The sequence below is a fragment of the Dactylosporangium sp. NPDC006015 genome, from assembly GCF_040614215.1.
Taxonomy (GTDB): Bacteria; Actinomycetota; Actinomycetes; order Mycobacteriales; family Micromonosporaceae; genus Dactylosporangium; species Dactylosporangium maewongense.
The window spans coordinates 167,584-223,525 of record NZ_JBEXUD010000013.1; the positions used below are offsets into that span (position 1 = coordinate 167,584).

54 protein-coding genes and 1 pseudogene (2 of these 55 running past the window's edge) are annotated in these 55,942 nt (G+C 73.8%); 27 read left to right on the forward strand and 28 right to left on the reverse strand.

Features of this window, described 5'->3' with window-relative positions:
• The 5 genes from ABZ321_RS24560 to ABZ321_RS24580 form a co-directional block, all read right to left on the reverse strand.
• A protein-coding gene (locus ABZ321_RS24560; RefSeq protein ID WP_354894970.1) for an Hsp70 family protein crosses the window boundary here: on the reverse strand, positions 1 to 2,232 show its 5' portion. It extends 957 nt beyond the left edge of the window; the window shows 2,232 of its 3,189 coding nt (coding positions 1-2,232); the start codon lies at positions 2,230 to 2,232; its stop codon lies off the left edge, out of view.
• A 72-nt stretch (positions 2,233 to 2,304) separates the two neighbouring features.
• On the reverse strand, positions 2,305 to 3,645 hold the full coding sequence (locus tag ABZ321_RS24565; protein WP_354894973.1) for an ABC transporter substrate-binding protein: 1,341 nt from the start codon (positions 3,643 to 3,645) through the stop codon (positions 2,305 to 2,307).
• A 236-nt stretch (positions 3,646 to 3,881) separates the two neighbouring features.
• Positions 3,882 to 4,517 (reverse strand): SRPBCC family protein, encoded by a 636-nt coding sequence (locus ABZ321_RS24570; RefSeq protein ID WP_354894976.1) that lies wholly within the window; start codon positions 4,515 to 4,517, stop codon positions 3,882 to 3,884.
• Positions 4,514 to 4,861: a metalloregulator ArsR/SmtB family transcription factor gene (locus tag ABZ321_RS24575; protein WP_344505722.1), complete on the reverse strand. Its 348-nt coding sequence runs from the start codon at positions 4,859 to 4,861 to the stop codon at positions 4,514 to 4,516. The genes ABZ321_RS24570 and ABZ321_RS24575 overlap by 4 nt, the downstream gene beginning before the upstream one ends.
• Positions 4,862 to 4,894: 33 nt before the next feature.
• On the reverse strand, positions 4,895 to 6,835 hold the full coding sequence (locus ABZ321_RS24580; RefSeq protein WP_354894979.1) for a glycogen debranching N-terminal domain-containing protein: 1,941 nt from the start codon (positions 6,833 to 6,835) through the stop codon (positions 4,895 to 4,897).
• A 122-nt stretch (positions 6,836 to 6,957) separates the two neighbouring features.
• Here ABZ321_RS24580 and ABZ321_RS24585 point away from each other — a divergent pair, with 122 nt between their 5' ends.
• Genes ABZ321_RS24585 through ABZ321_RS24600 form a run of 4 tightly spaced genes read left to right on the forward strand, consistent with a single transcriptional unit; the run spans position 6,958 to position 11,097 of the window.
• Entirely contained in the window at positions 6,958 to 7,950 is a 993-nt protein-coding gene (locus ABZ321_RS24585; protein WP_344505724.1) for a LacI family DNA-binding transcriptional regulator, read from the forward strand.
• 29 nt (positions 7,951 to 7,979) lie between these two features.
• Positions 7,980 to 9,203 (forward strand): extracellular solute-binding protein, encoded by a 1,224-nt coding sequence (locus ABZ321_RS24590; RefSeq protein ID WP_344505725.1) that lies wholly within the window; start codon positions 7,980 to 7,982, stop codon positions 9,201 to 9,203.
• A 48-nt stretch (positions 9,204 to 9,251) separates the two neighbouring features.
• Positions 9,252 to 10,259 carry a sugar ABC transporter permease gene (locus ABZ321_RS24595; RefSeq protein ID WP_344505726.1) on the forward strand — a complete coding sequence of 336 codons (1,008 nt, stop codon included), beginning with the start codon at positions 9,252 to 9,254 and terminating at the stop codon, positions 10,257 to 10,259.
• Position 10,260: 1 nt separating this feature from the next.
• Complete coding sequence (locus ABZ321_RS24600; RefSeq protein WP_344505727.1) at positions 10,261 to 11,097, forward strand: carbohydrate ABC transporter permease; 837 nt, start codon at positions 10,261 to 10,263, stop codon at positions 11,095 to 11,097.
• A 37-nt stretch (positions 11,098 to 11,134) separates the two neighbouring features.
• Here the strand turns inward: ABZ321_RS24600 and pth2 are convergent, their stop codons facing one another.
• The 3 genes from pth2 to ABZ321_RS24615 are packed head-to-tail and all read right to left on the reverse strand — an operon-like array spanning position 11,135 to position 13,580.
• The gene (pth2, locus tag ABZ321_RS24605) at positions 11,135 to 11,488 is read right to left on the reverse strand and encodes a peptidyl-tRNA hydrolase Pth2 (protein ID WP_344505728.1); all 354 of its coding nucleotides are present in this window, start codon (positions 11,486 to 11,488) and stop codon (positions 11,135 to 11,137) included.
• An 11-nt stretch (positions 11,489 to 11,499) separates the two neighbouring features.
• A complete protein-coding gene (locus ABZ321_RS24610) occupies positions 11,500 to 12,627 on the reverse strand; it encodes a glutamate--cysteine ligase (protein WP_354894985.1) in 1,128 nt (375 codons plus the stop codon).
• The gene (locus ABZ321_RS24615) at positions 12,627 to 13,580 is read right to left on the reverse strand and encodes a class I SAM-dependent methyltransferase (RefSeq protein ID WP_354894988.1); all 954 of its coding nucleotides are present in this window, start codon (positions 13,578 to 13,580) and stop codon (positions 12,627 to 12,629) included. Before ABZ321_RS24615 ends, ABZ321_RS24610 begins: the two co-directional genes overlap by 1 nt.
• Before the next feature lie 62 nt (positions 13,581 to 13,642).
• Between ABZ321_RS24615 and ABZ321_RS24620 the strand changes: the two genes are divergently transcribed.
• On the forward strand, positions 13,643 to 14,668 hold the full coding sequence (locus ABZ321_RS24620; protein ID WP_354894991.1) for an iron-containing redox enzyme family protein: 1,026 nt from the start codon (positions 13,643 to 13,645) through the stop codon (positions 14,666 to 14,668).
• Between the two features lie 91 nt (positions 14,669 to 14,759).
• On the opposite strand, the gene ABZ321_RS24625 is transcribed toward ABZ321_RS24620, so the two are convergent.
• The 3 genes from ABZ321_RS24625 to ABZ321_RS24635 are packed head-to-tail and all read right to left on the reverse strand — an operon-like array spanning position 14,760 to position 19,090.
• Positions 14,760 to 14,993, reverse strand: coding sequence for a CDGSH iron-sulfur domain-containing protein (locus ABZ321_RS24625; RefSeq protein ID WP_344505732.1), 234 nt, complete (start codon positions 14,991 to 14,993; stop codon positions 14,760 to 14,762).
• A 37-nt stretch (positions 14,994 to 15,030) separates the two neighbouring features.
• Complete coding sequence (locus ABZ321_RS24630; protein WP_354894994.1) at positions 15,031 to 17,751, reverse strand: hypothetical protein; 2,721 nt, start codon at positions 17,749 to 17,751, stop codon at positions 15,031 to 15,033.
• Complete coding sequence (locus ABZ321_RS24635) at positions 17,744 to 19,090, reverse strand: SWIM zinc finger family protein (protein ID WP_354894997.1); 1,347 nt, start codon at positions 19,088 to 19,090, stop codon at positions 17,744 to 17,746. The genes ABZ321_RS24630 and ABZ321_RS24635 overlap by 8 nt, the downstream gene beginning before the upstream one ends.
• Before the next feature lie 164 nt (positions 19,091 to 19,254).
• On the opposite strand from ABZ321_RS24635, the gene ABZ321_RS24640 reads away from it, so the two are divergent.
• Entirely contained in the window at positions 19,255 to 19,455 is a 201-nt protein-coding gene (locus tag ABZ321_RS24640; RefSeq protein WP_354895000.1) for a hypothetical protein, read from the forward strand.
• 102 nt (positions 19,456 to 19,557) lie between these two features.
• Positions 19,558 to 20,766 (forward strand): globin domain-containing protein, encoded by a 1,209-nt coding sequence (locus ABZ321_RS24645; protein ID WP_354895003.1) that lies wholly within the window; start codon positions 19,558 to 19,560, stop codon positions 20,764 to 20,766.
• A gap of 43 nt (positions 20,767 to 20,809) precedes the next feature.
• Here ABZ321_RS24645 and ABZ321_RS24650 read toward each other — a convergent pair whose 3' ends face one another.
• Complete coding sequence (locus ABZ321_RS24650; protein ID WP_354895006.1) at positions 20,810 to 21,556, reverse strand: SDR family oxidoreductase; 747 nt, start codon at positions 21,554 to 21,556, stop codon at positions 20,810 to 20,812.
• A gap of 9 nt (positions 21,557 to 21,565) precedes the next feature.
• Complete coding sequence (locus ABZ321_RS24655) at positions 21,566 to 22,831, reverse strand: HDOD domain-containing protein (RefSeq protein ID WP_354895009.1); 1,266 nt, start codon at positions 22,829 to 22,831, stop codon at positions 21,566 to 21,568.
• A gap of 128 nt (positions 22,832 to 22,959) precedes the next feature.
• On the opposite strand from ABZ321_RS24655, the gene ABZ321_RS24660 reads away from it, so the two are divergent.
• From ABZ321_RS24660 to ABZ321_RS24685, 6 genes are all read left to right on the forward strand, one after another.
• Positions 22,960 to 23,862, forward strand: coding sequence for an anti-sigma factor RsbA family regulatory protein (locus tag ABZ321_RS24660; protein ID WP_354895012.1), 903 nt, complete (start codon positions 22,960 to 22,962; stop codon positions 23,860 to 23,862).
• 137 nt (positions 23,863 to 23,999) lie between these two features.
• Positions 24,000 to 25,208, forward strand: coding sequence for an inorganic phosphate transporter (locus ABZ321_RS24665; protein WP_344505740.1), 1,209 nt, complete (start codon positions 24,000 to 24,002; stop codon positions 25,206 to 25,208).
• Between the two features lie 12 nt (positions 25,209 to 25,220).
• Entirely contained in the window at positions 25,221 to 25,505 is a 285-nt protein-coding gene (locus ABZ321_RS24670; RefSeq protein ID WP_344505741.1) for a hypothetical protein, read from the forward strand.
• Between the two features lie 9 nt (positions 25,506 to 25,514).
• A complete protein-coding gene (locus tag ABZ321_RS24675; RefSeq protein WP_344505742.1) occupies positions 25,515 to 25,832 on the forward strand; it encodes a DUF3349 domain-containing protein in 318 nt (105 codons plus the stop codon).
• Between the two features lie 43 nt (positions 25,833 to 25,875).
• A complete protein-coding gene (locus ABZ321_RS24680; protein WP_354895016.1) occupies positions 25,876 to 27,129 on the forward strand; it encodes a phytase in 1,254 nt (417 codons plus the stop codon).
• A 7-nt stretch (positions 27,130 to 27,136) separates the two neighbouring features.
• A complete protein-coding gene (locus tag ABZ321_RS24685) occupies positions 27,137 to 27,934 on the forward strand; it encodes a hypothetical protein (protein ID WP_354895019.1) in 798 nt (265 codons plus the stop codon).
• 116 nt (positions 27,935 to 28,050) lie between these two features.
• Here the strand turns inward: ABZ321_RS24685 and ABZ321_RS24690 are convergent, their stop codons facing one another.
• From ABZ321_RS24690 to ABZ321_RS24700, 3 genes are all read right to left on the reverse strand, one after another.
• Positions 28,051 to 28,548, reverse strand: coding sequence for a GNAT family N-acetyltransferase (locus ABZ321_RS24690; RefSeq protein WP_354895022.1), 498 nt, complete (start codon positions 28,546 to 28,548; stop codon positions 28,051 to 28,053).
• Positions 28,549 to 28,657: 109 nt separating this feature from the next.
• The gene (locus tag ABZ321_RS24695) at positions 28,658 to 29,353 is read right to left on the reverse strand and encodes a hypothetical protein (RefSeq protein ID WP_354895025.1); all 696 of its coding nucleotides are present in this window, start codon (positions 29,351 to 29,353) and stop codon (positions 28,658 to 28,660) included.
• Between the two features lie 72 nt (positions 29,354 to 29,425).
• The gene (locus tag ABZ321_RS24700; protein WP_354895028.1) at positions 29,426 to 30,574 is read right to left on the reverse strand and encodes a helix-turn-helix domain-containing protein; all 1,149 of its coding nucleotides are present in this window, start codon (positions 30,572 to 30,574) and stop codon (positions 29,426 to 29,428) included.
• 114 nt (positions 30,575 to 30,688) lie between these two features.
• Here ABZ321_RS24700 and ABZ321_RS24705 point away from each other — a divergent pair, with 114 nt between their 5' ends.
• Both ABZ321_RS24705 and ABZ321_RS24710 read left to right on the forward strand, forming a co-directional pair.
• On the forward strand, positions 30,689 to 31,492 hold the full coding sequence (locus ABZ321_RS24705; protein WP_344505747.1) for a hypothetical protein: 804 nt from the start codon (positions 30,689 to 30,691) through the stop codon (positions 31,490 to 31,492).
• Between the two features lie 29 nt (positions 31,493 to 31,521).
• Positions 31,522 to 32,388, forward strand: coding sequence for an alpha/beta hydrolase (locus ABZ321_RS24710; protein ID WP_354895031.1), 867 nt, complete (start codon positions 31,522 to 31,524; stop codon positions 32,386 to 32,388).
• 82 nt (positions 32,389 to 32,470) lie between these two features.
• Here the strand turns inward: ABZ321_RS24710 and ABZ321_RS24715 are convergent, their stop codons facing one another.
• The gene (locus tag ABZ321_RS24715; protein WP_354895033.1) at positions 32,471 to 32,746 is read right to left on the reverse strand and encodes a GlsB/YeaQ/YmgE family stress response membrane protein; all 276 of its coding nucleotides are present in this window, start codon (positions 32,744 to 32,746) and stop codon (positions 32,471 to 32,473) included.
• A gap of 220 nt (positions 32,747 to 32,966) precedes the next feature.
• On the opposite strand from ABZ321_RS24715, the gene ABZ321_RS24720 reads away from it, so the two are divergent.
• Together ABZ321_RS24720 and ABZ321_RS24725 are read left to right on the forward strand one after the other, a co-directional pair.
• Positions 32,967 to 33,959: a proline racemase family protein gene (locus ABZ321_RS24720; protein ID WP_354895035.1), complete on the forward strand. Its 993-nt coding sequence runs from the start codon at positions 32,967 to 32,969 to the stop codon at positions 33,957 to 33,959.
• Positions 33,956 to 34,867 (forward strand): ornithine cyclodeaminase family protein, encoded by a 912-nt coding sequence (locus ABZ321_RS24725; protein ID WP_354895038.1) that lies wholly within the window; start codon positions 33,956 to 33,958, stop codon positions 34,865 to 34,867. The genes ABZ321_RS24720 and ABZ321_RS24725 overlap by 4 nt, the downstream gene beginning before the upstream one ends.
• Here ABZ321_RS24725 and ABZ321_RS24730 read toward each other — a convergent pair.
• Both ABZ321_RS24730 and ABZ321_RS24735 read right to left on the reverse strand, forming a co-directional pair.
• Complete coding sequence (locus ABZ321_RS24730) at positions 34,836 to 35,870, reverse strand: pyridoxal-phosphate dependent enzyme (protein ID WP_354895040.1); 1,035 nt, start codon at positions 35,868 to 35,870, stop codon at positions 34,836 to 34,838. The genes ABZ321_RS24725 and ABZ321_RS24730 overlap by 32 nt on opposite strands.
• Positions 35,867 to 37,033, reverse strand: a complete 1,167-nt coding sequence (locus ABZ321_RS24735) for a M20 aminoacylase family protein (protein ID WP_354895043.1) — start codon at positions 37,031 to 37,033, stop codon at positions 35,867 to 35,869. Before ABZ321_RS24735 ends, ABZ321_RS24730 begins: the two co-directional genes overlap by 4 nt.
• 113 nt (positions 37,034 to 37,146) lie before the next feature.
• Here ABZ321_RS24735 and ABZ321_RS24740 point away from each other — a divergent pair, with 113 nt between their 5' ends.
• On the forward strand, positions 37,147 to 38,043 hold the full coding sequence (locus ABZ321_RS24740; RefSeq protein ID WP_354895046.1) for a LysR family transcriptional regulator: 897 nt from the start codon (positions 37,147 to 37,149) through the stop codon (positions 38,041 to 38,043).
• A gap of 79 nt (positions 38,044 to 38,122) precedes the next feature.
• On the opposite strand, the gene ABZ321_RS24745 is transcribed toward ABZ321_RS24740, so the two are convergent.
• Complete coding sequence (locus ABZ321_RS24745; protein ID WP_344505755.1) at positions 38,123 to 39,079, reverse strand: SMP-30/gluconolactonase/LRE family protein; 957 nt, start codon at positions 39,077 to 39,079, stop codon at positions 38,123 to 38,125.
• Between the two features lie 101 nt (positions 39,080 to 39,180).
• On the opposite strand from ABZ321_RS24745, the gene ABZ321_RS24750 reads away from it, so the two are divergent.
• Entirely contained in the window at positions 39,181 to 39,624 is a 444-nt protein-coding gene (locus ABZ321_RS24750) for an Lrp/AsnC family transcriptional regulator (protein ID WP_354895173.1), read from the forward strand.
• A gap of 9 nt (positions 39,625 to 39,633) precedes the next feature.
• Here the strand turns inward: ABZ321_RS24750 and ABZ321_RS24755 are convergent, their stop codons facing one another.
• A complete protein-coding gene (locus ABZ321_RS24755) occupies positions 39,634 to 40,707 on the reverse strand; it encodes an LUD domain-containing protein (protein WP_354895049.1) in 1,074 nt (357 codons plus the stop codon).
• 152 nt (positions 40,708 to 40,859) lie between these two features.
• Here ABZ321_RS24755 and sigJ point away from each other — a divergent pair, with 152 nt between their 5' ends.
• The 4 genes from sigJ (at position 40,860) to ABZ321_RS24775 (ending at position 45,432) form a co-directional block, all read left to right on the forward strand.
• The gene (gene sigJ / locus ABZ321_RS24760) at positions 40,860 to 41,747 is read left to right on the forward strand and encodes an RNA polymerase sigma factor SigJ (protein ID WP_354895052.1); all 888 of its coding nucleotides are present in this window, start codon (positions 40,860 to 40,862) and stop codon (positions 41,745 to 41,747) included.
• Between the two features lie 114 nt (positions 41,748 to 41,861).
• Positions 41,862 to 42,221 (forward strand): hypothetical protein, encoded by a 360-nt coding sequence (locus ABZ321_RS24765; protein WP_354895054.1) that lies wholly within the window; start codon positions 41,862 to 41,864, stop codon positions 42,219 to 42,221.
• Between the two features lie 185 nt (positions 42,222 to 42,406).
• A complete protein-coding gene (locus ABZ321_RS24770; protein WP_354895057.1) occupies positions 42,407 to 44,569 on the forward strand; it encodes a ricin-type beta-trefoil lectin domain protein in 2,163 nt (720 codons plus the stop codon).
• Between the two features lie 68 nt (positions 44,570 to 44,637).
• Entirely contained in the window at positions 44,638 to 45,432 is a 795-nt protein-coding gene (locus tag ABZ321_RS24775) for an NmrA family transcriptional regulator (RefSeq protein ID WP_354895060.1), read from the forward strand.
• A gap of 4 nt (positions 45,433 to 45,436) precedes the next feature.
• Here the strand turns inward: ABZ321_RS24775 and ABZ321_RS24780 are convergent, their stop codons facing one another.
• Together ABZ321_RS24780 and ABZ321_RS24785 are read right to left on the reverse strand one after the other, a co-directional pair.
• Positions 45,437 to 46,438: an arabinan endo-1,5-alpha-L-arabinosidase gene (locus ABZ321_RS24780; RefSeq protein ID WP_354895063.1), complete on the reverse strand. Its 1,002-nt coding sequence runs from the start codon at positions 46,436 to 46,438 to the stop codon at positions 45,437 to 45,439.
• Positions 46,438 to 47,994, reverse strand: coding sequence for an alpha-L-arabinofuranosidase B (locus ABZ321_RS24785; RefSeq protein ID WP_354895066.1), 1,557 nt, complete (start codon positions 47,992 to 47,994; stop codon positions 46,438 to 46,440). Before ABZ321_RS24785 ends, ABZ321_RS24780 begins: the two co-directional genes overlap by 1 nt.
• A 207-nt stretch (positions 47,995 to 48,201) precedes the next feature.
• Here ABZ321_RS24785 and ABZ321_RS24790 point away from each other — a divergent pair, with 207 nt between their 5' ends.
• Positions 48,202 to 49,017 carry an NAD(P)H-binding protein gene (locus ABZ321_RS24790; RefSeq protein WP_354895069.1) on the forward strand — a complete coding sequence of 272 codons (816 nt, stop codon included), beginning with the start codon at positions 48,202 to 48,204 and terminating at the stop codon, positions 49,015 to 49,017.
• 18 nt (positions 49,018 to 49,035) lie between these two features.
• Here the strand turns inward: ABZ321_RS24790 and ABZ321_RS24795 are convergent, their stop codons facing one another.
• The 3 genes and pseudogenes from ABZ321_RS24795 to ABZ321_RS24805 all read right to left on the reverse strand — a co-directional run.
• A complete protein-coding gene (locus ABZ321_RS24795) occupies positions 49,036 to 50,271 on the reverse strand; it encodes an MFS transporter (RefSeq protein ID WP_354895072.1) in 1,236 nt (411 codons plus the stop codon).
• A complete protein-coding gene (locus ABZ321_RS24800) occupies positions 50,268 to 50,909 on the reverse strand; it encodes a GntR family transcriptional regulator (RefSeq protein WP_354895074.1) in 642 nt (213 codons plus the stop codon). The genes ABZ321_RS24795 and ABZ321_RS24800 overlap by 4 nt, the downstream gene beginning before the upstream one ends.
• 86 nt (positions 50,910 to 50,995) lie before the next feature.
• Positions 50,996 to 51,349: pseudogene (locus ABZ321_RS24805) on the reverse strand (GNAT family N-acetyltransferase); the annotation flags it as partial.
• A gap of 98 nt (positions 51,350 to 51,447) precedes the next feature.
• Between ABZ321_RS24805 and ABZ321_RS24810 the strand changes: the two are divergent.
• The 3 genes from ABZ321_RS24810 to ABZ321_RS24820 all read left to right on the forward strand — a co-directional run bounded on the left by ABZ321_RS24810 (position 51,448) and on the right by ABZ321_RS24820 (position 54,963).
• Entirely contained in the window at positions 51,448 to 51,588 is a 141-nt protein-coding gene (locus tag ABZ321_RS24810; RefSeq protein WP_354895077.1) for a hypothetical protein, read from the forward strand.
• 319 nt (positions 51,589 to 51,907) lie between these two features.
• Positions 51,908 to 52,837, forward strand: a complete 930-nt coding sequence (locus tag ABZ321_RS24815; RefSeq protein WP_344505769.1) for a TIGR01777 family oxidoreductase — start codon at positions 51,908 to 51,910, stop codon at positions 52,835 to 52,837.
• A 161-nt stretch (positions 52,838 to 52,998) separates the two neighbouring features.
• Positions 52,999 to 54,963, forward strand: a complete 1,965-nt coding sequence (locus tag ABZ321_RS24820; RefSeq protein WP_354895080.1) for an acyltransferase family protein — start codon at positions 52,999 to 53,001, stop codon at positions 54,961 to 54,963.
• Between the two features lie 33 nt (positions 54,964 to 54,996).
• Here the strand turns inward: ABZ321_RS24820 and pflA are convergent, their stop codons facing one another.
• On the reverse strand, positions 54,997 to 55,791 hold the full coding sequence (pflA, locus tag ABZ321_RS24825; RefSeq protein WP_344505771.1) for a pyruvate formate-lyase-activating protein: 795 nt from the start codon (positions 55,789 to 55,791) through the stop codon (positions 54,997 to 54,999).
• A protein-coding gene (gene pflB, locus ABZ321_RS24830) for a formate C-acetyltransferase (protein WP_354895084.1) crosses the window boundary here: on the reverse strand, positions 55,788 to 55,942 show its final stretch. The gene runs 2,110 nt beyond the window's last position; only the last 155 of its 2,265 coding nucleotides appear in the window; the start codon falls outside the window, past its right edge; its stop codon occupies positions 55,788 to 55,790. Before pflB ends, pflA begins: the two co-directional genes overlap by 4 nt.

The window sequence follows — 55,942 nt, forward strand, 5'->3', positions numbered from 1 at the left end:
CGACGCGATGACCTCGTAGCGGCCGGTGCTCAGCCACAGCAGCGCGGCGGGAGGCGTCCAGAAGGAGACGGCGGCGAGCCCGAGCGGCAGCAGCCGCGGCGCGGTGCGGGCGCGCAGCGCCGCCTGGCCGACCAGCCACACCACGGCGAGCAGGGCGACGAGCTGCGCCGACAGCGTCGGGAGCATCAGCGTGAATTCGTCGGTCCAGTCGAAGTACCGGGAGACCAGGGCGATGTCCCCGATGATCGGGAGCAGGGCCCACGGCGCGAACCCGGCGGCGACGCCGAGCACCGGTCGCGCGTGCGCCGGGCGGGCGGCCAGCCACCCGCCGAGGACGACCAGCACGCCGAGCGCGGCGTAGTCGAAGACCGGCTCGGACCCATTTCCGGAGACGACCGCGGACGGCCCGCTGTCCAGCAGCATGACGAGGTGCCGTAGCAGCGCCGTGCCCGCCACCGCGATCCCCAGCCCACGGACGGCGGCGACGCGACCCGGTGCCCCTGACGCGGGTGCCGGCGCGTCGGCGACGGGTGCCGCGGGCGGCGCGGTGAACAGCGGCGCCAGCGCCGGCCACCCGCTGCTCTCCGGCTCCGGCTCCGGCTCCGGCGCGGCACCGCCGGGCGCCGCGGCCACGGGGGGCGCGCTCACGGGGGCCGCGCTGCCGGGCACGGCGCTGACCGGGGCCACGCTCACCGGGGTGGTGCTGGCCGGCGCCGCGCTCACGGGAACGGCGCCGCCGGGCACGGCACTCACGGGAGCGGCGGCGAACTGGCCGGCGACGGACGGCACCGAAGCCGCACCCACCGCAGGCGACACCGAAGCCGCACCCACAGCCGGCAGGACCGAAGCGCCACCTACGGCCGGCGAGACCGAAGCCGCGCCCACAGCCGGCGACACCGATGCGCCACCGCCGGCCGGCGACACCGGAGCGGCCGGCGTCGCCTCCCACGGTGCGGGTGGCGGCTGCTCGAAGGTCGACGGCACCTCCATCGACGGCAGCGTGAACACCGGCGCCGGTCCAGGCGCCGCGACCGGTGAGACGGGCGCCGCGACCGGTGAGACGGGTGCGGCCGGCATCGAGGGGGGCGACACCGGTACCGACGCCGACACCACCGCGGGTGACACCGGAGCCGCCGGAAGGGCCTGGGACGTCGCGGTGGCGACGAGGCTGCCGCCGGCGACGACGAGCTCGGGCTGCTCGATGATCGTCGGGGCGATCCCGAGAGTGCGGTGCAGCAGGGTCGCGGCGAGCGGGATGCGGCTCGATCCGCCGACGAGGAACACGCCGGCGATGCGGGATGCGTCGACCTGGGCGGCGCGGATCGCGGCGGCGGTGGCGGCGACGGTGCGGTCCAGGAGCGGGCGGGCGAGGTGCTCGAGCTGCTCCCGGCCGAGCAGTGCGTCGGTCTCGACGAGCGGCAGGTAGATCGAGGTGGAGGCGGCGCGGGAGAGCATCTCCTTGCCGGTGCGGACGTCGTCCCAGAAGTGCCTGGACACCCGCCGGTCCGCCGGGGTCTCGGGGTGCGTGAGGCGCCGCCACGAGCCGCCGTCGGAGACGCCGTAGGTGGCGCCGAAGTACGCCACGACCGCGTTGTCGATGTCCAGGCCGCCGGCGTCGCGCAGGCCCTCCTCGGCGAGGACGGTGAACCCGTCATCGGTGCGGACGACGACCGACGCGTCGAAGGTGCCGGCGCCGAAGTCGTACACCACCACGCAGCGCCCGACGGGCACGGTCTGCGCGAGGGTGTCGACGAAGTACGCGGCGGCGGCGACCGGCTCGGCGACCAGGGCCGGCTCCGCCAGCCCGGCGATGCGGGCGGCCTCCTGCAGCACGGACCTGCGCCGCGGTCCCCACGACGCCGGGTAGGTCAGCGTGACCTCGCCGACCGGCGCGCCGGCGACCCGCTCCGCCTCGGTGCCGACCCGGCGCAGCACGGCCCCGATCAGCTCGGTGACGGACAGCTCGGCGGTGCCGAGCAGGACCGACCCGTCGTCGATGCGCAGCTTCGGGTTGGGCTCGAAGCTGTCCGGGTGCGCCCGGCCGGCGTGGATCGCGTCGCGGCCGATGAGGAACGCGGGCTCGGGCGCGCGCCAGTCGACGCAGACCGCCGAGGGCAGGATCGGCGTCTCGCCGAACAGCAGGGGCCGGACCTGACCGTCGGGCTGCCCGAGGACGGCGACGGTGCTCGACGTGCCGAAGTCGATGCCGAGCCGGGCCCGATCTGCGCGCATGCGGACAACGTAGCCGCCGGGCCACTGGCGGTCACCGTACGTTCGGCCGCACCTGTCCGGGCCGGGCCGCGGTCACCTGTTCAGGGCGCCGGCCGTGCCGATCTTCTGCGCGTAGAGGGCCGTCACGATGAGGGCCGTCTCGTCGTAGCCGAGGATGAGCACGGCGTCGGGGGCGGCGGACCGGACGCGGGCGGCCAGGCCGGCGAAGTCCTGGCTGGTGCCGGGGTAGGTCACGAGCTGGACGGCATCCTCGGGCACGCCGGCGGTGACCAGGTTCGCCTTCACGTTCTTCTGCAGGCCGAGGCCGTAGGCGTCCTCGCGGGCCAGGATCATCACCTTGTGGGGGCCGTCGCGCATGATGACGTCGGTGAGGGCGCGGGCCTGCAGGGTGTCGGCGGGGGCGGTGCGGAAGAACAGGCCGTTGTCCGCGACGGTGCTCAGCTCGTCCGATGTGGACGATGGGGAGATGAGGATCCGGCCGGCCGCGGCGATCTTCGGGATGACGGCCTTCGTCACGCTGGAGGACGACGCGCCGATGATGACCTGCACGCCCAGGCCGACGAACCGGTCCACGGTGGCGGCGGCGACGGTGGCGTCCGTGCCGTCGTCGCCGTCGACCCACTCGACCGGCTGTCCCAGCACGCCGCCGGCGGCGTTGATGTCCATGACGGCGAGCTTGGCGGCGGCGAAGCGCGGCGGGCTGCGGAACGCGAGCCGGCCGGTGTGCGGCATGAGCCCGCCGACCTTCAGCGGGGCCGGCTTCTTCGCGCCCGCCCCGAAGTTCGGATAGGCGGTGAACGGCGGGGCGGGGGTGGTGGAGGCGAGCGACTCGTCGCCGGCGCCGATGTACTCGGTCATGTTGGCGTTGATGGTGTTGTCCCGGCCGAAGTGCAGGGTGCCGTACGAGGCCGAGGAGGGCTCGCCGCTGTCGCTGAGGCCACTGCGGCGCATCGACACGCCGCGGTAGGCGAAGTCCTTGCCGGCCTTGGCCAGCGCCAGGCAGGCGGCGGCGGAGTCGCAGGTCGTGCCGGAGGTCGAGGCGCCCACGACGTACTTCGCGACGGTCAGGGGCTGGGTGGTGCGGGCCGACTCGGCGGCGAGGGCGGCGAGCATGACCGCGTCGTAGGCCTCGGCGGCGTACCCGTAGTCGACCAGCGTCGGGTCGACCCCGCGCAGCCGCTCCTGGAACGACTCGGGCAGCGCGAGCAGCGGGGTGGTGCCGACCATTCCGGAAAGTATCCCGGGATTTCCGGCGAGCTTGTCCTTGAGCGAGTTGGTCATGTTCGCGTCGGATCCGTAGAGCCGCACGACCAGTGGCCGGCCCGCGTCGGCGGCGGGGGTCGTGCCGCAGCCCGCCGCGAGGGCGACCACCCCGGCCAATGCCACGACCGTGCGGGTCGTCCTGGATCCCACGACATCTGCCTCTCGTCCGCCTACGGGCCCCGCAGACCATAAGCAGTTCGCGGCGCCCGCCCGAGCGCGAGAAACGGACCTTGAGGAAAACTTGCGCTAGGCGGGCGTCGCATTACCAGAGGGTGGCCAGTGACATCACTAAACGTCAATATGAATTCGCTGTGACGATTCCGCTACGCGACTACCCGCCGCCGGCGTAGTTACCGTTGTCGATGACCGCCCGGCGGTCGCCGCGCTCAGGGAGCGAACTGCTGCACGCCGAACGCGACCGCCGCGGCGATGTCGTCGTCGCTGGTGCCCCAGGCGGCCTGGATCGCCGCGCCCCAGGCATGGCAGGCGCGGGTCCCGAACTCCTTCGCCTCGGGCGAGCCCTCCCAGGTGGCGGGGTCCAGCTCGATGCCGCGCAGGTGCAGGTCGAGGCCGAGCAGCGCGAGGTCCCAGCCGCCGCCGACGCCGATCGTGCCGCCGGGGCCGTACTGGCGGACGAGCTCGTCCACGACCTCCGCGGGCGAGGAGTGCTCCAGCTCCAGCACGGTGTCACCGTCGGGACCGGGCGCGAGCCGCAGCTCGACCTCGGTGTCCATGCCGCCGCCGAAGGACCAGGTCACCGCGAGCAGCCGCGGCTCCTCGCAGCGCACGATCCGGCCACCGGCGTTGTCCTTGATCTGGAACGTGCCGCCCAGGCGCAGGTCGCCCTCGACCTGCCCGAGCCACCGGCCGAGCCGCCCGGGATCGGTGCAGGCGTCCCACACGTCCGCGACGTCGGCGTCGTACGTGCGGCGCAGCAGCAGCGAACGCCCCTCGCCGGTGCTGACCGGGTGGCTGCCGACCTCGCGGTGGACGGCGTTGATCTGGTTGACGATGTCGATCACGACGAAGGCCCTTCTGTTGAGGATCGCGAGCGCTTGCCCCGGGCGAGCTCGGTGCCGAGCGCGTCCAGGCGCTGCTCCCAGAAGCCACGGAACCGGTCCAGCCAGGCGTCGACCTCGCGCAACGGCGCGGCGTCGACGGCGTACAGGCGCCGGGTGCCGTCGGCCCGGACGGTCGCGAACCCCGACTCGCGCAGCACCTTCAGGTGCTGCGACACCGCCGGCTGCGAGATCCCGAACTCGGCCCGCACGGTCTCGCTGACCGCGCCGGCGGGCTGCTCCCCGTCGGCGAGCAGCTCCAGGATCCGGCGCCGCACGGGGTCGCCGAGCACATCGAACGCATGCACGGCACGTACAATGTCATCTGCTGCTTATATAAGTCAAGCCTTAAACGGATCGTTGTGGACCGTCGCCGCACCGGCCGCGGTGACGGTCACATCGAGCGAACCGCCGGCGATCCGCAGGCCGCGCACCTGATAGGCGCCGACCGGGGACGGGGACAGGGGGTCGAGCGTCAACCGCCCCGAAGGGGCGTCGACGTCGAGGCCGAGCAGGGCGGTCACCAGCGCGGGACCGGCGGCGGCGGCCCAGGCCTGGGGGCGGCAGGAGGCCGGGTACGGCGTCGGCGCGTCGTCGCCGCCGAAGAGCTCCGGCAGCCGGGCGTCGAAGCGTTCACCGGCGGCGAGCAGGGCGCGGATCACCTCGGCCGCCTCGGCGCGGTGGCCGTCGCGGACCAGGCCGAGCAGGGCGATCGCGGTGTCGTGCGGCCACACCGAGCCGAGGTGGTAGGACAGGAAGTTGTACCCGCCCGACGAGGGCGCGATGGTCCGGATGCCGAACGGTGAGCGCAGCTCGGCGAGGTGGCCGGCGACCCGGGCGCTCTCCTCCGACGAGAGCAGGCCGGTGCCGAGCAGGTGGCCGATGTTGGACGTGAGGCTGTCGACCTGCGCGCCGTCGCCGTCGAGGGCGACCGCGGGGTAGCCACCCGGGCACCAGAACGCCGCCCGGAACCGCGCCGCGAGCGCCGAGGCCCGGTCGCGCCAGTGCGCGGCGCCGTCGCGGCCGAACGACTCCAGGAGCCAGGCACCGTCCAGGAAGGCCCGGTAGGCGTACGCCTGCACCTCGGCGAGCGCGAGCGGCCCGCGCGCGATGCGCCCGTCGGCGTGCTGGATGCCGTCGCCGGAGTCCTTCCAGCCGTGGTTGGCCAGGCCCTTCGTGCTGGACCGGTAGGCGATGAAGCCGTCGTGCCCGGCCAGCCACATCAACGCCCGCTCGACATGCGGCAGCAGCGGCTCGACCTCGGCGGCCGGCAGCCCCCACCGGTAGGCGTCGGCGGCAGTGCTGACGAACAGCGCGGTGGCGTCGACGGTGCCGTAGTAGACCGGCGGCAGCCAGTGAGCGGCGTCGACGGGACGGACCTCGTGCAGGATCTTGCCGGGCTCCTCGTCGGTGTCCGGGTCGTGCTTCGTGCCCTGGCGGCGGGCGAGGGCGCGCAGCGTGCCGGCGGCGACGCCCGTGCCGAGCGGGAGGGCCAGCCGGGCCGCCCACAGCGAGTCGCGGCCGAAGAGGGTGAGGTACCAGGGGCTGCCGGCGGTGTAGTAGTCGTCGTCGCCCTCGGCGTGCCGCAGCGCCGCGAGGTCATCGACGCTCGCGCGCACCAGCGCGTCGAGGCGCCGGTCGTCGGCGGTGACCCGCAGCCCGGCCGGTGCGGCGGAGCGGGTGATCGGCGCGGCGTCCGCGCGGGTGAAGCGCACCGTGGCGGTCCAGCTCGCCCGCGGCTCGACCGTGACCAGCCAACGCATCGGCCCGGCACCCGGCGGCTGGTCCGGCGGCGGGTCCGCCGTCACGGCGACGCGCATCCCGTTGGCGTCGGCCGCGTCGGTACCGACGCCGACGACCTCCACTGTGGACACTGACGGATGCCCGTCCTTCACGGCACCCATGGTGGCGAAGTCGGTGCCGGCGGCGATCTCGATCTCCACGGCCAGGGTGGCGTGGGACAGGTTGGTCAGCGTGAGCGTCTCGGTGCCACCGCGGGGCGACGTGCGGCGGTCGCGCACGAGCGTGACGGTCGGGTCGGGGCCGTCGTCGCCGAGGCCCGGCAGCACCGCGGCGAACCGGGCCGACGCCGCACCCGTCCGGGTGACCTGGACCGGGACGGGCTCGGCGCCGTCGACGGTGACGACCAGCCTCGACAGGACCCGACGGTCGTCGACGTACAGGCCGTCGGCGCCGCCCCGGAGCTGGCCCGATGGGCCGGAGAGCCACGTGGCCGGGGCGGCGACACACGTCACGTGCTCGTGGAGGTAGGGCTGCCCCATATCGCTCCTCTTGACAAGCCGTTGGCGGGGTGAGAATGTCCGAACACCCATGTTGAACGTTCAAACGGGCATCCCGCAAGACCCGATTTGAACGTTCAACACCATCTCCTGTGGGAGGTCCCGTGCATCCGCCGACCGTCGAGGACGTCGCACGAGCCGCCGGCGTCTCCCGGCAGACCGTGTCCAACGTGCTCAACGCGCCGCAGCGGGTGCGGCCCGAGACCCGGCAGCGGGTCGAGGCGGCGATCGAGCAGCTCGGCTACCGGCCCAACCGGGTCGCGCAGTCGCTGCGGGCCGCCACCTCACGCATGATCGGCTACCGGATCGAGCCGATGCACCCGCACGCGCTGGGCAGCATGCACGACCGGCTGCTGCACGCGCTCGCCGAGGCTGGCCGGGCCGCCGACCACCATCTGCTGCTGTTCACCGCCGACGACCCGCTCGACGAGGTCGCCAACGCCGACGCGCTGCACCGCGCCGGCGCCATCGACGGCGTCGTGCTCTACGGCATCCAGTCCGCCGACCCGCGCCCGGCGGGCCTGCGGCAGCTGCGGATCCCGTTCGCCGCGTTCGGCCGTACCGGCGCCGACGACGCCCACCCGTGGGTCGACATCGACAACACCGCCGGCACGGCCGCCGCCGTCGATCACCTGGTCACCCGCGAGCACCGGCGCATCGCGTTCCTCGGCTACCCCGAAGGCGTCGCGGTCGGCGACCGGCGCGCCGACGGGTGGCGCACCGCCCTCGACAAGCACGGCCTGCTCGACGGCTCCCGCCACCTCGACCTGCGCGGCGAGGACTCCCTCGCCACCGGCGCGCGCCTCGCGGAGGCACTGCTGGACCACCACACCCCACCGACCGCCGTCGTCGCCGCCACCGACACGCTCGCCGCGGGCGTGCTGCGCACCGTGCGGCAACGGCACGCCCGGCTCGCCGTCGTCGGCTTCGACGACACCCCGACCGCCGGCGCGCTCGACCTGTCCAGCGTCCGGCAGCCGATCGAGGCCGTCGGACACGCGATGATCCGTGCCCTGCTGGGCCCCGGCGGCAACGAACCCGCCGGGCAACTGCTGGCACCCGAGCTGATCGTCCGGGCCTCCAGCGCTCTGCCCTGAGTTTCCCCGACCCCCCTGGGAGCGACATCATGTTACGAACACCCCGCCTCCTGACCGCTCTGATCGCCACCGTCCTGCTGGTCGCCGCGTGCGGTGACGACGGCAGCGGCACCGGCACCGAAGGCAGCGCCACCGGCGCGAAGCTGACGATGTACGCGTTCTCCTCCTCCCCCGCCGAGGACGCCGTGCTGCGCAAGGCCGTCGAGGACTACAACAAGCAGGGCCGCAACACCGTCGAGCTGAAGGTGCTGCCCGAATACGACACGGCCCTCACCACCGCGCTCGCCGGCGGCGAACCGCCGGACGTCTTCTACGTCAACGACAACAAGCTGCCCGACTTCGGCAAGAACGGCGTCCTGGAGCCGATCGGCGACAAGGTCGACAACCCCGGCGACTTCTACGAGACGCTCAAGCAGTCCTTCACCTACAAGGGCACCTACTACTGCGCGCCGAAGGACTTCTCCACGCTGCAGCTGGTCTACAACACCGCCGACTTCACCGCCGCCGGCCTGAAGCCGCCCACGACCTGGGACGAGCTGACCGCGACGGCGAAGGCGCTCACCAAGCCGGGCCACCCGGGTCTGGTGCTCGCGCCGGAGTTCTACCGCTGGGGTGCGTTCATGGCCCAGGCGGGCGCCTGGCCGACGAACGACGACGTCACCAAGATGACGATGGACACGCCGGAGATGCGCACGGCGCTGCAGTACGTCACCGACAACCACAAGGCGGGCTGGTTCGGCACCCCGGCGTCGGTCGGCGCGGGCTGGGGCGGCGAGGCGTTCGGCAAGGCCGCGACGTCGATGACGATCGAAGGCAACTGGATCGTCGGGGCGATGAAGAACGACTTCCCCAACGTCAAGTACGCGGTCGCCGAGCTGCCCGCCGGCCCGAAGGGCAAGGGCACGATGTCGTTCTCCGTCTGCTACGGCGTGGCGAAGGCGGCGAAGAACAAGGCCGCCGCGCTCGACTTCGTCAAGTTCCTCACCTCGCCGGACGAGCAGTTCGCGGTGACCAAGGAGTTCCCGGTCATGCCGTCGCGCAAGTCCCTGGCGGACAAGTGGCTGGCGGACAAGCCGGAGCTGAAGGCGTTCGTCGCCGGCGGCGACTACGCGAAGAAGTCGGTGTTCGTGCCGGGCTTCAGCACCGCGATCGACACGTTCAACGACGGCATCCAGGGCCTCGCCAAGGGCAACAAGCAGGTCGCCGACGTCGTCACCAGCACGCAGAAGGCCGGGACCGACATCCTCGGCTGACGTCACGGAGAGGGGCCGCCCCGGCGGCCCCTCCACTGAGGAGTCCGCATGTCACGCATTCACGGCCGGCAGGGGCTGGCCGGCTGGCTCTTCGTGTCGCCCGCGCTGATCGGGCTCGGCGCGTTCATGGTCGCGCCGATCCTCCTCGCGCTGTGGGTCAGCTTCCGCGACTGGAGCGGGCTCACCCCGCTCAGCGCCTCCGACCCAGCCGGCGCCGCCAACTACCAGGACCTGCTGACCGATCCCGGGATCGTCCGCGGCGACTTCGCCAAGAGCCTGCGCAACAACCTGTACTACGTGCTCGGCGTCGTCCCCGCGCAGACGGCGCTCGCGTTCCTCCTCGCGCTCGTCGTCAACGCCCGGCTGCTCAAGGGCCGCACGTTCTTCCGCACCGCGTTCTACTTCCCGTCGGTGACCAGCTCGATCGCGGTCGCGTTCATCTTCATCTTCCTGTTCAGCCCGACCGGCGTGGTCAACACGGTGCTGTCGGCGGTGCTGCCGGGCAAGGTCGACCTGGTGTGGCTCGACGACTCCGACGGGCTGCTGCACCTGCTGCTGGGCGCGGCCGGCGTCGACAGCCCGCCGGGCGCGCTGCGCGGCGAGTTCATGGACCTGTCCTGGTGGGACTGGCTCGCCGGGCCCAGCGTCGCGCTCAGCTCCGTGATGATCCTCGCGACCTGGACCACGACCGGCACGTTCATGCTGATGTTCCTCGCCGGGCTGCAGAACGTCCCGGAGGAGCTCGAGGAGGCCGCCTCCATCGACGGCGCCTCCGCCCGGCAGCGCTTCTTCCGGATCACGCTGCCGCTGCTGAAGCCGACGCTGTTCCTCGTGCTGACCCTCGGCGTGATCGGCACCTGGCAGGTGTTCGACCAGGTCTACGCGATGACGTCCGGCGGGCCGCAGAAGACCACGCTCACCCCCGCGTACCTCATCTACCGCGAAGGCTTCCAGAACAGCGCGATGGGCCGGGCCGCGGCGATCGCGTTCATCGTGCTCGTCATCATCCTGGTGTTCACCGGCGTGCAGCGGCTCGTGCTGCGGAAGGAGCGCTGACATGCCGTTCTCGTTGCGCCGCGTGCTGCGGTACGCGCTGCTGCTCGGCTTCGCCGTCATGTTCATCTACCCGTTCGTGCTGTCGCTGGGCACGTCGTTCAAGTCGCGGCCCGAGGTCGCCACCCATCCGGTGTCGCCGTGGCCGCGCTCCTTCGACCTGCGGGCGTGGTCGGACGTGCTCGTGCACAGCGACTTTCCGCTGTGGACCTTCAACTCGATCCTCGTCACGGTCGCCGCGACCCTCGGGCGGGTCTTCATCGACTCCCTCGCCGGCTACGCCCTGGCCCGGCTGCACTTCCGCGGCCGCGGCGTCCTCTTCGCCGGGATCATCGCGGTGCTCGCGGTGCCGCCGATCGTGCTGACCGTGCCGCGGTTCCTGGTGCTGAAGGAGCTGAGCCTGCTCAACTCGTACACCGGCCTCATCCTGCCGCTCGCGGTCGACGCCATGGGGATCTTCCTGATGCGCCAGTTCTTCGCCGAGCTGCCCAAGGAGCTGGAGGAGGCGGCCCGCATCGACGGCGCCTCGATCTTCCAGGCCTACTGGCACGTGGTGCTGCCGCTGGCGCGGCCCGCGCTGCTGACGCTGACGATCCTGTCGTTCCAAGGGGTGTGGAACGAGTTCCTGATGCCGCTCATCGTGGTGCGGGCCAGCCCCTCGCACTGGACGCTGCCCTTCGGCCTGTCGACGCTGGGCCGCGGCGGCGCGGGCGGGCAGAGCTTCGACTACCCGGTGATGATGGCCGGCTCGATCCTCACCATCATCCCGGTGGCGATCGTGTTCATCGTCTTCCAGCGGTACTTCGTCCGCAGCGTCGCCAGCAGCGGCGTCAAGGGCTGACGTCCCGCCGGGGGCCGTCCGGGTCCACAGTGGACCGTCACAGCAGGCTCAGCACCGCCGTCACCGGGTCGACGTCGGCCGGGAGGGCGGGGCCGATGGCGCAGCAGGTGGCCGTGCCCGCGGCCACCTGCGTGCGTCCCGCGTCGTGGATGACCTGCACCGGCAGGCCCGCCGCGACGGCGTGCCCGCACAGCTCGGCGAGCTCCGCCGCCCCGGCGACCTTCAGCACCACCTTCGGCTGCCCCGCCTGCAGCCACGCCTCGAACACCGCCCCGTGCGGCCCCTGCAGCACCGCGGACACGGCCGCGTGCGCGACCTGCGCCGCGATCTTGCCCCGGCCCATGCCGAGGTCGGTGCGCACGACAAGGACCATCTTCGGTTCGGTCTTCACGACCAGCGATGTTAGTGCGTGGTCAGGTCCGCCAGCAGGCGCATGGCGCCGGGCACGTCGCCGGCGACGCGCTGCCGGTCGGCGCCGGTCCCCTCCTCGCGGAGCCGGGCCAGCTCCTTGGCGACGACGCCGTCGTCGCCGTGCCGGCGCAGCGCCGGGCCGGTGATGTCGGCGAGCAGGTCGACCAGGTCCCAGGCCGGCACCGCGCGGCGGCCGCACAGGTCCATGAGGGTGCCACCGAGGCCCTGGTGCGCGGCGTTCCAGTGCGCGGCCCGCAGCAGGTGCTCGGGCGGGCTGACCGCCGGGCGGCCGGCGGCGATGTCGTCCAGGACGGTGGCGACGAGCCCGCGGACGAGCCCGGCGATGAGGACCGTGTCGCCGGCGGTCGGGCACACGTCGCCGACGCGGACCTCGACGGTCGGGTAGCGCCGCGACGGTCGTACCCACCACAACACCATCGACTCGTCCAGCATGACACCGCTGCCGACCAGCTCCGCGACCGTGCGCTCGTAGTGGGCCACCGACGTCAGGTAGGGCGCCGGGCCCAGGCTCGGCCAGCGGTCCAGCTGGATGCTGCGCCAGCTCGCGTGGCCCGTGTCCGCCCCCGCGTGGAACGGCGAGTTCGCGGTCAGCGCCTGCACCACCGGCAGCCACGGCCGAAGGTGGTTGCAGACCTGCACGGCGACCTCCCGGTCGGGGACGCCGACGTGCACGTGGCAGCCGCACAGCGCCGGGTCGTGCGCGATCGGCCCGTAGTGCCGGGAGATCGCCCGGAAGCGGGGCGTGTCCTCGACGGTGAGGTCGGGCTCGGCGACCGGGGTGGCGGCGACGGCGACCAGCCGCGCGCCCACCGACTGCGCGGCGAGGGCGGCCGCGGCCCGGTTGGCGGTCAGCCGCCCGCGCAGCTCGGACAGGGACGTGCAGACCGGCGTGACCATCTCCATCATGCTGCGCCGGAACTCGACCCTGGTCTGCTGCCGGGCCGGGTCGGGCAGGCGCGCGCGGGCGTCGTCGGCGACCGGGACGTTGCGCCACGTGCCCGGGTCCAGCAGGAGGAACTCCTCCTCCGCACCGACGGTCAGGGTCTGCCGGGCGAGCGCGCCGGCGAGGTCCGCGGGGCTGGACGCGGTCAACGACATCAGCGGCGCCTTTCAGCGATGAGGACACACACGGCGATGCGTTCGGCGTGCGCGTAGGACGGGTCGTCGAGGTTCTCGCTGTACACGTCAGGGTCGATCTCCCGGTAGGTCCAGTCGAGGCCGGTGCCGGCGAGTCTGGTCGCGGCCCCGTCGAGCAGCGGGTCCCGGCCGTCGACGACGCCGGTGCCGCTGAACAGCACCAGCGATCCGCCGGGCGAGAGGCGGTGCACGGCGGTGTCGAGCACGGCCAGGGGTAGGTCGTGTCCGTGTCGGCCGCCGCCGTCCCGGTACCGCCGGCGCTGCGGGTCGATCATGAACGGCGGGTTGGAGACGATGAGGTCGAACTGGCCGTCGACCTCGGTGAGCAGGTCGCTGTGCACGGGCGTCACCCGCGCCCCGGCGAGGTCCGCGTTGACGGCCGTGTACCGCAGCGCGACCGGGTTGATGTCGACGCCGACGACCTCCGCCTCGGGTGCGTGCCGTGCCACGGTGACGGCGATCGCGCCGCTGCCCGTGCCGATGTCGACGGCCCGCCGCGGCGCGACCGGCAGCGTCCGCAGGTGCGCGGCGACGGCGTCGCAGGCGCGCAGCGTGTCGGGGCCGAAGAACACCGCGTCGGGCCCGGCCGGCGGGTACGCGGAGTGGAAGAACAGGCCGCCGTCGAGCGTGGAGCAGCGGATCCGGCTGCGCCACGTGTCGCCGTCGCGGTCCAGGACGCCGGCCTCGTCGAGCAGCGTGACGAGGCCGTCGGGGAGCACGCCGGGCCCGAACGGGCGGCTCCAGCCGAGCACGTCGCGCAGCGTTCTGGCGCGGGCGTTCGCCGGCCGCCGGTTGACCCGCTCGTGCGTGGCCTCGGTGACGGGGACGAACCGGTACCCCGTCTCCTTGACGGCCTCGCCGAGGCGGCGCAGGGCGGCGTCAGCGTAGACGGGCGCTTCGGTGGCCGCGGTCATGCCGAGCCCTTTCCCCACAAAGTTCCTGCTTAACCGGCCCGTCCTGAGGGAAGACGGTGACCATGCGCCTGCCCCGACCGCGAGGACCGGTCTCCGACACGCTCGTCGCCATGCTCGCCGGCCCACCGCGCGACCTGCCGGGCGGCGCCTGGCGGGAGCTGGTAGCAGGCACCGACGCGTGCACCGACGAGGACCTGCAGCTGAGCCTGCACATCTGTTACGAGCTGCACTACCGCGGCTTCGACGGCGTCGACGAGCGGTGGGAGTGGCAGCCGTCGCTGCTGGCGTTGCGTCAGGCCGGCGAGGAGCGGTTCGAGGACGCGTTGCGCGCGGCGGTGCCCGTGCCGACGCCGCCGGCGCCGCACGAGGTCCCGCACGCGCTCACGGCGCTCGTCGACGCCGACGACGCCCCGTCACTGTCGAAGTTCCTGAAGGGGCGCGCGACACTCGAGCAGTTCCGCGAGTTCGTGCGGCACCGCTCGATCTACCACCTGCGGGAGGCCGACCCGCACACGTGGGCGATCCCGCGCCTGGCCGGCCGCCCGAAGGCCGCCCTCGTGGAGATCCAGTCCGACGAGTACGGCGGCGGCCGCGCCGAACGCATGCACGCCGAGCTCTTCCGCACCACGATGCGGGAGCTGGACCTGGACGACACCTACGGCGCCTACCTGGACGTGGTCCCGGCCGTCACGCTCGCGACCAACAACCTCATGTCGCTGTTCGGCCTGCACCGCCGGCTGCGCGGCGCGACCGTCGGCCACCTCGCCGTCTTCGAGATGACGTCGTCCCTGCCCAACCGCCGCTACGGCGACGGCCTGCGCCGCCTCGGCCTCGACGCGACCGCGACCCGCTTCTACGACGAGCACGTCGAGGCCGACGCCGTCCACGAGCAGATCGCCGCCCACGACCTCGCCGGCGGCTTCTGCGCCCAGCACCCTTCACAGGCGGGGCAGGTGCTGTTCGGCGCGGCGTGCGCCCTCGCGCTGGACGGCCGCTTCGCCGCCCACGTCCTGGACCTGTGGACCGCCGGCCACTCGTCCCTGCGGCCGGCCCCTGCCCCGGTAGGCGCCCTCGGCCCGCCTTCCTGAGCCCCGACGCGCACGATCGAACGGCGGATCCGGTCGCGCGGACGGCCGAATCCGCCATTCGATCAACGGCGTCGGGGAGCTTGGTGGTGGGTCAGGCGCCGGCAGCGGGGCGGTCGCCGGTGGAGGCGCTCGGGGCCTGGAAGCCGATCACCTTGTGCGTGCCGTCGCAGAACGGCTTGATCGTCGACCGGCCGCACCGGCACAGCGCGACGGTGGCCCGGCCCGGGTCCACGACCTCGCCGTCCTGCGTGAGCAGCGTGAACTGGCCGCGCACGAGCAGCGGCCCGTCCTCGCAGACGGTGACGGAGGCGACCGGCTCTTCCATGCTCACTGGTTGCCCTCGCCGCGGCGGAGGCAAACGGTCAGCGGCCGCCCACCAGGGCGGCGAGGCGGCGGGCGGACTCGGCCAGGCGGCTGCGGCCGGGGCGGGCCGCGAGGGCGTGCAGCTCCGGCAGGTCCAGGCGGGCGCCGGCCGGCCGGGCGTCGGCGGCCAGGGTCAGCAGGTCGGCGAGGCCGGGGCGCGGGGCGGCGGCGAGCAGTGCCGGCAGGGCCGCCGACGTCGCCTGCCACACGGCGGTGTGCGCGCCGGCCTTGAACGCCTCGGTGAGCGGCTGGACGGTGCGCTGCAGCACGATCCGTTCGTCGCTCGACAGGGCGCCGATCTCCGCGCCGGTCGTGGTGCTGTCCCAGCCGGGCCGGGCGGCGAGGGTGATGAGCGCGTCGGCCGCGGCGAGCCGCATCTCCTGCCGCGACGAGCCGAACACGTACGCGAGGACCAGCGACATCGCCGGGCCGGACGGGCCGTCGGCGGCGGCGAGCCCTTCGAGGAACGTGGTGCCGGGGCTGCCGTGCGGGGTGACGAGGTACGGCTGGATGTGCGCGGCCGCCACCTCCCGGTGCGACGGCGTGACCATCGGCCACAGGGCCATGCGCGGCTGGTGGTAGACGGCGGCGACGCGCTGTGTCGCGGTGCGCGGGTCGGCGACGTCGGCCGGCAGCCCCGCCGCGTCCAGCATCGCGATCCGGCGGCCGGAGTGGTACGCCTGGCCCGGCACCTCCTCGACCCAGGTCCGCGGCTCGGCCGCGGCCGTGCGGAGGTGGTCCGCGAAGCGGCGGCCCGCGGGCGAGGCGAGCCGCGCGGCGCCCTCGACGACCGTGGCGTCGACGGTCCGCGGCAGCCGCAGCAGCGCCTGGGTCAGGTCGGCGGGGCCGGGCTGCCAGCCGTCGCGGTCGGCCTGGCGCAGCAGCGACAGGACCCGGTCGGGGTCGACGTGCCCCGCGACCGTGGCCGGCGTGGCGAGCAGCGCGGGCGGCGGGTCGGCGGCCAGTCGCGCGGCGAGCTCGATGGACCGGCGCTCGACGAACGTGCCGAGCGTGGTGACGTACAGGTGGGCGAACGGGCTCTCGTACGGTGGCGGCGCCGTCAACCCGGTCGCGGCGGCGATCAGGTCGGCCCATGTGCCCGCCCACTGCGGCATGACGGCGGCGAGGACCCGGGCGGCGGCGGCCCGGTCGCCGCGGGCGGCGCGCACCAGCCCGTCGAGCATGAGCTCGTGCCGGACCGGGTCCTCGTCGCCGTGGCGCAGGACGGTGGCGAGCTCGCCGGCGAGGGCGCCGAGGTCCAGCGGCGCCGGGAACTCCGCCGGCAGTGCCGCGACGAGGACCGGGACCGGCGGCGGCGGGGGTGCCGCCGTGCCGAGCAGCGCGGCCAGGCGCTGCCCGACGGCGCCGTCGAGCGCGGGCACCTCGTCGCGGAGGCGGTCGCGGGCGGCGGCCGGCAGGTGCGGCAGCCGCGGCTCGATCAGGTCGAGGGTGCGCCCGGCGAGCTCCGCCACCGGGTGGTGCAGGCCGGTCACCAGACCGTCGAGGAGGTCGTCGAGGGGCAGCTGCCGCAGCCAGCCGAGGTGGGCGCGGACCAGCTTCTTCTCCGGCCGGCTGAGCATGCCGGCGGTGATCTCGGCGAGGGTCGCCGGGTCGAGAGGCGCCTCGTCGTGCAGGGCCCGCAGCGACGTGTACGCCCAGTCCGCGACCGTCGACAGCGGCGCGCCGAGCAGCCCCGTCAGCTCCTGCCGGTGCCCGGTGAGCTCACCGGCGGCCGGGGCGAGCTGCTTGAGCATGGCGAGGAACGGCTGCAGGATCCCCGGCCGGCCGCCGGCGCGCAGTCGGCGCAGGCACCCGGCGATCACGGTGCCCCGCTCGACCCGGCCGGTCGCGGCCAGCTCCAGCAGCGCCTCCGGCCAGGCCGACTGGTCGGCGAACGCGGTGGCGACCTGGACCTCGTCGAACAGGTGCGGCAGCATCCGGTCGAACCACGGGTCCGCGGCGAGGAACCCGGCGAGCCGCTGCCCGTCGCGCCGCATCCGGACGTAGCAGGCGACGGCGGCGGGCTCCTCCGGCGGTGGCGCGCCGACGGCCCGCAGCAGCGCCTCCGTGAACGGCCACAGGGTCGCCAATGTGCGGGACCGCGACCGGCGCAGCATGCCGCGGCCGAGGGTCGCGCACCAGTCAGCGCCGCGCAGCCGCAGCAGGTGGGGCAGGGCGTCCGGCGCGAGGTGCGGCGGCCGGTCGTTCGTCCACGGCGCGTGCAGCCGCTTGACCGCGTCGGCGGCGGCGCCCACGCAGGCGATGACGGCGAGGGAGTAGGCGGCGTGCCGCTGCTCGTTGCGCCTCCGGGCGACCGCTTCGGCCTCGTGCCGCAGGAACCAGATGTTGCCGCGGTTGCGGCGCAGCCGCTCCTGCTGCCGCACGGTCTCCTCGTCCAGCACCACCTCCTCCCCCGGCGCCCGCGCTCCGTCCGCCGCTTGCGCTGCGTCCGGCGCCGCGAACATGGCCGTCGCCACGAGCCGCCGGGGTGCCGCGCCACCGATCGTCGGCCCGCCCACATGGGCGCGCAGGACCATGACGCCGGGGTGCGCCTCAGGCTCCGGCTCCGGCTCCGGTACCGGCTCCGGCAGCACCGGCGGTGGCGTGTAGCCGTCCAGCAGCGGCAGGAGCGCGGCCCGGTCCCCGGCGGACAGCCCGGCGAGGACCTCGGCCAGCGCCTCGAGGTCGCCGTCCTCGATCCGCGCGAACACCTCACGCATCCCGTTCCCCCGTCCGCTCGGTGATGACGGCCGCGACGACGTGCTTGCACGGGCCGCGGCGGCCCTGATGCTCCGCCCACCAGGCGCAGGTGCACGCGTGCTCGTCGCCGCGCCGGTGGACGAGGTACGTGCGCTCGCCGGAGACCACCTCGAAGCCGTCGGCGGTGGCCACGACCCGGCCCGCCGTGGCGAGCATCCGGGCGGCGGCGAGCCGCGGGTGCAGCGCGGCGACGAGGTCCGCCCGGTAGGGCAGCGGCCGGTGGAACGAGGACGCCGCCGCGACGTCGTACCCCACCTGACCGGCGGTGGCGAGGGCGGCCAGCGCGGCGGTGACCCGGGACCGGTCCCAGCCGGTGCGGTCGGCGACCGCCGGGCGGTCGAGGACGGGGTCGGCGACGAGCAGCCCGTCGAGGGTCTCGGCGTCCCCGGCCGGGTCTCCCCCGCCGCTCAGGTCGGCCAGGAGCCGCCCGTCGCCGGCGAAGCCGTGCTGGGTCGCGGTCGACAGCAGCAGCGTGAAGCGGGCCGTGCCGAAGTCCAGCACCCAGCCGCTGACCTGCGCGGGTGCGCCGGCGGCCGGCGGCGAGTACAGGGTGAGGGTGCGCGCGAGCGGCAGCAGCGGGCGCAGCGGCGCGAGCCGGAACCCGTCGGCGACGCACACCGCCCCGGGTGCCGGCCGGGTCGTGAACCGCCAGCCCGGCCCGGCCGGCATGAGCCAGCGGACCTGCCGGCTCCGCGCGGCAACCTCGGCCAGCAGCGTGACGGCCCGCCCGGCGGGCAGCTGGAGCCGCGCGTCCAGCGGCAGCGCGTGCGCCGCGACCTCGGCGAGCCCGCGCAGCCACCGGGCCGGCAGCGGCACCCGCTTCTCGACGATCCTGCCGTCGAGGGTGCCGACGGCGAGCTCGTCGGCGCCGACGGACAGCCGCAGCGGGTCCTGCCCGCCGACCCGGGTCAGCGCCTGGTAGAGCGGCGGGTTGACGTCGACGTTGGTGGTGCCGCGCCCGACCGGCGCGTCCTGCAGCTCGGCGGGGTCGAGGTCGAGCCGCCCATACACGCCGCCGCACGTCGACAGCGCCTCGAACCGCAGCCGCTCGCCGTCACCGGTGACCACCGGGTCGCGGCCGCCACCGGCGCGGGCGGTGCGGACCCCGCGGAAGTCGGCCCCGGCGATGTCGGCGAGGGCGAGCAGGCCGCCGGCGACGACCCGGGGCGTGCCGACGAACCCGGCGAAGAACGCCTGCTCCCGGATCCGCTCCGGCGTGGAGGTGGCGAGGGCCAGGTGGCCGCCGGCGAGCCCGGACGGCCGCGGGTACACCTGCGTGTCGACTGAGGTCTCCGGCACGCTGGGCATCCTGCCACGCCCCGCCCCCGCCCACTGTCCCCGCCGGGAGGCCGTTTCATCCCTCCGGGTGAGCGCCGGTGTGACGCCCGCGGAGAACGCTTGTCGGGTGGGCGGTGCTTCCTTCCACGCTCCGAGCCGGAATCGGAGGCGCGATGACAACCGCGATGACAGCTCTGTACAGCGAGCCGACGTTCCTGCACGATCTCAAACTCGTCGTCCTGGCCGAGTTGGAGATCGCCGGACGCCCGGAGCAGTCCGCCGGCGTGCCGCTCGACGAGCTCCTGTTCGAACGGGTGGACGCCGACCGCTACGAGCTCGGCCTGCACGGCCTCCTCGACGCGGTCGTCGCCCTCGAGCGAAGGTGACCACACCAGCCGGGCGGCGGAATTCCGTCAGACTCCGCGCCGAGGCGGCGGCCGCCTGCGCTGAGCAGGTTTGACCCTCTGCGAACCGGTGAGAACGCAGCGGTGTTGTCGAACCAGGCCCGGCGGGTCGTCAAGGCCACGCTTCCCGTCGTCGGCCAGCACATCGAGGAGATCGCGGACCGCTTCTACGCCCACATGTTCGCCGCCCGGCCGGACCTGGAGGACGGGCTGTTCAACCGCGGCAACCAGGCGGAGGGCTCGCAGCCCAAGGCCCTAGCGGGGTCGGTGGCGGTGTTCGCCGCGACCCTGCTGGACGACCCGCTGCGGCCGCCGGGCCGGCTGCTGACGCGCATCTCGCACAAGCACGCGTCGCTGGGCATCCGGCCCGAGCAGTACGGCATCGTGCACGAGCACCTGATGTGGGCGATCGGTGACGTCCTCGGCGCCGCTGTCACCCCGGACGTCGCGGCGGCCTGGGACGAGGTGTACTGGCTGATGGCCTACGCCCTGATCAACCAGGAGCGCGGCCTGTACAGCGCCCGCGGCGTCACCCCGGAACGGGTGTGGCGGCAGTGGCGGGTCGCCGGCAAGTACCGCGAGACCGGCGACGTCATGGGCTTCGTGATGCGCCGCACCGACGACCGGCCCGTCAGGACGTCGCTGCCCGGGCAGTACGTCAGCGTCAACCTCCGCATGCCCGACGGTGTGCGCCAGCCGCGCCAGTACAGCCTGACCCGCGCCGACGACGGCGAGCACCGCTACTTCGCGGTCAAGCGGGTCCACGGCGGCGGCAAGCCCGACGGCGAGGTGTCCAACCTCCTGCACGACGGCGTCCAGGTCGGCGACGAGATCGCCATGAGCGTCCCCTACGGCGACGTGGTCCTGGACGACTCCGGCCGGCCGGTCGTCTTCGCCAGCGCCGGCATCGGCATCACCCCGATGGCCGGCATGCTCTCCCACCTCGTCGCCGCCGGCTCCCGCATGCACGTCACCCTGCTGCACGCCGACACCGACGAGGAGTCCTTCCCGCTGCGCCGGCAGATCGTCGGGGACCTGTCCCGCCTGCCCTCGTCGGTGCTGCACGTGTGGTACGAGCAGGGCCCGCACACCGACCTGCCGGGCGCGGGCGTCTCGGCCGGCATGATGGACGTCTCGCGGATCCCGCTGCCCGACGGCGCCGTCTTCTACCTGTGCGGCCCGCTGCCGTTCCTGCAGAGCGTGCGCAGCCAGCTGATCGACCGCGGCGTGCCGGCCCGCGACGTCCAGTACGAGATGTTCGGCCCCGACCTGTGGCAGGCCGACACCGAGTGACCTTCGCGGAGGTACACCGCGTCCCGTGGCGGCCGCACGACCGTCAGCCGATGGTGTGGCCGCCGTTGACGGTCAGGCGGTCGCCGGTGATGAAGGCGCCCTCGTCCGACAGCAGGAAGCGCACCGCGCCGGCGACGTCGGACGGGTGGCCGATGCGGCGCAGCGGGACCTCGGCGGCGTACGAGTCCAGCGCCGTGGAGGGCACGTCGGCGTGGCGTTCGACGGGGATCCAGCCGGGGGCGACGACGTTTACGGTGATGCCGTGCGGGCCGAGCTCGCGGGCCCAGGTGCGGGCCAGGCCGACCTGGGCCGCCTTCGCCGCCACGTACGCGGACCAGCCGGGCAGGGCCCGGTCGACCATGTCGGAGCCGACCAGCACGACCCGGCCGCGACCGGCGGCGCGCATCGCGGGCAGGGCGGCCTGGACGAGCAGAGTCGGGCTCTTCACGAAGAACAGCAGCTGCCCGAGGTGGTCGTCCCAGGTGAGGTCCTCGACGGGGACCGGGGGCTGCGGGCCGGTGGCGTTGGCGACGACGGCGGTGACCGGGCCGAGCCGGGCGGTGACGTCCGCCATGAGCGCGGCGACGGAGGACTCGTCGGTGACGTCGGCCTCGAAGGCCTCGGCGGTGCCGCCGGCGGCGCGGATGTCCGCGACGACCGCCGCGGCGGCTGCGGCGCCGTGCCGGTAGTTGACCGCGACGGCCCAGCCGCCGGCCGCGAGTGTCCGGGCGATCGTCGCGCCCAGTCCGCGGGACGCGCCGGTCACCAGTACCACACCCGCTGCCGCCACGGCGTGAACCTACACGTCGGCGGTCAGCTCGGCGAGGGTGGCGTTGGTGGAGCGCACGGCCGACAGGTAGGCCATGACCATGTCCTCGGTGCCGGTCGTCTGGGTGGGCAGGCTGCCGGCCGGGGGCATCTCCGCGGACTGGGTCATGTACGCGCGGGCCGTGGCGAGCACGTCGCCGAGCGGGCCGCGGCCGGTGGTGAGGGCGTCGACGAGGACCGGGTCCAGCGGCAGCCCGTGCACCATGCGGTCGGCGGGCTCGTCGTAGAGGTCGGCGAGCGCCGAGAGCAGCCCGCCGATGTACGCGACGTCGCCGGGCACCCCCGCGGCGCCGGCCAGGAACTGGCTGAACCGGGCCCGGACGAGGACGTCGCTGAGCTGCTCGGGGTCGGCCTCGGTGAGGTCGGCGACGAGCATGAGGGTTACCCACTGCCGGATCCGGTCGAGGCCGAGCACGACGACGGTGTCGCGGACCGACGACACGGTCCGGTTGAGCCCGAGCGCGGCGGAGTTGGTGGCGCGCAGCAGCCGCAGCGTGAGCGCCGCGTCCTCGGCGACGAGCGCGGCGATCTCGTCGATGTCGGCGTCCTCGGCGGTGAGCGCCTGCAGCATCCGCAGCCGGGTCAGCCGCGCCGGGGCGAGCGTGACGGTCGAGTTGATGTGCGGGCGGCCCAGGATGTTGCCCTGGAAGAGCTCGAACCCGAGCGTGAACGCCAGGCGCAGCGCGTCGGGGGTCTCCAGGCGCTCGGCGACCAGCCGCAGGTGCCCGAAGCGGCGGCACTCGGCGACGGCGGCGCGGACCTCGGGCTCCGACGCGTGCAGCATGTCGATCTTCACGTAGGTGGCGAGGGGCAGCAGCGGCTCGTGGCCGCCGCCGGGCACGAAGTCGTCGAGGGCGACGGTGTACCCCTGCTCGACGAGCGCGGTGACGCCGTCGACGACCTCGTCGTCGACGGTGGTCGACTCCAGGATCTCCAGGACGGCCTGGCTGCCGTCGAACGGCAGCGGCAGGCGGCCGGTGAGGAAGTCGCGGGTCAGGTTGACGAAGCACAGCCGGTCGCCGGTCAGCTCCCTGATCCCGAACTCGGTGAACGCCGCGACCAGCACGCGGGCGGTGGCGACGGAGTCGCTGCGGTCGGCGCCCGTCGCGGTCGTCCGGGCCCGGAACAGCAGCTCGCCGGCGACCATGATGCCGTCGCGGTCGTAGATCGGCTGCCGGGCGACGTGCACGACATGGTCGGTGTCCGGTCCTCTGAATGCCCCCGTGTGCTCCCTCACTCCGCCATGATCTACCCAAAACCAGGTCGAATGGTGCGGAACGGCGTATATACCCTCACCTTCGGCGGGTGATGGCAGGGGTACGGTGGAGGCCGGCAGGCCGGAGGTCGGAAGGCGGGGTGGTGGGGATGCGGGCGTCGCTGACCCACGACGCGTTCTTCTACGACACCGACGAGGGGTTCACCGGCGGGCTCGTGCCGTTCGTCCGCGACGGCCTGCACAGCGACCACGCCGTCGTCGCGGCCGTCACCGACGCCAACGCGGACCTGCTGCGCGACGCGCTCGGCCGCGACGCCGCCCAGGTGACATTCATGGACCGCGACGGCTGCTTCCGGCGGCCGGCGAGCACCGTCGCCGGCTGGCGGAAGCTCCTCGCCGACGCCGCCAGCCGCGGGCACGACGCGGTCCGGATCATCGGCGAGGCCGGGTCCGGGCCGCCGGCGCGGCACGTGACCTGGGCGCGGTTCGAGTCGGCGGTCAACGAGGTGCTCGCCGACGCCCCGGCCTGGATCGTCTGCCCGTATGACACGCGCGTGCTGCCACACGAGGTGCTCGCCGACGCCCGGCGCACCCATCCCGGCAGCGACACGTACCGGCCGCCGGCGGAGTTCCTCGGCGCGGTGCCCGAGCCGGTCCCGCCCGTCGACGGCCCGCCCGCCGACGTGACACTCCTCGGCGACAGCGTGGCCGAGGCCCGCCACCTCGTCGGCCGGATCGCCGCCGCGCACGGCTGGGCCGGCACCGACCGGCTCGACGAGCTGCTGCTGGTCACCAGCGAGATCGCCGCCAACGCCGTGCTGTACGGGGGCGCCCGCCGCGAGCTGCGGGTCTGGGTCACGCCGCAGGGCATGGTCTGCGAGGTCGGCGACGACGGGCCCGGCCCGTCCGACCCGCTCGCCGGCTACCGCCCGCCGGACGACCGGCTGCTCGGCGGCCGCGGCATGTGGATCGCCCAGCAGCTGTCCGAGGCGTTCGCCGTCACCCATCACGACGGTTGGACCCGGGTTCGGTTCATGCTGTCGCACCCGTAGGCGACCGGGCCGTCGCACCCGTAGCTGACCGGGCTGTCGCACCCGTGGGTGACCGGGCGGGAAACTGGTAGCGAAATCCCGCCTGAGCAGGTCTTCCGCGGTGGTGGGTCGCACCGGGCGGCGTGACGATCGAGAGTGTGACCGAAACCACCGTGGTCCTCCTCCTGGTGATCGTGACGGCGCTCGGGTTCGACTTCACGAACGGGTTCCACGACACCGCCAACGCGATGGCGACCTCCATCGCCACCCGTGCCCTTCGGCCGAAGGTCGCGGTGCTCCTGTCCGGCGTCCTGAACCTGGTGGGTGCGTTCCTGTCCGTCGAGGTCGCCCTGACCGTGAGCAACGCGGTCGTGAAGATCCAGAACTCCAACGGCACACCGAAACAGGACCTCGTCGCCGACGGCGGCGCCGCGCTGCTGCTGATCATCCTGGCCGGGCTGGTCGGCGGCATCGTATGGAACCTGCTGACCTGGCTGCTCGGCCTGCCGTCCAGCTCGTCGCACGCGCTCTTCGGCGGGCTCATCGGCGCCACGATCGCCGGGCTCGGCTGGTCCGGCGTCAACTGGAACGGCAACGGCAGCAAGCTCGACGGTGTCATCGGCAAGGTCGTCCTGCCAGCCGTCATGTCGCCGGTGATCGCCGGGGCCGTCGCCGCCACCGGCACCTGGCTGATCTACCGGATCACCACCGGCGTCGACCAGCGCTTCACCGACAACGGCTTCCGCTGGGGGCAGATCGGCAGCGCCTCGCTGGTCTCGCTCGCCCACGGCACCAACGACGCCCAGAAGACCATGGGGGTCATCACCCTGGCGCTGATCGCGACGGGAGCCTGGACGGACACGACGAACATCCCGTTCTGGGTCAAGGCCGCCTGCGCGGTGGCGATCGCGCTCGGCACCGCTCTCGGCGGCTGGCGCATCATCCGTACCGTCGGCAAGGGCCTGGTCGAGATCTCCCCGCCGCAGGGGCTCGCCGCCGAGTCCGCGTCCGCGGCGGTCATCCTGGCCTCAAGCCATCTCGGGTTCGCGCTGTCGACCACCCACGTCGCGACCGGCTCGATCCTCGGCAGCGGCGTCGGGCGGCCCGGCGCGCTGGTCCGCTGGGCGGTGGCCGGGCGGATGGTCGCGGCGTGGCTCATCACGCTGCCCGCCGCCGCGGTCGTCGGCGCACTCATGTGGTGGCTCGGCAACGGCGTCGGCGGCCTCGCCGGCGCGGTCACCATCTTCCTGGTCCTCCTCGCCGCGGCCGCGTTCATGTACCTGCGGTCCCGCCGGGCGCCGGTCGACCACACCAACGTCAACGACGACTGGGACGCCCGGCGCGAACTCGCCGACGCGGACCGCTGAGAGGACCGCGAGATGCACAACTTCGGATTCGCGCTCGAGGCGGCCTGGCGGGTCCTGCTGGCCGGCCTGATCCTGGGCGCCGGCCTGCCGGCCCTGTTCGCGCTCGGCGTCCGGTCGCTCGCGTACGGCGCGGGCGGCCCGGGCCGGGCACCGCACCCGCTGGGCACCGCCGGCGGCTACCTCTGCTTCGCGATCGTGCTGCTCGGCGTCGCGCTGGGCATCACGTTCATCGTCGCGTCGGGCTTCGGCAAGGAGCTCAGCTTCGAGCACGTCTACCCGACCGTCGTGGACAAGTGAGAGGACACCATGGGTGAGCCCAGCTCGAACTTCCTGACCCGCACCGTGGAGTGGCTGCGGGCCGGCTACCCGTCCGGAGTGCCCCGCCAGGACTACGTGGCGCTGCTCGGGCTGCTGCGCCGCAAGCTGACCGACGACGAGATCCACAGGATCGCGCGGGCGCTCGCCGGGGAGTCGCAGCGCACCGCCGACCCGGTCAGCACCGCCGACATCGAGAGCATGATCAACGACTCCGTGCTGCAGACGGCGTCCGCCGAGGACGTCGCCAGGGTGTCGGCGCGCCTGGCCGCCGTCGGCTGGCCACTGGCGGATCCGCCGGCCGACTGAGTGTGTTCACCTGACGGATCGACACGCACCATAGCTTCGGCGGATGCGACGACTCATTGTCCTGGCGGCGGCCACGGTGCCGCTGCTGCTGGTCCCCACGGCCGCCCACGCGGCGCCGTCCCTGAAGACGGTGACCGCGGCCGTGGAGACCCCGCCCCTCTACGACGACGAGGCCGGCGGCGACGCCAACGCCGACGACCCGGCCATCTGGGTCAACGAGCGCGACCGCGGCGCGAGCCGGGTGCTGGCCACCGCCAAGAACGGTGGTCTTCGCGTGTACGACCTCGCGGGCCGCGAACGGCAGGCGATCGCCACCCCGCCCGCGCCCGGCGAGGACGACGCCGCAGGCCGGTTCAACAACGTCGACCTGGTGCCCGGGTTCCGGCTCGGCGGCCGCACCACCGACCTGGCCGTCGTCACCGACCGGGGCCGCGACCAGCTGCGCTTCTACCGCATCGACCCGGCCACCGGCACCCTCACCGACGTGACCGCGCCCGGCGTGCCGTTCGCGTTCAGCACCGACCAGGCGCAGGTCAACGAGCAGCGCACCGCCTACGGCCTGGCCACGTTCCGCGACTTCGACGGCACCGCCTACGCCGTCGTCAGCCGCCGCAGCACCTCCGAGGTCGGCCTGTTCCAGCTCGTCGCGAGCGGCGGCACCGTCACCTACCGGCGGGTGGACCTGCTGACGCTGCCGTCGACGTTCCGGCTGCCGAACGGCTCGGCCTGGTCGCCGTGCGCCGACCCCGGCGACGGCCCGCAGGTGGAGGGCAGCGTCGTCGACCCGACGACCCGGATCGCGTACCTGGCGCAGGAGACCGTCGGCCTGTGGCGGATCCCGGTGTGGGGCGGCCGGTTCCGCGGCGCGCCGCAGTCCGTGGAGCGGACCCGCGAGTTCGGCGTCCCGGCCCGGTTCGACGAGGCCGAGGACGACTGCGTCGTCGACTACGCCGCCGACCCCGGCTACGGCGGCCGCATCGCCGCGGACGTCGAGGGCCTCACCATCCTGCAGACCGGCGCGCTCACCGGCACCCTGCTCGTGTCGAGCCAGGGCGACGACACCTTCTACACCTACGACCGGCTGACCCTGCGCCCGACCGGCCACTTCGCGGTCGTCGCCGGCGCCCGCACCGACGGCTCCGAAGGCTGCGACGGCGCCGCCGTGACCGCGACCCCGCTGCCCGGCTTCCCGCACGGCCTGCTCGTCGTGCACGACGGCGCGGACACGCCCACCGACGGCGACCGGGAGACCACCAACTTCAAGTTCCTCGACGCCGGCTTCCTGCGCCAGCGCTGACCCGGCCATGACCCGCGAGGACCTCCAGGCCACCGTCTTCACCGACCCCCTGGAGGTCCTCGCGACGGCCACCCCGCCGCCTGCCCCTTCGACGCCCCGCGAGGACACTTCCGCCGCCGCGACGCACCGGTGGCGTGTCCAGGTCGGGGATGATGTTGTGATGACCACTCATGACGGACGTCAGTTGACGGCCAGTGGCATCACTGTTTGGCCGAATCTGATGGCCGTGCGGAGCCGTCCGCTGATGTACTTCGGAGTCGATCGGCACGACCCGGCGCTGCCCGGACAGGTTCTGCGTTGGACGGTCCACCAGGCCGCGGCCGATCCTCAGAGCCTGGTTTCCCGGGTCGATGTCGTGATCGAATCGGACCTGGTGTTCTCCGTGCGGGACAACGGCGTGGGTCTTTCCGTCGATCGGATTCGGCCACAGCGGGAGCCGTGGGTGGCCGAGGCGTTGACCGCGTTTTTCGGTCGCGGGCCATGCCCGGCAGGCACTGGCCTGGCCATGGTGACGGCCCTGTGCACCGCGGTCGTCGCGGATGTCTGGCGGGACGGGCGGCACTACCGGCAGTGGGCCGACTGGCGATATCCACCCCCGCAGCTGCAGGTGCTCGACGAAACCGAGGAACACGGCACCGAGGTTCTCGCCCACCTTGACGGCGCGTACTTCGGCCCCCACGCGCGGCTGCCCCTCGACCCGGCCGAACTGCTGTCCGACCCCTCCGGAGACTTCACTGTGCCGAGCGGCGTCGACGTGACCGTGATCGATCGGCGTCGCGTCCGAGCCGCCGACACCGATGCCTGACGCTGCCGCGTCGACGGTCTGGACATCCTCGCCGGCGAACCGTTCCAATGCATGGATGACGGCGTTCTTGACGATCGCTGTCTCGGTGCGCTTCGAGGCTCGGCCTCCCAGTGGGCTCAGAGCGCCCGGACGTAGTGGCGGATCGGTTCGCCGTGCTCGTCGGTGTTGGTGCGGCCCGACAGGGTCCAGCCGAGGCGGCGGTACAGGCGGTCGGCCCGCGCGTTGCTCTGCTGCGTCCACAGCTGCGCCTGGGTGTAGCCGAGGCCGCGGGCCTCGGCCTGCGCGCGGGTGACGACGGCGGCGCCGAGGCCGAGGCCCCAGCGGGACGGGTCGACGGCGACCATCGTGACGTGGGCCAGCCCCGGGATCGGGTCGCCGGCGCCGTCCCGCGCGAGGGCCTGCACGACCACGGTCATCGCGGCCGGCTCACCCTCTGCCTCCGCCACCACCAGCAGCGACCCGGTTCCCGCCAGCATCCGCAGGGTCCTCGCCTCCGCCGTTGCCTCGGTGTGGGGCCCAGCCCCGGCAGCGGCGCGGCGGGCGGCGTCCGCGGCGGCCCACAGCCGGGCGACGACCGGCGCGTCCAGCGGTCCCCCGACACGTGTCGTCAGCATCCGTTCACGCTACCCGGCTCCGGAGCGGCGGGCGTGCCCCCGAGGTGCGCGGAAACCCGCGGTGGGGCACGGCCGGACGGCCGTGCCCCACCGCCCCCCGTTGCGTGCTTCAGGCAGGTGGGTAGGTGAAGAAGGCGGTGCTCACGGTCGTGCCGTTCCAGCTGGCGGTGACGGTGACGGTGGTCCACGGTGCGACGTCCGCGGCGACCGCGACCGGGAACCCGGCCGTCGCCCGGTCCGCCGGCACGGTCACCGTCGCGGGCACGCTCACGCCCGGCGTGTCGCTGCTGAGCGTCACGACGGCGCCGCCCGGGTGCGCCGCCCGGCCCACGCCGAGCAGCCACGGCGCGGTCTGCCCGAGCGGCAGGTCGCCGTTGAACGACAGCGCGTCCGGCGCGACGACGGCATCGGCGAAGGCGCGCGAGGTGCCGAGGTCGGCCGACGGCTGCGCGAGCACGGGCCGCTCCGCCCGGGCTCGCAGGCGCACCTTCGCCTGGGACCGGCCGGCCGGCACGACGACCCACAGTTCGTCGAGGGCCAGCGCGCCGTACTCGTAGGTGCTGTTCGGCCACAGCGCCACGGCGATGCCGCCGGGCGGGGCCGGCCGCAGCAGCTCCACGGTGCCGTCCACCACGTCGCCGTCGACGGCCGCGCTCGAAACGGTGCTGGAACTGACATAGGGCGGCTCGTCCGCGGCCGCCGCGGCAGCGGCCGGTGTCAGGCCCGCCACCAGCACGGCCGCGACGGCCACAGTGCCGGCGCGGCCCAGCCGTCGACGAGCCACACTCCCCGTGATGTGTGTCATGGGGCGAAACGTATCGGCATCGTTCAGTGCCGTGGAAGGCGTTGATCCACGATGTCCCCGGTTCGTAAGAAGTCAGCCGGCACCGGCCTGCGGCGGGCGGTCGTGCAGCGCCGCGGCGGTGAGGGCGGCGTCCAGCAGGCGGGAGTGCTCGGGGACCGCCGGGTCCAGGCCGGTCATCGTGGTGATGCGATGCAGGCGGTAGTCCAGCGTGTTGCGGTGGATGTGCAGGTCCAGCGCGGTCTGCCGACGGTTGTGCCCGTGCGCGACGAAGCTGCGTAGCGTGTCGAGCAGGTACGGGTGCCCGCGCAGCGGGTCGAGCTTCGCCGCCAGCCGCTGCAGGCCCGGCCCGGGGCGGGAGAGCTGGTACTCCACGAGGACGTCGTCCAGGCGGTACACGCCGGACGTGCGGCCGATCCGGGTCACCAGGTCCATCACCTCGCGCGCCTCGGCGGCAGCGGCCGGGATGCCGGCGGGCGTGTCCGCCGCCGCGGCGGCCGCCAGCACGGTGCTCGACAGCGCCTCCCCCAGGCCCGCCGCCATCGACGCCGCGGTGACGCCGTCGGGCAGCAGCACGATGCCGGCGGCGTGGTCGGCGAGGACGGGCGTGCCCGCGTGCGCGTCGAGGGCGACCTGCACGAGCCGGTCCGGCGGGCGGGGCGCGAACCGCACCAGCAGCACCGTGTGCCGCTGCCCGACCTCGACCCTGACGTCCTGCGCGAGGGCCGCGACGACATGGAACGGCTGCCCGTGCAGCAGCGCGGCGAGCAGCTCCCGCCGGGCCCGCGCCGACTCGCCCCGCAGGTCCTCCTGCGCCTGCAGGTGCGCGACGACGACGGCGGGCATCATGCCGGCCAGGCCGTCCAGCAGCAGCGCGCCGGCGGCGGGCAGCTCCGCTGGGGCGGCGACGGCCGACAGCGTGCGCCACCAGGTGCGGGCGCCGATGAGGTACGCCGCGAGCGCCGCCTCCAGCGGCACGTGGTCCCGGGCCCGGCGGGCGGACAGCTCCACCACCCAGGTCAGGTCGCCGGGCCGCAGCGTCTCCTCGTCGCGGAGCATCCTCAGCAGAAGGCCCAAGACGGTGCCGACCGACTCGCGGACCGGGCCGTCCAGGACCTCGGCCGGCAGCCCCCGGTAGAACGGCACGTCGGAGGCGCATCCGGCGACGATCTCACCGGTCAGCTCGGCGAGCCTGGGCGCCATCCGGTCGTGCAGGTCCCGCATGCCGGCATCGTCACATCGCCCAAACCCGCGCGTCAATCATTGCCGCAAGTGCGCACAGACACCGGCCGCGGCCGGCGCGACGATTCGAGGACCCCCAACCAACGAGGAGGCACGATGTCTCACCGTTACGGCCTCGCCGCGCTGCTGTGCGTGGCCGCGCTGCTGGTCCCCGCCCGACCGGCCGCCGCCGCGGACGCCTGGGACGCGCCCGGCCCCTACGCGACCGCCGTCCAGGTCGGCGTCGTCAACACCCTGTACTACCCGCGCGACATCGCCACCAGCCCCCGCCGGCACCCGGTGATCGTCTGGGGCAACGGCACCGGCGGCGTCCCGCTCGTCTACCGTGACCTGCTGCTGTACTGGGCGAGCCACGGCTTCATCGTCTCCGCCGCGAACACGCCGACCTCCAACCTCGGCGTCTCGATGCGCCTCGGCATCGACGCCCTCGCCCAGGCCGACGCCGACCCCGGCAGCGTCTTCCACCACCACGTCGACCTCGCCCACATCGGCGCGTCCGGCCACTCCCAGGGCGGCGCCGCGGCGATCGTCGTCGGCGCCGACCCGCGCATCGACGCGATCCTGCCGATCCAGCCCGGCCCCCTCGCCGACATCGACGCCGTGCACGTCCCCGCGCTGCTGCTCGCCGGCCAGTACGACAGCATCGTGTTCCCGGCGCTGGTGAAGGCGTTCTACAACGACGCGGACCACATCCCGGCGATCTACGCTGAGCTGCGGGGCGCCGACCACTTCACCGTCGTCGGCGACCCGGGCCCGTTCGCCGCGCCGACGACCGCCTGGTTCCGCTTCCAGCTCATGGGCGACACCGCCGCCGGCGCCGAGTTCACCGGTCCACGCTGCGGCATCTGTACCGACACCCGCACCTTCTCCGACGTCCGCCGCAACGCCCTCGCCCCGTAACCCTGCACAGTTCGGAGGAACCACACCACATGGACAGCGTCGAGATCCCCACGCCGGACGGCCCGCTGCACGCCCTGCGGTCCGGCTCGCAGGACCCGGCGGCGCCGGTCGTGCTCGCCGCCCACGGCATCACCGCCTCGGCGATGGCGTTCGCGGCGCTCGCCCGTGCCCTGCCCGCCGGCTGGACGCTGCTCGCCGTGGACCTGCGCGGCCGGGGACGCAGCAACGGCCTCCCCGGCCCGTTCGGCATGGACCGCCACGCCGAGGACCTCGCCACCGCCGCCCGCCACCTCGGCCGGCCCGTCGTCCTCGCCGGCCAGTCGATGGGCGCCTACGCCGCGCTGCGGGCCGCGGTCCGGGAGCCCGGCCTGTACCGGCACCTCGTGCTCATCGACGGCGGCCTGCCGCTGCCCGTCCCGCCCGGCGCGGACCCCGACGCGGTCCTGGAGGCGACGCTGGGCCCGGCGATCACCCGCCTGAGGATGACGTTCCCGACCGAGGACGCCTACGTCGACGTGTTCCGCAACCACCCGGCGCTCGCCGCCGACTGGAGCGCCGACCTCGACGCGTACGCCCGCTACGACGCCACCGGCGACCCCGGCGCGATCCGCTCCCGGGTGTCCCCGGCCGCTGTGGCGGAGGACGGCCGCGACCTGCTCGTCAACGCCGGCAGCTTCGGCGACGACCTGCGCGCGCTGCGCCTACCGGCCGACCTGCTGCACGCCCCGCGCGGCATGTTCGGCCAGGAGCCCGGCCTGCTCCCGCAGCCCGTGGTCGACCACTGGACCGCGCAGACGGCCCTGCGCGCCGAGCTCATCCCCGACTGCAACCACTACACGATCCTCACCACCCCCCGGGCCACCGCGAGGCTCGCCGAGGTCCTCACCGCCTCGTGACGACCGGAGCTGCGACGTCGTGGACCCGTCTGGTCCGCGACGTCGCTTCCGGTCGTGCAGCTCCCTGGGCGAGTCCGGGTCACTAGACGTGGTGATGGCGGCGGCCGTACATGCCCGCGACCAGCCACACGCCGGCCGCGGCCAGCACGACCTGGATGGCGAGCTCGATCCAGTCGATGCCCGAGGTGTTCGCCACGCCGATCGCACCGGCGATGACGGTGCCGATCAGGGCGGCGACGATGCCGATGACGATGGTCAGCCAGATCGGGATGTGCTGCTTGCCGGGCACGACCAGGCGCCCGAGCGCGCCGATGATCAGGCCGACGACGAGCGCGGAGATGATGCCGCTGACGGTCATCTGATGCCTCCAGGTTCCCGGGATTGTGCTACGTCGGCGTACGTTCCCGGCGGAGGAGCCACCAAACCGCCCGCGGCTGACCCGGCCGCTCATTCCTCGGGCGGGATCACTCACCTGTCCGGGGCCGGCGCCCATGAGCCTGCTGGCGTGCGGCGACTCCGCACCTGGGGCACCCGGCCGGTGGCCGGTGGTCCAAGATGGGGTGGTGATCGTGCCTGCTGTGTCGACGGTTGACTACCACACGGCCGGGGAGCCGTTCCGGATCGTGGCGGAGCCACCGGTGGCCCTGCCCGGACAGAGCGTCGCGGAGCGGCGGGTGCGGGCAATCGGCAGCCCCGACGCGCAGCGGCTGCGGGAGCTGCTGTGCTTCGAGCCGCGCGGGCACGCCGACATGTACGGCGGGTTCGTCGTGCCGCCCGACGACGACGGGGCGCATCTCGGGGTGCTGTTCTGGCACAAGGACGGGTTCTCCACCGCGTGCGGGCACGGGACGATCGCGCTCGGGGTGTGGGCGGTGGACACCGGGATCGTCGAGGCACCGCGCGACGGCACGGTCGACGTGGTCATCGACGTGCCGTCGGGCAGGGTCACGGCGCGGGTGCACCGCGACGCCGGCCGGAGCGTCGCCGTCGACTTCGTCAACGTGGCGAGCTACGTCATCGCCCGGGACGTGCCGCTCAACACGTCCCGGGGAGAGCTCGCGGTGACCGTCAGCTACGGCGGGGCGATCTACGCCTGCGTCGACGCGGCGTCCGCCGGGCTGCGCGTCGACCCTGGCCACTACCAGGACCTGATCGCGCTGGGGCGGGAGGTGAAGTGGGCGCTCAACGACAGCCCGCACGCCGTGCACCCCAGCGACCCGCGGCTCAGCGGCGTGTACGGCACGATCCTGTTCGAGGACCTGGGGGTGGCCGACGGCCAGGTGCACCAGCGCAACGTCACCGTGTTCGCGGACGGGGAGGTCGACCGGTCGCCCTGCGGGTCGGGGACCTGCGCCCGGCTCGCCGTCCTCGCCGAACAGGACAGCGCGGTGACGCTGCGGCACGAGTCCATCGTCGGGTCGGTGTTCGCCGGCACGGTGCTCGCCACCACCGCGGTCGACGGACGGGCGGCGGTCATCCCGCAGGTGACGGGGATGGCGTACCGGACGGGTGAGCACACGTTCGTCGTCGACCCCGCCGATCCGCTCGTGCCCGGGTTCGTGCTGCGGTGACCGGGCCGCTGATCCTCGACGCCGACGCCGTGCGGGACGCGTGCGGGCCCGCCGCGGCCGTCGCCGCGATCACCGCCGCGCTGCGGGCCGGTCTCGACCCGGCCGCCGACCCGCCGCGGCACGCCGTCGCCGTGCGGGCGGGCCAGTTCCTGCTCATGCCGTCGGAGGCGACCGGCACCCACGCCGGCATCAAGGTGGCGACCGTCGCGCCCGGCAACCCGGCCCGGGGGATGCCCCGCATCCAGGCGTCCTACCTGCTGTTCGACGCCGAGTCGCTGGGCCTGGTCGCGGTGCTGGACGGCACGGCGCTGACGACGCTGCGCACGCCGGCGGTGTCCGTCGCCGCCGTCCTGCCGCGGCTGCGGGCGATGCCGGACCCGCTGCGGGTGGCGGTGTTCGGGGCGGGGCCGCAGGCGCACGGGCACGCCGAGACCCTCGCCGCGGTGCTGCCCATCGCGACCGTCACGCACCTCACCCGCGGCCGTCCGGGCAGCCGGCCGGTCGAGGACGTGCTGCGCGAGGCCGACGTCGTCGTCTGCGCCACGACCGCGCGGGAGCCGCTCTTCGACGCCGGCCTGATCCGTGACACGGCGACCGTCATCGCCGTCGGCTCGCACGAGCCCGACGCCCGCGAGGTGCCGCCGGCGCTGTGCGCCCGCGCGACGGTCGTCGTCGAGGACGCCGCCACCGCCCTGCGCGAGGCCGGTGACGTCGGCATGGCCGTACACGAGCGGCGACTGCGGCCCGAGGACCTGGTCCCGATGCGTGACGTCGTCACCGGCCGCGCCGACCCGCCCGCCGACCGGCCGCTGCTGTTCAAGAGCGTCGGCATGGCCTGGCAGGACCTCGTCACCGCGGAGGCCGTCCTGGCCGCCGTCAATGCGCGTTCGCGGCGCGGCCCTCGGTGACCAGCAGGACGACGGTGCTGTCCGGGGCGGCCCGCAGAGACCGCAGCGCGGCGAGGGGCGCGGCGCCGCAGGGGCCGGCGTCGACGCCGTGGGCGGACAGGTCGCGCATCGCCGCGGCGGCCTGGGCGTCGGTGACGGTGGTGCACGAGTCGAGGCCGCCGCGGATGTACGGCCATGCGAGGCTCGACACGGTGCCGCAGTTGAGCCCGGCCATGCTGGTCGTGCCGGTCGCGACGGTGACCGGGCGGCCGGCGGCGACGCTCGCCAGGACGCACGCGGCGGAGTCCGGCTCGACGCTCACCACCGCCGTGCCGGGCGGGGCGGTGCGGCTGCGGTAGTGGGTGAGCGCGGCCTGCAGCAGCGAGCCGACGCCGGCGGGGACGACGACCAGGTCGGGACGGACGGGCAGCTCCGCGAACAGGGTGGAGTACCCGTCGACGATCCACCCCGGCACGTCCTCGTAGCCGTCCCACGCCATGTCCTGCACGAGCAGCCGGTCCCCGCCGACTCCGCCGACTCGGCCGACTCCGCCGTCCCCGCCGCCGGACGAGGCGGCGGCGGCCGCGACGGCGGTGTCGTAGTCGCCGGGGACGTGGGTGACGTCGGCGCCCTCGTCGCGGATCGCCCGCACCGCCGCCGGGTGCACGCCGTCGGGCACGTAGACGGCGGCACGGTGGCCGAACTGCCGGGCGAAGCGGGCGACGGCGCGGCCGTGGTTGCCGTCCGTCGCGGTGACGATCGTCGCCTGCCCCGCACCGCGCCGTGCGCGCAGCGCCCGGTGGATCGCCCAGGACGCGCCGAGCGCCTTGAACGCCGGCAGCCCAAGCCGCGTCGACTCGTCCTTGGCGTAGAGCCGCGCGACACCGGCCGCGGCGGCCAGCTCGGGCAGCTCGGTGAGCGGGGTCGGGGCGTACCCGGGAAGCCGCCGGTGGAAGTCCAGCACCTCGGCGGGTGCGGGCTCGCAGCGCCAGGCCGGGTCGCGTTGCGGGTTCGCGGCCGTCATGTGGTGGCGGCCGGCAGCGCGGTGCGGACCAGGTTGACGTAGTACGCGACGCCGGTGCTCAGGACGTCGTCGTTGAAGTCGTAGTCGGCGCTGTGCAGCGACGGGCCGCCGGCGCCGTTGCCGAGCAGTGCGAAGCAGCCGGGCACCTGGTTGCTGAACGCGCCGAAGTCCTCGCTGGCGGTCCACGGCGGGGTGTCGCCGTCGACGCGGTCCGCGCCGACGGTGAGCCGGGCCGCGGTCAGCGCGGTCGCCACGGCGGCGGGGTCGTTGACGGTCGGCTCGAACTCGTGCGTGTACGTGACCTCGGCCGTCGCGCCGTGCGCGGCGCAGATCCCGTCGGCGAGCTGCCGGATGCGGTGCTCCAGCGTCGCCTGTACGGCCGGCGTGAAGCTGCGCGTGTCGCCCCGGATCACGGCCCGGGAGGGGATCGCGTTGCGGGCCCCGTCGGTGGTGATCTCCGTGCACGACACGACGGCCGGGTCGGTCGGGTCGAGGTTGCGCGCCACGATCGTCTGCAGTGCCAGGACGAGCTGCGCGGCGACCACGATCGGGTCGACGACCATCTGCGGCCGGGCCGCGTGCCCGCCCCGCCCGGCGATGCGGATCTCGAAGTTGTCCTCGCTGGCCATCAGCCCGCCGGTCCGGGTGGCGAGGCCGCCGGCTGGGTGCCCCGGCATGTTGTGCAGCCCGAAGATCGCGTCGACGGGGAACCGTTCGAACAGCCCGTCGGCGATCATCGCCTTCGCGCCGCGGCCGTGCTCCTCGTCGGGCTGGAACACGAAGTGCACGGTCCCGTCGATTCCCGTCGCGGCCCCGGCCCCGGCCAGTGACCGGGCCGCGCCGAGCAGCATCGCCATGTGGCCGTCGTGCCCGCAGGCGTGCATGACGCCGTCGTGCTCGGACCGGTACGGGCGCTCGCCGCGCTCCGTCAGCGGGATGCCGTCCATGTCTGCCCGCAGCGCGATCGCGCCGCCACCTGTGCCGGACCTGCCGGATCTCAGCGTGGCGACCACGCCGGTGCCGCCGACGCCGCGGGTGACCGCCAGGCCCATCCCTTCCAGCGCCGCGGCCAGGTAGTCGCTGGTGCGGTGCTCCTGGAAGCCGAGCTCCGGGATGCGGTGCAGGTCGTGCCGCCACTGCCGCAGTTGCGCGTCGAATTCCACCGGTCCAGCTTCGGCGCCGCGTGACACGTTCGTCCAGCGGATCGTTCCGAGCGGTATCGTTCGGTTCTGTCGACGGTTTGAGGTTTCGGGTTGTCGACGGTCTGGAGGGACGAGTGCTCGACCTGCGCCGGCTGCGGCTGCTTCGCGAGCTCGCCCACCGCGGCACGCTCGCCGCGGTCGCCTCCGCCCTGTCCTACAGCCCTTCGACGGTGTCGCAGCAGCTGTCACAGCTGGAGGCGGAGACCGGCACGGTGCTGCTGGAGCACGTCGGGCGCCGGGTCCGGCTCACGCCGCAGGCGCAGATCCTGGTCGCCTGCACCGACCGCATCCTGGCGGAGCTGGAGCGCGCCCAGGCCGACATCGCCGCCGCGAGCGCCGTCGCCGCGGGCGTCGTCCGGGTCGCGGCGTTCCAGACGGCCGCGCTCGCCCTCGTCCCGCCGGCGATCACGACCCTCGGACGCGGTCACCCGCGGCTGCGCGTACACCTGACGCAGGCCGAACCCGAGACGGCCATCCCGGCGCTGCTCGCCCGCGACTTCGACCTGGTCATCGTCGAGGAGTACCCGGACAGCCCGCAGCCGCCTGCCGCCGGCATCGACGTCGCGCCGCTGTGCGTCGACCCGATCAGGCTGGCGCACCCGCGGACGGTGCGCACCCCGCAGAACCAGGCGGCGGTCGCCGCCCTCGCCGGTCACCCGTGGGTGCTGGAGCCCGCGGGGACGGCGGCGTGGGCGTGGGCGGTCGCCGTCTGCCGCAAGGCCGGCTTCGAGCCCGACGTCCGTTACGAGAGCAGCGACCTGCTGCTGCACGTCCGCCTCGTCGAGTCCGGCCACGCCGCCGCGTTCCTGCCCGATCTCACCTGGCGCGGCCGCCGCCCCACCGTCGCGACCCGCCCGCTGCCGAAGCCCCAGTCCCACCGCCGCATCTCCACCGCCGTCCGCCAGGGGCACGCCGACCACCCCGCGATCCGCTCCCTCCGCCAGGCCCTCACCTCGGCGCTGCCCACCTGACCGGATCCCTGACCGGATCCGTGCGCGGGTGGCTCTGGACCTGGGCCGGCGGCCGGGACGTGTGGGGCGGGGCGCCCGGCTACCGCTGACCGTCCAGCCAGGGCCGGCGTCCCGGTCCGGTCGGATGGGTGCCGGTGACGCCCATGACGACGGAGTAGAGGCTTGTCTCGGCGGCGATGAAGAGGCGGTTGCGTTTGGCGCCGCCCCACGAGACGTTGGCGACCGCTTCGGGGACCCGCAGCCGTCCGAGCAGCGTGCCGTCGGGGTCGTAGCAGTGCACGCCGTCGTTCATCGCGGCGGCCCAGAGCCGGCCGGCGTCGTCGAAGCGGAGGTTGTCGAAGCGGGCCCGGTCGCGGGTCGCCGCTTCGGCGAAGATGCGGTCCTTGGACAGGGTGCCGTCGTCGCGGACGTCGAAGACCCGGATGACGCCCGCCCGGGTGTCGGAGACGTACAGTTGCCGCTCGTCGGCGGAGAAGACCAGGCCGTTCGGCGCGCCGAAGCAGTCGGCGACCAGCCGCACCTCGCCGGTCGCGGGGTCGATCCGGTAGACGTTGTTGGACCCGATCTCGCTGTCTGCCCGGTAGCCCTCGTAGTCGCTGGTGATGCCGAAGTCCGGGTCGGAGAACCAGATCGACCCGTCGGACTTCACCGTGGCATCGTTCGGGCTGTTCAGGCGCTTGCCCTGCCACCGGTCCGCCAGCACGGTGACGGTGCCGTCGGATTCGGTCCGGGTCACCCGGCGGTTGCCCTGTTCGCAGGTGACCAGCCGGCCCTGACGATCGAGGGTGTTGCCGTTGGGGTGCCCGGCGCCGCGGCGGAAGACGCTGACCGTGCCGGTCTCCTCGTCCCAGCGCAGCATCCGGTCGTTGGGGATGTCGCTCCAGATCACCTGCCGCCAGGCGGGGAGGTAGATCGGCCCTTCCACCCACCGGCAGCCCGTGTGCAGGACCTCCAGCCGTTCGTCACCGTTCATGCACCGCCCCGCACGGAACCGGTCGTCGAACATCTCGTACAGCGCGGGGGAATCACCGCTCATGGAAACTTCCTCCCAGTTCCTGCAATCACCGAACCACATCCTGCCTTCAGTTCAGAGTGCAGGATGCAGTACGGTGAATGCAAGGAATGGCCGAACGGAGGATCGTGGACCAGATCGACAGGACGCTGCTGGGGAAGCTGCAGGAGGACGCCGGCCAGCCCTACGCCGAGCTGGGCCGGGCCGTCGGGCTGTCCGCCGGCGCGGCCCACGAGCGCGTGCGGAAGCTGCGCGAGCGGGGCGTCATCCGGCGCACCACGGTCGAGGTCGACCCGGCCGCCGTGGGCGGCGGCGTCCTGGCCTTCGTGATGGTCGACTCGGACGCCTGGATGGGCGACTCGGCGGACGCGTTCGCGGCGCTGCCCGAGGTCCTGGAGGCGCACGTCATCGCCGGCAGCGCGTCGGTCATGGTGAAGGTCAGGACGACGACCACCGCACACCTGCAGGACGTGCTCCGCCGGATCTACGCGATCGACGGGGTCAGCGGCACGCAGGCCACCGTGGTGCTGGAGACCTTCTTCGAGCGCCCCGTCTCGCCGCAGGCCTGACGCCCCGGTTCAGAATCCGATGGGTTCGCGCAGCAGCAGGACAGTGCCGCGGCCGGGTTCGAGCTCCGCGTTGAGGATGAGCACGCGGTTGGCGGCGCTGGGCCGGCCGTAGGCCGCCTGGGCGCGGGCGCTCTCCAGCGGCAGGCAGTGCGCCTCGACGCGGTGCAGGGCGGCGCTCAGGTCGGGCACGACCTTCTGCGCGCCGACGATCCAGATGGCGTGGCCGGCGGCGCCGGCGTAGCCGGGCAGCTGGGAGCCGCTGGCCGAGGCGACGACGAGGGAGCCGGTCTCGGTGACCGCGGCGACGCTGCCCACGATGACGTCGGGGCTGGCGATCAGCCGCCAGATGTCGCGGGTGCCGGTGGCCCGGTCCATCGTCAGGGTCCGTGACTTGACCGCGTCGTAGCGGCCGCCGCCGTTGATGTCCGCGTCGATGCCGGACACCCGCAGCGTCTCGCTGGCACCGGTGAACACGCTGGCGCCCTCGGGGATCAGTTCCTCGACGCGGGCCCGGGCCGCGGCGGCGTCGTCGAGGACCTCGACGGCGAAGTTGTTCGCCCGCAGCGCCGCCGCGGTCCGCTGCAGCCGCGCCTCGGACGCCGCACCGGTGAAGGTGGAGGCGTCGGCGTCCCTGGAGGTGTCGGTGGAGGCGGGCGCCGAGCCGGCCAGTGGGCTGGTGTCCAGGTACCTGACCTCGTAGACCCGCTCCGCGAACTTCCAGCCGTCGCCGGTGCGCCGGTAGCGGTCGTGGTAGATGGCGAAGTTCTGCCCCTGGCGGCCGTCGCGGGTGCGCGCGATCTCCTGGATGTAGGTGCGGCCGGTCGCGGTGTCGCCGTCGAGCTGGACCGTGCCGGGGTGGGTGTTCTGCACGAAGAACTCCCACTGGGCCTGCAGCCGCTCACCCCCGGCCCGGATCTGCGCCGGCCCGACCAGCTCGACGGGGATGTTCGGCATCCGCAGCACGCCGTCGTCGGTGAACAGCGCGGCGAGGCGGGCGCGGTCGCGCATCATCGCCGCGTCGGTGAACTCGCCGCGCAGCGCCTCGATCTCGACGCGGTCCGCGATCGCCTGGAAGTCGGTCATCGGTGTCCCCTGCCCGTTGGATGATGGGTTCGTCTCACCGGGTTCGACAGCACAGCGCACCGGAGTGTGAGGCGACGAGGCCGACCTCACAATCCGGGAGGCTGCCGTGTCGTACCGGTGAAGCACCTGCCACCGAGGGAGCCGTTGCGGCCATGACCACCCCAGCGATCATCAACGAGCGCCGTCAGCTGATCAATCTGGCCTACCGGCTGCTGGGCTCCCTCGCGGAGGCCGAGGACGCCGTGCAGGAGACGTATGCCCGCTGGTACGCCATGCCCCGCGAGCAGCGGCAGGACATCGAGTCGCCCGGTGCCTGGCTGACGACGGTCGCCAGCCGCATCTGCCTCAACCTGCTCGGCTCGGCCCGGGCCCGGCGGGAGCGCTACGTGGGCGAGTGGCTCCCGGAGCCGCTGCCCGACCGCACGGAGTGGACCGGCGGCGCCCCGGCGGACCCCGCCGACCGGGTCACCCTCGACGAGTCCGTCAACATGGCGTTTCTCGTGATGCTCGAGTCGATGACGCCGGCCGAACGGGTCGCGTTCATCCTCCACGACGTCTTCCGCTACCCGTTCGCCGAGATCGCCGAGATCGTCGGCCGCACCCCGGCGGCGTGCCGCCAGCTGGCGTCCTCGGCCCGCCGCCGCATCCGCGCCGCGCAGGCGCCCGCGACCCCGCCGGCCCGGCAGGCCGCCGTCGTCCGGGCCTTCAAGGCGGCCTGGGAGGCCAAGGACGTCGACGCGCTCATCGGCCTGCTGGACCCCGGTGCCACGGCGGTCGCCGACGGCGGCGGGCTGGCCACCACGTTCCTCCAGCCGATCGAGGGCGGCGCGCGGATCGCCCGCGCCTGGGTCGAGATCGCCGAGCGGGTCCCGCGGGGCACGACGTTCCTGGAACGCACCGTCAACGGGCGGCCCGGCCTGGTCGCCCGGCACGCCGGCCGGACCCTGACGGTGTTCGCGTTCACCGTCACCGGCGACCGGATCACGCGCATCTGGGTGGTCCGCAACCCGGAGAAGCTCCGGCAGTGGATGACCGCCTGAGGCGGCCTGAGGCGGCCTGAGGCGGCCTAAGGCGGCCTGAGGCGGCCTAAGGCGGCACAGCCGGCCGGCATGTGGTACTCCTGTCGATGATCGCATCGACGGAAGGGGCACCCCTTGATCGAAGATCAGGTCACCGCCGGCGCCTTCGCCGGGCGGCTCCTGGACGACGGGCTGTCGCCCCGGGCGTTCGGCGAAGGCCCGCCGGCGAGCGCGTGGGCCGGGTCGGGTGACGCGCTGCGGCAGCTGGGGCTCGGTTCCGGCGCCGAGGTCCGCGTGCGGGACCTGGTCGCGGTCCTCGAGGGGCGGCACGCCGGGACGTCGGCGCGGGTGCTGCGCGAGCCGGTCTTCTACCAGGTCAGGAACACCGCCCTCGCCGGCACCGGCCACGCCTTCGAGCTCGACGGGGTGCCCGCGGCGCTCATCGACGACGAGGCGTACTGGAGCAACACCGGCTGCGCCGCCGGCGCGTCCTGACCCGTCGCACGCAGGCCCCGGAACCATCGACGGCGGATCGAAGCACTTGACATGCCGGAGACGCCGACGTGACACTTCGGGCAGTGCTGAGAGCGCTCTCACCGCCATGACGGCGCCCGGCAGATGAGCAGAGGGAGCTGGTAGGCATGCGTGCCATACCGAGATCGCTGTACTACGCGGCGATTGTGACAACGTTGACAGGGGTGACGGCGGTCGGGCTGGCCATGGCGAGCGCGAACGCGGCCGTCGTGGGCAACCCGATCATCGGGCCCGGCGGCAAGTGCGTCGACGTGTCCGGCGACGACACCGGCGTCAACGGCACCGCCGTCCAGCTCTGGGACTGCCAGAGCGGCGCCGCCGACCAGCACTACACCTGGAGCGGCAGCGCGCTGACCGCGATCGGCCGGTGCCTCGACATCACCAGCGGCGGCACCGCCAACGGCACCAAGCTGCAGCTGTGGGATTGCAACGGCACCGGCGCGCAGCAGTGGGTCGCGCAGGCCGACGGGTCGCTGCGCAACCCGCAGTCCGGGCGGTGCATGGACTCCCCCAGCGGCGCCACCGCCAACGGCACCCGGCTGCAGATCTGGGACTGCAACGGCACCGGCGCCCAGAAGTTCGCCATCACCACCACACCGCCGCCGAGCGGCACGTGCCCGACCTACTCCGACACCCCGGACCTCGGCCCCAACGTCCACGTGTACGACCACGGGATGAGCGACGCGGCGATCCAGTCCTCGCTCAACAGCGTCTTCGAGGCGCAGAAGAGCACGCAGACCGCGCAGTTCGCGACCAGGCGCGACGCGCTGCTGCTCAAGCCGAGCGCCACCCCGTACAACGTGGGCGCCAACATCGGGTTCAACACCTCGATCGCCGGTCTCGGCCTCAACCCCGACGACACCAGGATCAACGGCGCGGTCACCGTCGACGCCTTCAACGCCAGCGACGCCGGCAACGCGACCCAGAACTTCTGGCGCTCGACGGAGAACCTGTCGGTGAACACGCTCGGCGGCACCAACCGGTGGGCGGTCGCGCAGGCGGCGCCGTTCCGGCGGATGCACATCATCGGCGGGCTCAACCTGTTCCCCGCCAGCTACGGCTGGGCCAGTGGCGGCTACATCTCCGACTCGAAGATCGACGGCAACACCGAGTCCGCGTCGCAGCAGCAGTGGTACACCAAGGACAGCACGCTCGGCAGCTGGAGCGGCTCGAACTGGAACATGGTCTTCTCCGGCACACCCGGCGCGCCGGCGACGAACTTCAACACCAACCCGGCCGCCGGCCCGCGGTACACCACCCTCGGCACCACACCCGTCTCGCGGGACGTGCCGTACCTGTACATCGACGGCGCCGGCAAGTACCGGGTGTTCCTGCCGTCGCTGCGCACCAACGCGTCCGGGCCCAGCTGGGCCGGCGGCTCGACGCCCGGCTCGACGCTGCCGATGAGCACCTTCTACGTCGCCAGGCCCAGCGACTCCGCCGCGACGATCAACACGGCGTTCGCCAACGGCTGCAACGTCCTCTTCACCCCCGGCGTGTACCACGTCAACCAGACGCTGCACGTCACGAAGGCCAACACTGTCGTGCTCGGCCTCGGGTACGCCACCATCATCCCCGACAACGGCGTCAACGCGATGGACGTCGCCGACGTCGACGGGGTCCGGCTCAAGGGCCTGCTCTTCGACGCCGGCACCACCAACAGCGACACGCTGCTGAAGGTCGGCCTGGCCAAGACCGGGGTGTCGCACGCCGCGAACCCGACCACGATCCAGGACGTGTTCTTCCGCATCGGCGGCATGGTCGCCGGCAAGGCCACCAACAGCCTGGTCGTCAACACCAACAACACGATCATCGACCACATCTGGGCGTGGCGCGCCGACCACGGCAGCGGCGTCGGCTGGACCGTCAACACCGCCGACAACGGCCTCACCGTCAACGGCGACAACGTCCTGGCGACCGGCCTGTTCGTCGAGCACTACCAGAAGAACGAGGTCGTCTGGAACGGCGCCGGCGGCAGGATCGTGTTCTTCCAGAACGAGATGCCGTACGACCCGCCGAACCAGGCCGCGTGGATGAACGGCTCCACCCAGGGCTACCCGGCGATCAAGGTCGGCTCCGCGGTCACCACGTTCGAGGCGTGGGGCCTGGGCAGCTACTGCTTCTTCAACGTCAACAACAGCGTCGCGTCCGCCCGCGCCTTCGAGGTCCCGGCCGTGGCGGGCGTCAAGTTCCACAACATGGCGATCGTGTCCCTCGGCGGCGTCGGCACCATCTCGCACATCATCAACAACACCGGCGCGGCCGCGAACTCCACGACCAACAACGTGTACCTGCTCAACTTCCCGTAAGACGCCTGGACATGCATCCGCGAGTCCCAGCCATGGAAGACTGCCGGTCCGCGCGCTGAGATGGGTGCATGACAACGCTTGTCCTCGGCGGCACCGGCAAGACGGGACGCCGCGTCGCGCAACGCCTGCGCGGCGCCGGCGTCCCGGTCCGTATCGGCTCCCGCACCGCCCCGCAGCCCTTCGACTGGACCGACCCGGCGACGTGGCAGCCGGTCCTGTCCGGCGTCCGCAGCGTGTACGTGTCGTATCAGCCGGACCTGGCCGCACCCGGCGCACCGCAGGCCATCCAGGCGTTCACCGACCTCGCCGCCGCCTCCGGCGTCACCCGCCTCGTGCTGCTGTCCGGCCGCGGCGAGGACGAGGCGGCCGTGTGCGAGCAGATCGTGCGGTCCGCCGGCGTCGAGTCGACGGTCCTGCGCTGCAGCTGGTTCAACCAGAACTTCAGCGAGGACCACCTCCTGGAGCCGGTCCTCGCCGGCGAGGTCGCGCTGCCCGTCGGCGACGTCCCGGAGCCGTTCGTCGACGCCGACGACATCGCCGACGTCGCCGTCGCGGCGCTCACCGAGGAGGGCCACGACGGCCAGGTGTACGAGCTGACCGGCCCGCGCCTGCTCACCTTCGCCGGCGCGGTCGCCGAGATCGCCGCCGCGACCGGCCGCGACATCACGTTCGTCCAGGTGCCGGCCGCCGACTACGCGGCGCAGTTGCCGCCGGAGCTCGCCGACCTGCTGATGTACCTGTTCACGACCGTGCTCGACGGCCGCAACGCCCACCTGACCGACGACGTGCGGCTCATCCTCGGCCGGGAGCCCCGGGACTTCGCCGACTACGCCAAGCAGACGGCCGGCACCTGGATCATGTGACGGTTCAGTACACGTACGGCCAGCCCGCCGCGTCGTAGCCGAGGCGGTTGATGCCCAGCAGCGACGCGCCGTTGTCGGCGTAGTAGTGGTACACGAGCTGGTCGCCGTCGCTGTCGGCGAGGACCGCCTCGTGGCCCGGGCCGTGGACGCTGCCGTGCGACGCCAGCACCTGCGTGCCGCCCCCGGACGTCATCGCGAGACCGGCCCTGTCGACGTACGGGCCGGTGGGGCTCGCCGAACGCCCCACCATCACCCGGTACGTGCTGCTCGCACCCTGGCAGCAGCGGTCGAACGACACGTACAGGTAGTACCAGGCGCCGCGCTTGACGATGAACGGCGCCTCGATACCCGGGCCGTAGCTCGCGAGGCTGTGCATCGTCGTGCCGGACCGCTTGCCGGTGGCCGGGTCGAGCGGGATCAGCTTGATGCCGGTCCAGAACGACCCGAACGACAGCCACCACCGGCCCTGGTCGTCGACCAGCAGGTTCGGGTCGATGGCGTTGAAGTTGTCCGACGTCCGGGACTCGACGACGAGACCCTGGTTGGTCCAGCTGCCGGACGCGCCGGTGGTGCTGGTCGCCAGGAAGATCGCCGAGTGGTTGGAGCCGAACGTCGACGCCGAGTAGTACAGGTAGTAGCGGCCGTTGCGGAACGAGAGGTCCGGCGCCCACAGGTTCCGGGAGCCGCCCGTGTACGGGCTGGTCCACGACGCCCCGCCGGGGAAGACGGACCCGGCGTTGCGGAAGGCGACACGGTCGGTGGACGTCTTCAGCGCGATGTTGGTGCCGGTGTGCGCGACCAGGTACGTGCCGTCGGGTCGCTTGACCACGGTCGGGTCGTGCACGCCGGTGTCACCGGTGACCCGCGCCGGCATCGGGTACGAGGGCACGGCGGCACCCACGACGGACCCGCCCGTCCTGGGTGCCGCCGCCGACGCCGGTGGCAGCGCGTACACCACCCCCAGCAGCGACACGGCCGCCGCGAGCGTGACCAGTCGCGTCCCCATCACGCCCACGCCGGCGCGGGGACCCAGCTCACGTCGTCGGCCCACAGCCCGGTCGCGTCCCAGGCGTTCGAGCCGCCGTTGCTGGCGATGTACACGTTGTTGCTGTAGTGCCGGATGAACCGGTCCGGGAAGTTCGCCGACGCGAACGAGTTGCCCTGCCCGTTGCGGCCCGTCTGCGGGCAGAACGTCGCGTCGGAGGCGAACAGCGCCGAGCCGTCGTTGGCGTGCAGGAACAGCTGGTAGTTCTGGTGCCGCAGGAAGCTGCCGGCGGCGTTACGAGACTCGAACGAGACACAGGCGCTGTTGGCGAGGCCGGCTCGGACCGTGAACGACGCGTTGCTCTTGTCGGTGGCGGAGCTGGACGCGCTGACCACCTGGGTGGAGACTGTCGCGCCGGAGTGGCTGATGTACCGGGTGGTGCAGCACGCGGTGGTGGCGCGCAGCGACACGTTCGACCCGACCGCCGGGCCGCCGGTGGAGCCGGACGTGCCGTAGCCGGCGGCGACGATGTTGGCCTGTACGGCGTTCTCCGTCGCGTCCGACGGGTAGCCGGACGTCATCACGCCCTCGTAGAAGGTGCCGGCGGCGCCGACGCTGTTGTCGCCGCCGATGCCGAGGATGATGGCGCCCTCCTTCTTCATCGGGTTGTAGCCGGCGACGTTCGGCCGGGCGCCGTTGTAGAACGTGCCGAGGCTGCCGGACTGGGCGTTGCCGCCGCGGATCGCCCAGTGGTTCGGCTCGCCCTTGACGATCGCGGTGAGGAACCGGTGGCTGATGCTCGGGTCGCCGGCGTTGTAGCGCTGGTTCACGCCGGAGAACAGGCCGTTCTCCAGGTCGGCCATGATCCACGGGCCGTTGCCGGCGCCGTAGCCCCAGACCTTGTTGCTGCCGAAGTAGATGGCCTCCATGGTGCCGTTGCCGTTGTCGCGGCTGTTGGTCTCGGCGTTGCCGTAGTCGAAGCAGCAGCCGCCGTTGTAGTGGGTGCCGTCGAAGATCGCGTACATGCCCTCCGGCTGGTCGCCGCGGGCGATGCCGTTCGTGGCGTTGTTGCGGTACCCGGTGCCGGGCGCCACGAAGACGCCGTACACCTTGTGCCCGCCGACCGTGACCGGCGCGGCCGTGGCGTTGGCCAGGTTGTCGTAGCCACCCGCGGCCGGGCCGTTGAAGCCGCCGGGCGGTGCCTGCGTGAGCCGGTTGTTGCGGCCCGTCTGGTCGTAGATGATCGTGATCAGGCACGACGTGCCGGCGCAGAAGCTGTCCTGCGTGGCGGCGTCGGCGTAGCTGCCGGCGCTGACCGGCGCGATGTCCCTGGTGGTGTTGTCGGAGGCGCGGCGGACCTGGTAGAGCGGGCCGCTGTACGTGCCGTAGAGCGCGCGGGTGGTGCTGTGCGCCGCGACGCACGGGGTGCCGCCGGCGGCGTAGATGTCGCACGGCTGGCTGGTCGCCGCCTGCGAGGTGCCGGCGCCAGCAACGAGCACGCCGGTGAGCAGCGCCCCGGCGAACGCCCCGGCAAGGGCGGTGCGGCGCAGGCGCCGCCCGTTCGGTCGAAGAGTCACCATGACTCCTTCCGTCAGTGGACCAACACGCGGCGGACGGTTGGCGGAAGCGATGTTATCGCTCACATCCATGATGTCAAGTACATCGATCTTCGCACCTTGAGCTGCTCACGAAGGATTGGTGAGCGCCAACATCCGTGGCCGTGAAACTTTCCACTTTCGGAAATTCGCTGGCGCCGGACGGGCCACCGGTGTTGCCTGGCGCGCGTGATCATCATCGGCGCCGCGAACGGCGCGTTCGGCCGGCTCGTCATCGACCACCTACGCACCCACCACCCGCACCTGCCCCTCACCGCCGCGGTCCGCGACCCCACCCGCTGCACCGACCTCACCACCCGCGGCGTCGACGTCCGCCACGGCGACTACGACGACCCCGGCACACTGCGCACCGCCTTCCAGGGCGCGGACCGGCTGCTGCTCATCTCCTCCCCCGAGCTCGACCCCGACCGCCGGACCCGCCAGCACCGCAACGCCCTCGACGCGGCCGTCGCCGCAGGCGTACGGACCGTCGCCTACACCAGCTTCCTCGGCGCCGACCGGTCCGGCGACGGCCTCAACGCCGCCCACCACGCCACCGAACGCGCGATCGCCGACAGCGGTCTCCCCGCCACGATCCTGCGCAACCCCTTCTACTCCGAGGCGTTCGTCAACCCGACCCTCCGCGACGCCACCACCCTGCCCGACGGCACCGGCGGCCGCGCCCTCAACACCGCACCGCGGTCCGATCTCGCAGCCGCGGCGGCGTCGGTACTGGTGGACGACGCGCACCTCGGCAGGTCCTACGACCTCACCGGTCCACTGTGGACATACGCGGACCTGGCGGCGGCCGTCACCGACCTGACCGGCCGCCACGTCGACGCCGTCGCCACCGACGACGTGCCCGGCCCGCTCGGCTTCCTCATGCGCCTCGCCAAGGCCGGCATGCTCGAACGCCAAACCCCCGACCTCGAACACCTCCTGGGCCGCCCGCCCACCACCCTCCGCGAGGCCACGGCCGCCGCGCTCGGCGCCGCCCCCGCCTGACCACACCGGCCCCGGCCCTCAGCGGGAGGGCAGGTGCCGACGGTAGGAGCGCACGAGCAGCAGCCCGCACACCACACCCACGCCCGCGAGGCCGAGCAGCAGGGCGGGAACGGCGACGCCCGTCCGCCCCGCGACGAACGACAGGACGGTGGGGGCGAGGAAGCCACCGTAGGCGACCGCGTAGAAGACGCCGGTGAGCCCGGCCAGGCCGGCGTGGCCGGCGATGCGCTGCACCTCCAGGACGCCGGAGACCATCGCGACCCCCATACCGGCACCCGACACCGTCGCCGCCACGATGCCCAGCGGCCAGGAGTGCCAGTGCACGGCGACCGCGACCAGCACCGTGGCGGCGACGATGACCGCCACGCCGGTGAGCAGGCCGCGCGCGCTGTCCAGCGCGTCGAGGCGCTTGGCCCACGGCTGCACCAGCGCCGACGCGGCGAGGGCCACCGCCGTGAGCAGGGTCGCGTACGCGATACCGAGCCCGCCGGTCACGCCGGCGAGCAGGACCGGCAGGTAGCCGTACCCCAGGCCCGCGGCCGCGAACGTCCACGGCGCGGCGACCACCACGACGCGGGTGAACCGGCGATGTCCCGCCGCGGGCACGCGCAACCGGCTGCGCAGCGGACCGGGCACTCCCCCGGTCGTGACGGTCTCCGGCGCGCGCGGCACCAGCCACAGCAGCGGCGCCGCCAGCACCACGTGGATCAGGAACGGCAGCCGCTCCGGCCACGGACCCCACTGGGCGATCAGGCCGGCGGCGACAGCCCCAGCGGCCGAGCCCAGGGAGAACGCCAGGGCGGCGCGACGCGCTCCCGTGCCGGCGTCGGCGCCGAGATCGAACGGAGGCTGGGAAAGCTCCTTCAGCCAGCTGGTGCCGACGCACGTGGCCGTGCCCACCGCCACGCCGGCCAGGAACCGGCCCAGGCAGATCATCCACGGCCCGGACTCGCCGAAGGTGAGGGCGGCGCTGGTCGCCAGCGCGGCGGCGGCGCCGGCCGCCATCACCGGCCGGCGGCCGTAGCGGTCGCTGAGCGCGCCGCTGAGCAGGAACGCCGGGACCAGCCCGAGCACGTACACGCCGAGGAAGCCGTTGACCGCGGCCGTGGAGTAGTGCTGCCGCTGCTGGTAGAGCAGCAGCAACGGGCTGAACTGGTTGCCCGACCAGGTGCACAGGAACATGACCGCGAACACCGGCACCCAGGCCCGGGTCCGGGCCGGCGCGGCCGTCGGCCGGGCGGCGACCGCGGTCACAGCAGTCCCTGATGGCGGGCGAGGTGCCGCGCCAGCACCGCGTCATACCCGGCGGCGTCGTGCTCGCACAGGCACCGCGCCAGCTCCCGGTGGTCGGCGAACGACGCGGCCGGCGCGACGTCGGTGCTGGTGAGCACCACGTACGCGAGCCGCAGCTGCCGGTCGCGCAGCAGGTCGTAGAAGTGCTCGGCGATGGGGTTGCCGGACAGGGCGACGACCGCGGTGTGGAAGTCGATGTCGGCCACGACGAACGCGCCGACGTCCCCGGCCGCCATGGCCGCCTCCTGCCGGGCGAGCGGGCCCTCCAACGCGCGCGACACCTCGTCCGGGTCACGGCGGCGGGCGGCGATCCGGGCGGCCGCTGTCCGCTCCAGGGCGCCGCGCATCTCCAGCACGTCGGCGGCCTCGCTCATGGGGATCGGCGACACCGTCGCGCCCTGCCGCGACGAGAGCCGGATCAGCCGCTCGGCCTCCAGCCGCAGGAACGCCTCGTGCACCGGGGTCCGGCTCAACCGCAGATCGGCGCAGATCTGCCCCTCGCTGAGCCGGTCACCGCCCGCCAGCTCGCCGCGGATGATGCGGCCCTTGGTGTACGCGTACGCGCGCTCCGCCGCCGATCCGGTCGTCTCGATCGTCACAGCGGCCAGGCTACCCCGTTGCATGCATCGTTGCATGCAACGGGAGCGCGTGACGGCGGGCACGTCGCGTAGGCTTTCCTAGGATGCTAGGAACCGAGGTACATGAGGGCCTCGGCGGCGACGGGGCGGAAGCCGGCGGCCTGGAAGGCGCGGACGCTGCGGGCGTTGCCTGCCGCCTGCTGTGACCAGACGGACTCCCCCGCCGGGACGAGGTGCCGGGCCGCGGTGGCCAGCGCGCGGCCCAGCCCCCGGTCCTGGGCGTCCTCGTCGACCTCGATCGCCGTCTCCCAGCGGCCCGCCACTCCCCGGCCGAGGACGACGATCCCGCCGTCGGCGGACCACACCCGCACCTCGTCGCGGTGGTGCAGCGCGCGCCGGACCCGGGGGTGGTCCGGATCGGTGAGCTCGCGGAGCCGCGTCGGACGGCCAGACCTTGGTGAGCGTGCTGCCGCTGCGCTGGCGCACGAACGCCCGGACGCCGTCGATGTCGTGGTTGGCCGGGTCGCCGTAGTCACGGCTGTCGATGGTGCCGCGCACCGTGACCGTGCCGGCCCGCGGCGCCGTCCAGCCGATCACCGCGTCGTTGACGTCGGGGTGCATCCCGCTGCGGGCGATGATGCAGAACTCGCAGTTGCCGCGCCAGCGGTGCTCGAGCGGCTTCCAGTCCATCTCGCTGTAGGCGGTGCCGTCCCATTGCAGATAGGACCATTCGTTGGTGTTCTTCGCCTCGGCGAAGCCGATCGCGTACTGGTAGTCGTCGGGTAACGCCTCGACGGCCGCGGCGGCCGGAAGTGGTCGCAGGATCTGGAGCAGCATCAGCGCGCAGGTGACGAGCGCGAGCATGCGGAACCGTCTGTTCAACGTGAGCCCCCGTGGCTGCCGAACCGAATGCGTGCACCGTACTGAAGGCGGTCGAAGTCAGCAACCCCGCCCTTGAGCGATCGCTCAAACCGTGTCAGACTCCCGTTTGAGCGTTCGCTCAATGGGGAGGAGCAGTCATGAAGGTCGTCGTCGCGGGCGGGTCCGGCGGGCTCGGGCGGGCGGTGTCGCGGGACCTGACCGCGCGCGGGCACGAGGTCGTCGTGCTGAGCCGCTCGCCGGCCGCGCCGGGGTCGGGGCGGTGGGTGCGCTGGGACGGCGCGACCGTGGGCGCGTGGGCCGGTGAGCTGCGCGGCGCCGCCGTCGTCAACCTGTGCGGCGCGCTGGTGGACCGGCCGCCGACCGCGGCGAACGTCGCGCTGCTGACCCGTTCCCGCGTCGAGCCGACCCGGGCGCTCGCCCGCGCCGCCGCCGAGGTCGACGCCCGGGTGCCGGTGTGGGTGCAGATGAGCACCCTTGCCATCTACGGCGACGCCGGCGAGGCCGTGCTCGACGAGACCGCGCCCGCCGCCGACGGCCCGGCGCAGATGGCCGGCGTCGCCCGGGCCTGGGAGGAGGCGGCGGCGGACGTGCCGGCGCGGCGCAGGATCGTGCTGCGCACCGGCATCGTCCTGGAGCCCGGCACGCCGGCGATGCGGCGCCTGACGGGGCTCGTGCGGTGGGGGCTCGGCGGCCGGGTCGGCGACGGGCGGCAATGGATCAGCTGGCTGCACGTCGCCGACCTGCTCGCCGTCATGCGCCGGTGCCTGGACGACGACCCGGCGCTGAGCGGGGTCGTCCACGCGACGTCACCGCGGCCGGTGCGCAACGCGGAGCTCATGGCCACCCTCCGGCGGGCGCTGCACCGCCCGCCGGCACCGCCCACCCCGGCCACGCTGGTCCGGCTCGGGGCGCGGGTGCTGCGGACCGACCCGGCACTCGCGCTGACCGGCCGTCGGTGCGTCCCGGCGCGGCTGGAGGCGGCGGGCTTCCGGTTCGCCCACCCCGAGCTGCGGGGCGCGGTCGCCGACCTGCTGGCGGGCGGCCCGCGCCCGGCCCCGCACCGCTGAGGACGGTCGCGCGGGTCATGCCCATGTGTCTCGGCGAGCCCGGCGGCCGGCCGGCGGCCGTCCGGCGGCCGTCCAAGCCCGATCGGTTGACGGTGCGGGTGGTTCGCCGCACCGGCTGACGCAGGCGTTTGGAGCGCCGCGGCGCGGGCAGCGGGCCCGCCGTGCCCACGACTGCGCCGACGGCGGCTCCGGCGCGGTCGCCCCGCCTGCCGGCACTCGACGGCGTCCGGGCCGTCGCGCTGTGCGCGGTCCTCCTCGTGCACGGCATGCCCGGCCTGCTGCCGGGCGGGTTCCTCGGCGTGGACCTGTTCTTCGTCCTGTCCGGCTTTCTCATCACCTCGCTGCTGCTCCGCGAGGCCGAGGAGACGGGCCGGATCTCGCTGGGCGGCTTCTGGCTGCGCCGGGCCCGGCGGCTGCTGCCCGCGCTGCTGCTCATGGTCGCGTTCGTGCTGCTCACCGCCCGGTGGCTGTTGCCCGCGCAGGACCCGGCGCCGCTGCGGACCGACGCCGTCGCGGCGCTCACCTACTGGGCGAACTGGCGGATGGCGGACCGGGGCGGCGACTACTTCACCGAGACCGCCGCCGCGTCGCCGTTGCAGCACACCTGGTCCCTCGCCATCGAGGAGCAGTTCTACCTGCTGTGGCCGCTGCTGCTGATCCTGGCGCTGCGCCTGCCGCGGCGGCGGCTCGTCATCGGGATCGGCGCGCTGCTCGGCGCGGCCGCCTCGGCGGTCGCCGCCGCGTCGCTGCCGGCCACAGACGGCACCGACGGCACGGACCGGCTCTACTTCGGCACCGACACCCGTGCCTGCGCGCCGCTCATCGGCTGTGCGCTCGCGGCGGCCCTGCCGGTGCTGACCCGGCACACCACCCTCCGCCGTTGCGCCGCGGCCGCCGGTGTACCGGTGATCTGCGCCGGCCTGGCTGCCGCGCACGGCGACTCCCCGTGGCTGTTCCACGGCGGGCTGGCCCTGTTCGCGGTCGCGGCCGCCGCGGTCGTCGGCGAGCTCGCCGCCGCGCCGTCCTCCCCGGCCGCCCGCCTGCTGAGCGGCCGTGCCATGGTCCTGCTCGGGCGGGTCTCGTACGGCGCGTACCTGTGGCACTGGCCGCTGTTCGCGGTCCTCGACGCCGACCGCACCGGGCTCACCGGCGTCCGGCTCTTCGCGGCCAGGGTGACCACGACCCTGCTCGTGGCCGCGGTCAGCTTCGTCCTGGTGGAGCAGCCGATCCGCCGTCCGGGCGCGGTCGCCGCCGGCCGGCGGTGGCTGCTGCCGCTGGGCGCCACGGCGACGGCGTCCGCGGCAACGGTCCTCGCCCTGCTGGCGGGGCCGCCCGCCGTTCCGCCGCCCTCGAACGCGGTCGCCGCGCCCCCACTGGCCACGGTCGCCGCCCCGCAGGGCACGGGCTCCGCGCCCGCCGGCGGCCCGGTGACGGCCCGCCCCGGGCGGCGCGCCGGTCCCCCGCGGGTGATGGTCATCGGCGACTCCGTGTCGTGGACCCTTGGCGCGTACTGGCCCGGCGACCCCCGCTTCGAGCTCGACAACCAGGGCGTCCAGGGCTGCGGGATCGCGATCCTGCCGGAGTTGCGCTACGGCGGCGACCCGCACACCAACCTCCCGTACTGCGCGACGTGGCAGTACCGGTGGGGCAGCTCCGTGGCGAAGGCCGAACCCGACGTGGTGGTCGTGCTGCTGGACCGGTGGGAGCTGATGGACCGCCGGCTCGACGGCCGGTGGACCCACGTCGGCGAGCCGGACTACGACGCGTACCTCGCCGGCCAGCTCCGGACCGCGATCGACCTCGCCGCCGGGCGCGGCGCCCGGGTCGCGCTGCTGACCGCGCCGTACACGCGACGCCAGGAACGACCGGACGGCGGTCTGTGGCCCGAGGACACCCCTGAGCGCGTCGACGCGTGGAACCGCCTGCTGCGCGCCACCGCCGCCGGCCACCCGGGCCACCCGGTCGTGCTCGACCTCAACCGCGTCGTCTGCCCCGACGGGAAGTTCACCTGGCAGGTGGGGAACGTCCGCGTCCGCAGCGACGGCCTCCACCTCACCCCCGAGGGTGTCCGCAGCGTCGTCGCCCCGTGGCTCGCCCCGCAGCTCGCCGCCCTCGCCGCCACCTGACCACGCACGCGGCGACTCGCGCGGCCGGCGGCGTCAGTACACGGTGAGGCCGGCGGCGGCGAAGGTGTCGCGGACCCGGGTCAGGAGCGCCTCGCCGGGAGGCGGGGTGTCCCGCAGGGTGAACGGGATGCCGAGCCGGTCGTACTTGGCGGCGCCGAGGCGGTGGAACGGCAGGACGTCGACGCGTTCCACGTTGCCGAGGCCGGCGGCGAACCCGGCGACGCCCTCGACGTCCGCGGGGTCGTCGGTGAGGCCGGGGACGAGGACGTACCGCACCCAGACCGGCGTGCCGCGGCCGGCGAGGCGGCGCGCGAAGTCCAGGGTCGGGGCGATGGACCCGCCGGTGAGCCGGTGGTAGCGGGCCGGGTCCCACGCCTTGATGTCGAGCAGGACGAGGTCGGTGACGTCGAGGAGGTCGTCGCCGGCGCGGGCGCCGAGCGCGCCGGACGTGTCGAGGGCGGTGTGCAGGCCGAGCTGCCGGGCGCCGGTGAAGAGCGCGTGGGTGAACGCGGGCTGCAGCAACGGTTCGCCGCCGCTGACGGTCATGCCGCCGCCGGTGGTCCGGACGAAGTCGGTGAACGTGCGGACCTGGTCGACGACGCCGCCGGCGGTGGTCGCGGTGCCGTCGCGCATCCGCCAGGTGTCGGGGTTCTGGCAGTACAGGCAGCGCAGCGGGCACCCGGCGAGGAACGCCACGAAGCGGGTGCCGGGCCCGTCGACGCCGGTGGAGACGTCCCACGAGTGCAGCCGGCCCGGGACCGGACGCCACCGTTCGGGGGGAAGGACGGTGGCGTCCGGCCGGGTCTGGGAGGAACGCATCGGGGTCATGCCGATCCGTGGAAGGTCCGGTTGACGACGTCGCGCTGCTGCTCCGGGGTGAGCCGCACGAAGTTGACGGCGTAGCCGGACACGCGCACGGTCAGCTGCGGGTACCGCTCTGGGTGCTCCATCGCGTCCAGCAGCGTGGCGCGGTCGAGCA

Excerpts from the sequence above, each read along its gene's own strand:
- ABZ321_RS24580 (WP_354894979.1), bottom strand. The coding sequence starts at position 6,835 with ATGGGGCAGCCCTACCTCCACGAGCACGTGACGTGTGTCGCCGCCCCG.
- ABZ321_RS24590 (WP_344505725.1), top strand. The coding sequence starts at position 7,980 with ATGTTACGAACACCCCGCCTCCTGACCGCTCTGATCGCCACCGTCCTG.
- ABZ321_RS24595 (WP_344505726.1), top strand. The coding sequence starts at position 9,252 with ATGTCACGCATTCACGGCCGGCAGGGGCTGGCCGGCTGGCTCTTCGTG.
- ABZ321_RS24600 (WP_344505727.1), top strand. The coding sequence starts at position 10,261 with ATGCCGTTCTCGTTGCGCCGCGTGCTGCGGTACGCGCTGCTGCTCGGC.
- ABZ321_RS24610 (WP_354894985.1), bottom strand. The coding sequence starts at position 12,627 with ATGTCGTTGACCGCGTCCAGCCCCGCGGACCTCGCCGGCGCGCTCGCC.
- ABZ321_RS24615 (WP_354894988.1), bottom strand. The coding sequence starts at position 13,580 with ATGACCGCGGCCACCGAAGCGCCCGTCTACGCTGACGCCGCCCTGCGC.
- ABZ321_RS24620 (WP_354894991.1), top strand. The coding sequence starts at position 13,643 with ATGCGCCTGCCCCGACCGCGAGGACCGGTCTCCGACACGCTCGTCGCC.
- ABZ321_RS24625 (WP_344505732.1), bottom strand. The coding sequence starts at position 14,993 with ATGGAAGAGCCGGTCGCCTCCGTCACCGTCTGCGAGGACGGGCCGCTG.
- ABZ321_RS24630 (WP_354894994.1), bottom strand. The coding sequence starts at position 17,751 with ATGCGTGAGGTGTTCGCGCGGATCGAGGACGGCGACCTCGAGGCGCTG.
- ABZ321_RS24640 (WP_354895000.1), top strand. The coding sequence starts at position 19,255 with ATGACAGCTCTGTACAGCGAGCCGACGTTCCTGCACGATCTCAAACTC.
- ABZ321_RS24660 (WP_354895012.1), top strand. The coding sequence starts at position 22,960 with ATGCGGGCGTCGCTGACCCACGACGCGTTCTTCTACGACACCGACGAG.
- ABZ321_RS24670 (WP_344505741.1), top strand. The coding sequence starts at position 25,221 with ATGCACAACTTCGGATTCGCGCTCGAGGCGGCCTGGCGGGTCCTGCTG.
- ABZ321_RS24675 (WP_344505742.1), top strand. The coding sequence starts at position 25,515 with ATGGGTGAGCCCAGCTCGAACTTCCTGACCCGCACCGTGGAGTGGCTG.
- ABZ321_RS24680 (WP_354895016.1), top strand. The coding sequence starts at position 25,876 with ATGCGACGACTCATTGTCCTGGCGGCGGCCACGGTGCCGCTGCTGCTG.
- ABZ321_RS24685 (WP_354895019.1), top strand. The coding sequence starts at position 27,137 with ATGACCCGCGAGGACCTCCAGGCCACCGTCTTCACCGACCCCCTGGAG.
- ABZ321_RS24690 (WP_354895022.1), bottom strand. The coding sequence starts at position 28,548 with ATGCTGACGACACGTGTCGGGGGACCGCTGGACGCGCCGGTCGTCGCC.
- ABZ321_RS24695 (WP_354895025.1), bottom strand. The coding sequence starts at position 29,353 with ATGACACACATCACGGGGAGTGTGGCTCGTCGACGGCTGGGCCGCGCC.
- ABZ321_RS24700 (WP_354895028.1), bottom strand. The coding sequence starts at position 30,574 with ATGCGGGACCTGCACGACCGGATGGCGCCCAGGCTCGCCGAGCTGACC.
- ABZ321_RS24705 (WP_344505747.1), top strand. The coding sequence starts at position 30,689 with ATGTCTCACCGTTACGGCCTCGCCGCGCTGCTGTGCGTGGCCGCGCTG.
- ABZ321_RS24710 (WP_354895031.1), top strand. The coding sequence starts at position 31,522 with ATGGACAGCGTCGAGATCCCCACGCCGGACGGCCCGCTGCACGCCCTG.
- ABZ321_RS24715 (WP_354895033.1), bottom strand. The coding sequence starts at position 32,746 with ATGACCGTCAGCGGCATCATCTCCGCGCTCGTCGTCGGCCTGATCATC.
- ABZ321_RS24730 (WP_354895040.1), bottom strand. The coding sequence starts at position 35,870 with ATGACGGCCGCGAACCCGCAACGCGACCCGGCCTGGCGCTGCGAGCCC.
- ABZ321_RS24745 (WP_344505755.1), bottom strand. The coding sequence starts at position 39,079 with ATGAGCGGTGATTCCCCCGCGCTGTACGAGATGTTCGACGACCGGTTC.
- ABZ321_RS24755 (WP_354895049.1), bottom strand. The coding sequence starts at position 40,707 with ATGACCGACTTCCAGGCGATCGCGGACCGCGTCGAGATCGAGGCGCTG.
- sigJ (WP_354895052.1), top strand. The coding sequence starts at position 40,860 with ATGACCACCCCAGCGATCATCAACGAGCGCCGTCAGCTGATCAATCTG.
- ABZ321_RS24775 (WP_354895060.1), top strand. The coding sequence starts at position 44,638 with ATGACAACGCTTGTCCTCGGCGGCACCGGCAAGACGGGACGCCGCGTC.
- ABZ321_RS24780 (WP_354895063.1), bottom strand. The coding sequence starts at position 46,438 with ATGGGGACGCGACTGGTCACGCTCGCGGCGGCCGTGTCGCTGCTGGGG.
- ABZ321_RS24815 (WP_344505769.1), top strand. The coding sequence starts at position 51,908 with ATGAAGGTCGTCGTCGCGGGCGGGTCCGGCGGGCTCGGGCGGGCGGTG.
- pflA (WP_344505771.1), bottom strand. The coding sequence starts at position 55,791 with ATGACCCCGATGCGTTCCTCCCAGACCCGGCCGGACGCCACCGTCCTT.